This is a genomic window from Shewanella sp. SR43-8 (assembly GCF_014163775.1).
Lineage (GTDB): Bacteria > Pseudomonadota > Gammaproteobacteria > Enterobacterales > Shewanellaceae > Shewanella > Shewanella vesiculosa.
Genome location: NZ_JACJDX010000012.1, coordinates 1 through 57,671, shown reverse-complemented (window position 1 = coordinate 57,671; position 57,671 = coordinate 1). Strand labels below are relative to the sequence as shown.

Annotated in this window: 53 protein-coding genes (1 of these 53 running past the window's edge); 36 read left to right on the top strand and 17 right to left on the bottom strand. The window is 41.4% G+C overall.

The features are described 5' to 3' along the window. On the top strand, window positions 1-781 hold the 3' portion of the coding sequence (nrdD, locus tag H5114_RS16020) for an anaerobic ribonucleoside-triphosphate reductase (RefSeq protein ID WP_182723453.1). 1,337 nt of this gene lie to the left of the window's left edge; the window shows 781 of its 2,118 coding nt (coding positions 1,338-2,118); its start codon lies beyond the left edge, outside the window; the stop codon is at window positions 779-781. Next, on the top strand, window positions 781-1,248 hold the full coding sequence (nrdG, locus tag H5114_RS16015; RefSeq protein ID WP_182723452.1) for an anaerobic ribonucleoside-triphosphate reductase-activating protein: 468 nt from the start codon (window positions 781-783) through the stop codon (window positions 1,246-1,248). The genes nrdD and nrdG overlap by 1 nt, the downstream gene beginning before the upstream one ends. A gap of 79 nt (window positions 1,249-1,327) precedes the next feature. Here the strand turns inward: nrdG and H5114_RS16010 are convergent, their stop codons facing one another. Next, window positions 1,328-2,581: an NADH:flavin oxidoreductase/NADH oxidase family protein gene (locus H5114_RS16010; protein ID WP_182723451.1), complete on the bottom strand. Its 1,254-nt coding sequence runs from the start codon at window positions 2,579-2,581 to the stop codon at window positions 1,328-1,330. Between the two features lie 194 nt (window positions 2,582-2,775). Continuing rightward, on the bottom strand, window positions 2,776-5,253 hold the full coding sequence (locus H5114_RS16005) for a TonB-dependent siderophore receptor (protein WP_182723450.1): 2,478 nt from the start codon (window positions 5,251-5,253) through the stop codon (window positions 2,776-2,778). A gap of 444 nt (window positions 5,254-5,697) precedes the next feature. Between H5114_RS16005 and H5114_RS16000 the strand changes: the two genes are divergently transcribed. Genes H5114_RS16000 through H5114_RS15990 form a run of 3 tightly spaced genes read left to right on the top strand, consistent with a single transcriptional unit; the run spans window position 5,698 to window position 7,654 of the window. Further along, window positions 5,698-6,054 carry a YibL family ribosome-associated protein gene (locus H5114_RS16000; protein ID WP_124016093.1) on the top strand — a complete coding sequence of 119 codons (357 nt, stop codon included), beginning with the start codon at window positions 5,698-5,700 and terminating at the stop codon, window positions 6,052-6,054. A 37-nt stretch (window positions 6,055-6,091) separates the two neighbouring features. Continuing rightward, a complete protein-coding gene (gene ribA, locus H5114_RS15995) occupies window positions 6,092-6,700 on the top strand; it encodes a GTP cyclohydrolase II (protein ID WP_124016092.1) in 609 nt (202 codons plus the stop codon). Window positions 6,701-6,721: 21 nt separating this feature from the next. After that, window positions 6,722-7,654, top strand: coding sequence for a hypothetical protein (locus H5114_RS15990; RefSeq protein WP_182723449.1), 933 nt, complete (start codon window positions 6,722-6,724; stop codon window positions 7,652-7,654). Between the two features lie 28 nt (window positions 7,655-7,682). Here H5114_RS15990 and H5114_RS15985 read toward each other — a convergent pair whose 3' ends face one another. From H5114_RS15985 to suhB, 9 genes are all read right to left on the bottom strand, one after another. Then, window positions 7,683-8,084, bottom strand: coding sequence for a VF530 family DNA-binding protein (locus H5114_RS15985; protein ID WP_182723448.1), 402 nt, complete (start codon window positions 8,082-8,084; stop codon window positions 7,683-7,685). 109 nt (window positions 8,085-8,193) lie between these two features. Next, a complete protein-coding gene (locus tag H5114_RS15980) occupies window positions 8,194-9,654 on the bottom strand; it encodes a carbon starvation protein A (RefSeq protein WP_124016089.1) in 1,461 nt (486 codons plus the stop codon). 171 nt (window positions 9,655-9,825) lie between these two features. Continuing rightward, window positions 9,826-10,536, bottom strand: coding sequence for a two-component system response regulator BtsR (gene btsR, locus H5114_RS15975; protein ID WP_182723447.1), 711 nt, complete (start codon window positions 10,534-10,536; stop codon window positions 9,826-9,828). Beyond that, window positions 10,533-12,209 carry a sensor histidine kinase gene (locus H5114_RS15970; protein ID WP_124016087.1) on the bottom strand — a complete coding sequence of 559 codons (1,677 nt, stop codon included), beginning with the start codon at window positions 12,207-12,209 and terminating at the stop codon, window positions 10,533-10,535. Before H5114_RS15970 ends, btsR begins: the two co-directional genes overlap by 4 nt. Before the next feature lie 258 nt (window positions 12,210-12,467). Continuing rightward, window positions 12,468-12,812: a replication protein RepA gene (locus H5114_RS15965; protein WP_124016086.1), complete on the bottom strand. Its 345-nt coding sequence runs from the start codon at window positions 12,810-12,812 to the stop codon at window positions 12,468-12,470. Then, the gene (locus H5114_RS15960) at window positions 12,799-13,467 is read right to left on the bottom strand and encodes an AAA family ATPase (protein WP_124016085.1); all 669 of its coding nucleotides are present in this window, start codon (window positions 13,465-13,467) and stop codon (window positions 12,799-12,801) included. Before H5114_RS15960 ends, H5114_RS15965 begins: the two co-directional genes overlap by 14 nt. Window positions 13,468-13,568: 101 nt before the next feature. After that, complete coding sequence (locus H5114_RS15955) at window positions 13,569-13,871, bottom strand: PilZ domain-containing protein (protein ID WP_124016084.1); 303 nt, start codon at window positions 13,869-13,871, stop codon at window positions 13,569-13,571. A 258-nt stretch (window positions 13,872-14,129) separates the two neighbouring features. Continuing rightward, entirely contained in the window at window positions 14,130-14,534 is a 405-nt protein-coding gene (locus H5114_RS15950) for a phosphate-starvation-inducible protein PsiE (RefSeq protein WP_124016083.1), read from the bottom strand. A 418-nt stretch (window positions 14,535-14,952) separates the two neighbouring features. Next, a complete protein-coding gene (gene suhB / locus H5114_RS15945) occupies window positions 14,953-15,756 on the bottom strand; it encodes an inositol-1-monophosphatase (protein WP_124016082.1) in 804 nt (267 codons plus the stop codon). A gap of 150 nt (window positions 15,757-15,906) precedes the next feature. On the opposite strand from suhB, the gene trmJ reads away from it, so the two are divergent. The 12 genes from trmJ (at window position 15,907) to H5114_RS15885 (ending at window position 28,069) form a co-directional block, all read left to right on the top strand. Further along, window positions 15,907-16,629 (top strand): tRNA (cytosine(32)/uridine(32)-2'-O)-methyltransferase TrmJ, encoded by a 723-nt coding sequence (gene trmJ, locus H5114_RS15940; RefSeq protein WP_182699009.1) that lies wholly within the window; start codon window positions 15,907-15,909, stop codon window positions 16,627-16,629. A gap of 18 nt (window positions 16,630-16,647) precedes the next feature. Beyond that, window positions 16,648-17,469 (top strand): serine O-acetyltransferase, encoded by an 822-nt coding sequence (gene cysE / locus H5114_RS15935; protein ID WP_124016080.1) that lies wholly within the window; start codon window positions 16,648-16,650, stop codon window positions 17,467-17,469. A 231-nt stretch (window positions 17,470-17,700) separates the two neighbouring features. Then, the gene (iscR, locus tag H5114_RS15930; RefSeq protein WP_011637879.1) at window positions 17,701-18,162 is read left to right on the top strand and encodes a Fe-S cluster assembly transcriptional regulator IscR; all 462 of its coding nucleotides are present in this window, start codon (window positions 17,701-17,703) and stop codon (window positions 18,160-18,162) included. Window positions 18,163-18,244: 82 nt separating this feature from the next. Beyond that, window positions 18,245-19,459, top strand: coding sequence for an IscS subfamily cysteine desulfurase (locus tag H5114_RS15925; RefSeq protein WP_124016079.1), 1,215 nt, complete (start codon window positions 18,245-18,247; stop codon window positions 19,457-19,459). 70 nt (window positions 19,460-19,529) lie between these two features. Beyond that, window positions 19,530-19,913 (top strand): Fe-S cluster assembly scaffold IscU, encoded by a 384-nt coding sequence (gene iscU, locus H5114_RS15920; protein ID WP_124016078.1) that lies wholly within the window; start codon window positions 19,530-19,532, stop codon window positions 19,911-19,913. A 14-nt stretch (window positions 19,914-19,927) separates the two neighbouring features. Beyond that, entirely contained in the window at window positions 19,928-20,251 is a 324-nt protein-coding gene (gene iscA / locus H5114_RS15915; RefSeq protein ID WP_124016077.1) for an iron-sulfur cluster assembly protein IscA, read from the top strand. Between the two features lie 55 nt (window positions 20,252-20,306). Next, on the top strand, window positions 20,307-20,831 hold the full coding sequence (gene hscB, locus H5114_RS15910) for a co-chaperone HscB (RefSeq protein WP_124016076.1): 525 nt from the start codon (window positions 20,307-20,309) through the stop codon (window positions 20,829-20,831). A 69-nt stretch (window positions 20,832-20,900) separates the two neighbouring features. Further along, window positions 20,901-22,760, top strand: coding sequence for a Fe-S protein assembly chaperone HscA (gene hscA, locus H5114_RS15905; protein WP_182699010.1), 1,860 nt, complete (start codon window positions 20,901-20,903; stop codon window positions 22,758-22,760). A gap of 8 nt (window positions 22,761-22,768) precedes the next feature. Further along, the gene (gene fdx / locus H5114_RS15900; protein WP_182723446.1) at window positions 22,769-23,104 is read left to right on the top strand and encodes an ISC system 2Fe-2S type ferredoxin; all 336 of its coding nucleotides are present in this window, start codon (window positions 22,769-22,771) and stop codon (window positions 23,102-23,104) included. A gap of 171 nt (window positions 23,105-23,275) precedes the next feature. Beyond that, complete coding sequence (gene rimK / locus H5114_RS15895; protein WP_124016073.1) at window positions 23,276-24,172, top strand: 30S ribosomal protein S6--L-glutamate ligase; 897 nt, start codon at window positions 23,276-23,278, stop codon at window positions 24,170-24,172. 164 nt (window positions 24,173-24,336) lie between these two features. Next, window positions 24,337-24,768 carry a nucleoside-diphosphate kinase gene (gene ndk / locus H5114_RS15890; protein ID WP_124016072.1) on the top strand — a complete coding sequence of 144 codons (432 nt, stop codon included), beginning with the start codon at window positions 24,337-24,339 and terminating at the stop codon, window positions 24,766-24,768. A gap of 772 nt (window positions 24,769-25,540) precedes the next feature. Next, entirely contained in the window at window positions 25,541-28,069 is a 2,529-nt protein-coding gene (locus H5114_RS15885) for a TonB-dependent siderophore receptor (protein ID WP_124016071.1), read from the top strand. Window positions 28,070-28,211: 142 nt separating this feature from the next. Here the strand turns inward: H5114_RS15885 and H5114_RS15880 are convergent, their stop codons facing one another. Next, complete coding sequence (locus H5114_RS15880) at window positions 28,212-28,517, bottom strand: TraR/DksA C4-type zinc finger protein (protein ID WP_371698052.1); 306 nt, start codon at window positions 28,515-28,517, stop codon at window positions 28,212-28,214. A gap of 408 nt (window positions 28,518-28,925) precedes the next feature. Then, window positions 28,926-29,870: a tRNA dihydrouridine(16) synthase DusC gene (gene dusC, locus H5114_RS15875; protein WP_182723445.1), complete on the bottom strand. Its 945-nt coding sequence runs from the start codon at window positions 29,868-29,870 to the stop codon at window positions 28,926-28,928. Between the two features lie 325 nt (window positions 29,871-30,195). On the opposite strand from dusC, the gene H5114_RS15870 reads away from it, so the two are divergent. The 13 genes from H5114_RS15870 (at window position 30,196) to nadE (ending at window position 44,880) form a co-directional block, all read left to right on the top strand. Beyond that, window positions 30,196-30,642, top strand: coding sequence for a hypothetical protein (locus H5114_RS15870; protein WP_124016068.1), 447 nt, complete (start codon window positions 30,196-30,198; stop codon window positions 30,640-30,642). A 136-nt stretch (window positions 30,643-30,778) separates the two neighbouring features. Beyond that, complete coding sequence (locus H5114_RS15865; RefSeq protein WP_124016067.1) at window positions 30,779-31,636, top strand: DUF692 domain-containing protein; 858 nt, start codon at window positions 30,779-30,781, stop codon at window positions 31,634-31,636. Continuing rightward, window positions 31,636-32,391, top strand: coding sequence for a DUF2063 domain-containing protein (locus H5114_RS15860; protein WP_124016066.1), 756 nt, complete (start codon window positions 31,636-31,638; stop codon window positions 32,389-32,391). Before H5114_RS15865 ends, H5114_RS15860 begins: the two co-directional genes overlap by 1 nt. A gap of 381 nt (window positions 32,392-32,772) precedes the next feature. After that, the gene (locus H5114_RS15855) at window positions 32,773-33,138 is read left to right on the top strand and encodes a YbaN family protein (protein WP_182723444.1); all 366 of its coding nucleotides are present in this window, start codon (window positions 32,773-32,775) and stop codon (window positions 33,136-33,138) included. A gap of 132 nt (window positions 33,139-33,270) precedes the next feature. Then, window positions 33,271-33,822 (top strand): adenine phosphoribosyltransferase, encoded by a 552-nt coding sequence (gene apt, locus H5114_RS15850; RefSeq protein ID WP_101088153.1) that lies wholly within the window; start codon window positions 33,271-33,273, stop codon window positions 33,820-33,822. A 148-nt stretch (window positions 33,823-33,970) separates the two neighbouring features. Beyond that, a complete protein-coding gene (dnaX, locus tag H5114_RS15845) occupies window positions 33,971-36,862 on the top strand; it encodes a DNA polymerase III subunit gamma/tau (protein ID WP_182723443.1) in 2,892 nt (963 codons plus the stop codon). 145 nt (window positions 36,863-37,007) lie between these two features. Further along, window positions 37,008-37,340, top strand: a complete 333-nt coding sequence (locus H5114_RS15840) for a YbaB/EbfC family nucleoid-associated protein (protein WP_011637860.1) — start codon at window positions 37,008-37,010, stop codon at window positions 37,338-37,340. 230 nt (window positions 37,341-37,570) lie between these two features. Beyond that, on the top strand, window positions 37,571-38,173 hold the full coding sequence (gene recR, locus H5114_RS15835) for a recombination mediator RecR (protein WP_124016062.1): 603 nt from the start codon (window positions 37,571-37,573) through the stop codon (window positions 38,171-38,173). A gap of 498 nt (window positions 38,174-38,671) precedes the next feature. Next, complete coding sequence (gene htpG, locus H5114_RS15830) at window positions 38,672-40,585, top strand: molecular chaperone HtpG (RefSeq protein WP_182723442.1); 1,914 nt, start codon at window positions 38,672-38,674, stop codon at window positions 40,583-40,585. 66 nt (window positions 40,586-40,651) lie between these two features. Then, on the top strand, window positions 40,652-41,515 hold the full coding sequence (locus H5114_RS15825; RefSeq protein WP_182723441.1) for a tetratricopeptide repeat protein: 864 nt from the start codon (window positions 40,652-40,654) through the stop codon (window positions 41,513-41,515). Window positions 41,516-41,651: 136 nt separating this feature from the next. Then, the gene (gene adk, locus H5114_RS15820) at window positions 41,652-42,296 is read left to right on the top strand and encodes an adenylate kinase (RefSeq protein ID WP_182723440.1); all 645 of its coding nucleotides are present in this window, start codon (window positions 41,652-41,654) and stop codon (window positions 42,294-42,296) included. 336 nt (window positions 42,297-42,632) lie between these two features. Next, window positions 42,633-43,937, top strand: coding sequence for an inosine/guanosine kinase (locus H5114_RS15815; protein WP_124016058.1), 1,305 nt, complete (start codon window positions 42,633-42,635; stop codon window positions 43,935-43,937). Between the two features lie 112 nt (window positions 43,938-44,049). Continuing rightward, window positions 44,050-44,880, top strand: coding sequence for an ammonia-dependent NAD(+) synthetase (nadE, locus tag H5114_RS15810; protein ID WP_182723439.1), 831 nt, complete (start codon window positions 44,050-44,052; stop codon window positions 44,878-44,880). 7 nt (window positions 44,881-44,887) lie between these two features. On the opposite strand, the gene H5114_RS15805 is transcribed toward nadE, so the two are convergent. Then, on the bottom strand, window positions 44,888-45,454 hold the full coding sequence (locus tag H5114_RS15805) for a DUF6942 family protein (RefSeq protein ID WP_259395317.1): 567 nt from the start codon (window positions 45,452-45,454) through the stop codon (window positions 44,888-44,890). A 176-nt stretch (window positions 45,455-45,630) separates the two neighbouring features. Between H5114_RS15805 and H5114_RS15800 the strand changes: the two genes are divergently transcribed. After that, the gene (locus H5114_RS15800) at window positions 45,631-47,130 is read left to right on the top strand and encodes a carboxylesterase (RefSeq protein ID WP_182723438.1); all 1,500 of its coding nucleotides are present in this window, start codon (window positions 45,631-45,633) and stop codon (window positions 47,128-47,130) included. On the opposite strand, the gene H5114_RS15795 is transcribed toward H5114_RS15800, so the two are convergent. Further along, the gene (locus tag H5114_RS15795) at window positions 47,120-49,282 is read right to left on the bottom strand and encodes a diguanylate cyclase (protein WP_259395316.1); all 2,163 of its coding nucleotides are present in this window, start codon (window positions 49,280-49,282) and stop codon (window positions 47,120-47,122) included. The genes H5114_RS15800 and H5114_RS15795 overlap by 11 nt on opposite strands. A gap of 361 nt (window positions 49,283-49,643) precedes the next feature. Between H5114_RS15795 and H5114_RS15790 the strand changes: the two genes are divergently transcribed. The 4 genes from H5114_RS15790 to H5114_RS15775 all read left to right on the top strand — a co-directional run bounded on the left by H5114_RS15790 (window position 49,644) and on the right by H5114_RS15775 (window position 54,305). Continuing rightward, window positions 49,644-49,910 (top strand): DUF4212 domain-containing protein, encoded by a 267-nt coding sequence (locus H5114_RS15790; RefSeq protein WP_124016055.1) that lies wholly within the window; start codon window positions 49,644-49,646, stop codon window positions 49,908-49,910. Between the two features lie 11 nt (window positions 49,911-49,921). Beyond that, entirely contained in the window at window positions 49,922-51,640 is a 1,719-nt protein-coding gene (locus H5114_RS15785; protein WP_182723437.1) for a sodium:solute symporter family protein, read from the top strand. A 128-nt stretch (window positions 51,641-51,768) separates the two neighbouring features. Beyond that, complete coding sequence (locus H5114_RS15780) at window positions 51,769-53,616, top strand: DUF294 nucleotidyltransferase-like domain-containing protein (protein ID WP_182723436.1); 1,848 nt, start codon at window positions 51,769-51,771, stop codon at window positions 53,614-53,616. Continuing rightward, complete coding sequence (locus H5114_RS15775; RefSeq protein ID WP_182723435.1) at window positions 53,616-54,305, top strand: 3'-5' exonuclease; 690 nt, start codon at window positions 53,616-53,618, stop codon at window positions 54,303-54,305. The genes H5114_RS15780 and H5114_RS15775 overlap by 1 nt, the downstream gene beginning before the upstream one ends. 76 nt (window positions 54,306-54,381) lie before the next feature. Here the strand turns inward: H5114_RS15775 and H5114_RS15770 are convergent, their stop codons facing one another. Beyond that, entirely contained in the window at window positions 54,382-55,464 is a 1,083-nt protein-coding gene (locus H5114_RS15770) for a ketoacyl-ACP synthase III (protein ID WP_182699013.1), read from the bottom strand. Between the two features lie 132 nt (window positions 55,465-55,596). Beyond that, window positions 55,597-56,271, bottom strand: a complete 675-nt coding sequence (locus tag H5114_RS15765) for a GntR family transcriptional regulator (RefSeq protein WP_124016050.1) — start codon at window positions 56,269-56,271, stop codon at window positions 55,597-55,599. Between the two features lie 190 nt (window positions 56,272-56,461). Between H5114_RS15765 and gmhB the strand changes: the two genes are divergently transcribed. Further along, a complete protein-coding gene (gmhB, locus tag H5114_RS15760) occupies window positions 56,462-57,019 on the top strand; it encodes a D-glycero-beta-D-manno-heptose 1,7-bisphosphate 7-phosphatase (protein WP_124016049.1) in 558 nt (185 codons plus the stop codon). Window positions 57,020-57,671: the final 652 nt, after the last annotated feature.

The window sequence follows — 57,671 nt, the reverse complement described above, 5'->3', positions numbered from 1 at the left end:
CTTAACCGGGGTTAAAGCCCGTGTTGCGCCGATTTTATACATGGAAGGTGCTTGCGGTGTACGCTTAAATGCCGATGATGATGTTAGCGACATTTTTAAAAATGGCCGTGCGTCAATTTCGTTAGGCTTTATTGGCCTGCACGAAACGGTTAATGCTTTATATGGCAATGCTGAACATGTGTTTGATAACGCGCAACTACGTGACAAAGCGGTCGCCATTATTCATCATCTAAAACAAGCCACTGAATCTTGGAAGCAAGAAACCGGTTATGGTTTTAGTTTGTACAGTACCCCAAGTGAAAATTTATGTAGTCGCTTTTGCCTACTTGATACCACCCAGTTCGGTGTAGTACCTGGGGTGACTGACAAAGGCTATTACACTAATAGTTTCCATTTAGATGTTGAAAAGAAAGTGAATCCTTTTGATAAAATTGATTTTGAACAACCTTACCCAGCCATCGCTAATGGTGGGTTTATTTGCTACGGCGAATTTCCTAACATGCAAAACAACATTGAAGCACTGGAAAATGTCTGGGATTACAGCTACAGCAGGGTGCCATATTACGGCACTAACACCCCGATAGATGAGTGTTACGATTGCGGCTACATTGGTGAGTTCAATTGTACCAGCAAGGGCTTTGTCTGCCCTAAATGCGGTAACCATGAGCCTAGTAGGGTATCGGTGACTCGCCGTGTATGTGGTTATTTAGGCAGTCCTGATGCGCGGCCGTTTAACTTTGGTAAGCAAGAAGAAGTTAAACGCAGAGTGAAGCATTTATAATGCATTACAGTGCTTACCATAGTGTTGATGTGATCAACGGCGAAGGTACCCGTTGCTGCTTATTTGTTAGCGGTTGTGAACATGCCTGTAAGGGATGCTATAACCAAAGTACTTGGCGTGTAGATGCTGGCCATGTATTTAGCCAAGCGTTAGAAGATCAGATTATTGCTGATTTAACCGACAGCCGTATTTATCGGCGCGGCCTATCGTTAAGTGGTGGTGACCCACTGCATCCGGCTAACCTGGAAGCCGTATTGCAATTAGTGACTAGGGTAAATACCGAATGTCCCGATAAAGACATTTGGTTATGGACTGGTTACCAACAGGCCGATCTCACGCCACAGCAGCAAGCTGTGGTGGCATTAGTCGATGTACTTATTGACGGTAAGTTTGAACAAGATAAAGCCGATCCCGCGTTATTATGGCGCGGAAGTAGCAATCAGCAGATTTATCGTTTTAAGCGCTAGCGTTTTTTAAGACTAGTCGTTTAATGCCAGCGCTTTAATGGTTAGCTGGTTCATTATTAGCACGTTAATTTTTAAGAGGCTAATCGTTTACATGTTGATCATTAGAAAGACCTAAACCATAACGATAACGTTTAGTACGTTGTCTGGTGTTAAATTGATCGACCAATAAACTCCATATGGGGGAGTCATTAATTTGAGGGTGTTTGCCTTGGCTTATTCGGCGAAGCTGGCGTTTAATGACTGCCATAGTCGCTAGCCCGGCTAAAGGTTTGCTCTGCCAATTCACTGTGGGCATCGCAGGGGTGAACTCAGGTTTTCTGCGCCATATATTGGCTAAGTCAGGATAAAAGGCAAGGGCGCTGGCAATGCCGCATAAGGCAAAGCCGGCATCAACGACTTGTTGCGCAACAGGCAGGCGATAAATGCCTCCCGTTAACATCAACGCAATTGGACTACGCAGAACTAACTGTGCGGTTAAATGTAAAAAGTAAGCTTCTCGAGCTAAGGTGCGCTCATCGGCGCTGCGACCTTGCATTGCGGGGGCTTCATAGCTGCCGCCGGATAACTCGACCATTTCAACTTGATGCGGTGCGAGCATATTAATCACTTTTTCGGCATCGTCGACATCAAAACCACCACGTTGAAAATCGGCTGAGTTAAGCTTTACCGCAATATCAAAATCTGCACCACATTTATGCCTAATTTGCTTGACCACTTCAATTAATAACCTGGCTCGATTCTCTATGCTTGCGCCCCATTCATCATCGCGCTGATTGGTTAACGGTGATAAAAACTGCGCTAACAAATAACCATGTGCGGCATGAACTTGTACACCATCAAAACCCGCTTGTTGAGCCATGCTTGCGGTCGTGACAAAGCGTTGGATAACATCATCAATGTCAGTGGTTGTCATTGCTTTAGGCTGAGAAAACATCGATGAGTGTTTACCTAAATCGAGCGCGACAGCTGAAGGTGCAATATTTTTGCCCCCCATCGCTTTAAATACCTGACGGCCAGGATGATTAATTTGCATCCACACCCTGGCGTTATTTTGCTTGGCTATTTTGGCCCATTGGATAAACGGCTCAAGTGCGCTGCTGGATGTGAGTACCACACCACCAGGGCCTGTCATGGCTAAAGGGTCAATCATCACATTACCGGTAATCATTAATCCAACACCGCCCTTGGCCCAAGCATCGTATAAGTTGAACAATGCTTGATCTGGTTGTTGCTGAACGTTGGCAAGATTCTCTTCCATTGCCGCTTTGACTAAGCGATTGGCAATGATCGCACCATTGGTCAAGGTGTATGGACTAAAAATGGTATTAGCCATCAAATAACATCCTAAGATAAGCTATTGAATTAATGCTTCGTTTATCCTACATGTAGCCTAAATAGTCAATTATGCTCATTAGATAACGATAAAAAAAGCACTGCCACAGGCAGTGCTTTCATCATCTCGTTACTCAATTTAGCGCTAAATTGATATCTAGATTTCGAGCAAACAAAATCCAGATTGATATGTTTTTAAATACGATAAGTTAAGGTTAACTTCGCATTACGCTCTTCGCCAGGAAGACCCCCTAAGAACATGGCCTTATCGAAATACGTTTGATTAAATAGGTTATTAATGTTCAGTTGAATTTTATAACGTTCAACATCATAGCTAATAGCCGAGTCGATGACGCTATAGCTGGGGACATAACCGTCAGGTATGCCAAATGAGCTAGACTGCGTGCTGCGTTCATCGACATATTTAGCGCCTAAACTTAATGACAGTGGCGCAGGTAAGCCCAATGCTGCGGCATAAGTTACCCAAGCGCCTGCAGTAACATAAGGTATGCCTTTTTGGCGTTGTCCATAATCATTACTATTGGGGTTTTGGTTGTCTCTGGCATCTTGGTAAACTGCGTTTACGTTGACTTTCCACTGTTCGCTTAAATATGCATTAAGATCTAATTCAACCCCTTTAGTGTCTTCGCTACCATTATAAAAGTATGGGTCAATGTTAGGCGTGACTGCGCTACTGTCGTAATCTGGATTGCTGTAGGCTACATTGGTTCGTGAGGTTTTAAACAATACTAATGATGCCAGTAATTGGTCATCAAATGCTTTAATCCGAATACCCAAATCATTACTGATTGATTGTGAATCATCACGATCAGCTTCATTACCTTTTACATCACCTAATACACTATAAGTCGTGCGACCTTTAGAGTGATTAATGAATACAGATATATCATCAGTAGGCATATAGGTTAGGCCTAAATTGTAGGTTACACCGTTATCTGTGGTGTCTGCTTCTGGTTGTGGATCCGCTAGGCTACTGCTGTAACGAGCATCAACGCCTAAGTGTTGGTAAGTTTGTTTTATTTCGTTAAAAGCAAACCCAATACGGCTGGTAAATCCGCCGCCTAAATAGCCCACATGTTGTATACCTAACCCCCATGCCGTTACTGATTTATTATAATTACTGGTTAATAACGGATCGTACTCTTCAAACTCTCCCTCGCCCCAATTAGGGTTACGGATGTCATAAATGTACGGCAAGCTTCCTTGATAGGATTGATTGCCATTGGCATCTTTCAATGTGTAATCGGCATCGTAAATCGAATATTGTTTAAAGCGGATGTCGCGGTCTTCAAAGTTAGCATTGACCAGTAATTCGTTACTGATATTGCCGATATCGAAGTCATAGCGCAAATCAGCAAAATACTGCCACGACTTTTCTTCTGCCGAGACTTTGCGATATTCCTGACGACGGGCGGCAAAAGGGTATAAGGTGCCATCCTCAACTAAAGGCGCACGGGGATCTGCATTAATAACGCCATTTCGTCGCCAATAAACGTAATTATAAGCCCCAGTTTGACGTGCAAAGCTGGTTTCGTAATCACGGTGTTGCAACTGCTGATTTAAAAACAAATTATCGGTTAAGTACACATTATGGCTGAGTTTAAAGCGTAACTCTTCACCCTTGTTGTCTTTCGCCATCGGTGAAATAAGACCATTATGGCCAAATTGATAAGGTGTTAAGCCATCGTTTGCACTTAATGAATCCGCTAATTGTTGACGTTGTTGATCTGTTAGCTGTAAGCCATTATTGGTTGGATCATTGATCAAATCCTGCCAGTTCACTTCACCTGCGGTTTTGCCCTCGACAGAGGCGGCACTATAGATGCGGATAGGATGGCCTATTGAGTCGACGGGAATGGCATCATTAATATAAGCCGTTGATAGCATGATGTTTTGATTTTCATTAAGCACATATTTAAGCGAGCCATATATTTCATCGCGATCGGTACCTAGATCTCGATAACCGGTACTATGGGCGGTTTTGGCCACTAAACGGTAGGCTAGGTCGTCAGTTATACCGCCAGTAGAATCAGCCATAAGAGAGTAGGTATCCCATTGACCTACTTCGGCTTCAAACAGTTGTTTGCTGACAAACTCAGGCTTTTTCTCAATAAGGTTAATTACACCGCCCGCGCTGCCCATACCATAAAGCCCTGTTGCTGGACCTTTGAGAACTTCAACAGAACTCACATTAGTCAATGAACGAGTGGGATTAAAGGTGTTACCTAAACCTGCGCCGCCATACATACCATCGTAAGTGTAGTTTGCACCTAACCCTCGTACGACTATGTTATCGCCAATACCATAATTATTACCGGCTTGGGTTACACCACTTATGTTACGCACTAAATCCTGCATATTGGTGATGCCTTGTGAGTCGATGAGTGTCTCATCAACGATCACTACCGCTGCAGGCGTTTCCATAAGCGACATATCAGATTTAGTCGCTAATCCTGAGTTCATTACTACTTGATTTTGTCTGCCGTAAACCGTCATTCGCTCATAGTGTTCTGAGTCTGATGCACTGCTCGAATCACTTGATGCTGGTGCAATAATCTCTGGCGATGGAATAGGTGTTTGGGCATGAACATAAACGGGAAACAATACACTTTGGCAAGCTATAGCAAGTAGTGATAAACGCAGTGGCGACATAACATGGGACCTCTATTAATATTTATGCGAATGATAATGATTATCATAAGTATTGCAATAGTGGCTTAACGGAAATGCTGTAGAAAGCGGCTTTGCTAGATGTGGTTGCTGAACAATTAAACAAGATGAGTGGTAATTAGACAGCGGTGAGGAGCTTTTAAACTGTTAAATCAGCGAGGAATTAGTGAGTCGAGACCATAAAAATCATTAATTATGCTCACAAGGTCAGGACAAAGTGGAATAGTAGCGTTGGTTTTTCGCAGGGTAGTACTTGCCAAATTGTGTATCGAGGTTGAAAAACTTTACCAGTTCATGTCTATAAGAAGCGTTTCCTATTCGCATCTTAGGGGGTTTTGGGTATATAATCTGCCTCCGAAACGGTGTTGTGATAAACGTATAAACGTAAACGATTCACTAACACACCAAAGCACTTAAGGTAATCAAATGAATTTAAAGCTAGAACTGCAGACATTGAATGATAAATTAGACAAGTTTCGTCGCAAATTAGCTGCGGCTGAAGCACGTGGCGACGCCACGATTGTCCTGCAGTTTAAGAAAGAAGTGGCCACTGTTACTAAGCGAATCGCGAGTATTAAAGGCCAACAAACGCGTCAGTTTAGTCAAGAAGGTACAGCACTAAAAGCGCTCGGTTTTAAGCGCACTTTAACCAAAGCTGAACAAGCTGATATGGGTAAGTTAAATAAATCGGTTAAAGGCTTAGTGGTTGTGCATCCTTTAACGGCGTTAGGCCGTGAGATGGGCATAAAAGAAGTCACGGGTTTTGCTCCTGCTAAGTTCTAATATTTTCTTTTACAGTTAGTTGTCGTAAGGTTAATTCATGCCGATAAAATATATCGCAACATCTAAGTTACCCACACCTTGGGGTGTTTTTGCCATGCACGGTTTCGAAGAAATTGCTACTGGTAAAGAACACGTTGCGTTGACATTTGGTCAACTGGATCCCACTCAACCTATGCTAGGTCGTGTTCATTCTGAATGTTTAACCGGTGATGCATTATTTAGTTTACGTTGTGATTGTGGTTTTCAATTACAAGCCGCCATGCAAAGTATCGCTGAAAAAGGCCAAGGCTTTTTGTTGTACTTACGTCAAGAAGGGCGTGGGATTGGCTTACTCAATAAAATTCGTGCTTATGAGCTCCAAGATGCGGGTGCTAATACCGTAGAAGCCAATTTGCGTTTGGGTTTTGAAGCCGACATGCGTAAATACGACATGATTTTGCCGATGTTAACCCAAATTGGGGTGACCAAAGTGAAGTTGATGACCAATAATCCGCGTAAAGTGATGGCAATGCAAAATGTGGGCATTGAAGTAGTGGAACGTATTCCGTTGCAAGTCGGTAAAAATCGCTACAACGAATCATATTTAAAGACCAAGTCCACTGAGCTAGGTCATATGATGTCGGAATATCATTTCCACGATGAATAGTTTGGCACAGAAATAGTTTAAATGATGATGAGACAAGGGCAGAACACACAGCTTATTGGGTCATCATCATTTGCTTCTGCGCGCTTTGCAGCGCTATTTATTCGCTTAATCTTGGTAGCGCTTCTGTTTTTTTGCAGTAGGGGTAGCTATGGATCTGAATTACCTTCACCAACACCCCCTCAATTAATCACAGAACCTGATGCTTCACATTATGCGTTTGCCAATTATTTAGGCAGTGGTATTTATCGTACCTCAGGCCAAAGTGCTGCTGTGGCCAATATTCCTTTGGGGTTTGTGCTTGACTCAAACGACGATTATTTACTTAAACTTCGCTTTACCGCATCGCTGGGTTTTTTTGATTATTCATTTAACGATTTACCTCAAGGCAGCATTCCTAAAAGTGTTGGTACGATAACGTTAACCCCTGGGCTTGAATATCACTGGCGAGTGGATGATAAGTTAACCTTAGAGAGTTATGTTGATTTAGGTTATGGACATAATTTTTCAACTTCCAGCCATGTAGGCATTTTTTCAACTGGCATTTCTGCACTCTATAAGCTCGATGCGCCTTTATTTACTCCAGTATGGGTCAATCGGATTTATTATGCGGGTTATCAAAGTAATCAAAATGACAGTACAGAAGGCTATTCCGTGTTTAAAAGCGGTATTGATTTTGGGGTTAATTATGATTGGCAGTGGCGGGATACTCGGGTTGAACCGAGATTTTTTATTGCCGGACATTGGTATTTCGATAAGCTAAAATTTGTCTCGCCGGTTGGGGATAATGTATTAACCTCATATACTTATGAAATCGGTACTACGTTGGCTTTTTCTAAACCTATTACCTTGAGTGCAATAGGTTTAGACAGTGTTGAAATAGAGCATTTTGGATTAAGTTATCAAGTAGGTGGTGGGCTTAAAGTGTGGCGATTGATTTTTGAGTTTCCGTTATAAGCCCCTGCAATGGTTACCTCTTAATACATTAATTTGAGTTTGTTCCCCAAATATCCGCATTGATAGGTGTTGTCGACTTTTCTGCAGCTGTGCTTGAGCTTGGTTTTGCTGTAGCCGCTTTGTGGGTTGCAGGTTTCGTTGAGGCTACTTTTGCCTTTGATGGCCGAGGTTTAGTCGTAAATGCTCCGCGACTATCTTCTTTAGGTGGCGGCAATGGCAGCTTGTTAGCTTTAAGGTACAAGTATTCAACTTTGTCGCGGGCCCAAGGCGTTTTACGTAAAAACTTCAAGGTTGATTTTACACTCGGGTTATCTTTGAAACACTGAATGTTTATCCTCGATGCGAGCTCTTCCCAGCCGTATTTTTCAACCAGTGAAGTCACTATCGTTTCTAGTTTTATGCCGTGAAGCGGGTTGTTTGCTTGTGTCATGGACCGTGCGAGCTAATTGAGTTTGGTGATATTATACCTATATTGCAACCAAAGAGATATCTACACAAAAACGGCAGCCTAGGCTGCCGTTTTTATTTAATATGAGCGATTATTGCTCTTTGACGAATACGACTTTTTCTTCATCATCTGAATCTATATCGCCTTTACCTTTAGTATTAATAATAATCATTGCGGCAATAATTGCGGTAGTGACTAAACCTGCAATGGTTGATACTGTCATCGGTAAACCCGCACCTAATGTTGATGAGTTCAACATAAAGCTAATGACAACACAGGTCATGAACATCGCTGGTACAGTACAAATCCAATGAAACTTATTATGGCGCAGTAAGTAAGCCGCTGCAGTCCATAGCATCAATACCGCAGTGGTTTGGTTTGCAACACCAAAGTAGCGCCAGATAATGCCAAAATCGACTTGAGTGAGCATTGCACCAACAGCAAATAATGGTAATGCTAGCAGTAAGCGCTTAGGTAGCTCGACTTGTTTAATGTTAAAGAACTCAGCCAAGATTAGACGTGCTGAACGAAATGCGGTATCACCTGAGGTGATAGGTAATACAATCACACCCAAGATAGCCAAGAAACCACCAAATGTGCCTAGTAGTCCATTAGATGCTTCGTATACCACGTTAGCGGGGTTGCCACCCATGCCAGCATTTAATCCTTCCACACCACCAAAGAATGATAATGCAATAGCACACCAAATTAGCGCAATCACACCTTCACCAATCATGGCACCAAAGAACACAAAGCGACCATTTGACTCATTTTCAACACAGCGCGCCATTAATGGAGATTGTGTTGCATGGAAACCCGATACGGCTCCACAAGCAATGGTGATGAATAATGCAGGCCATAGTGGCATGTCATTAGGGTTTAGGTTGCTAAAAAAGTCGCCCATTACAAAGCCTGGCAACATGGTATGTTCACTTGACACTGCTAGGGCTATGATTAGACCCAGTGACATAAATACCAGTAATGCACCGAAGAATGGGTATAAGCGACCAATGATTTTATCGATAGGAACGATAGTGGCAACTAAGTAATAGACAAAAATAATACCAACAAAAATGGTCACATCTAAACCAGTTAGTTTACTCAACAAGCCCGCAGGAGCGGAGATAAACACCACTCCAACTAACAACAATAAGATAATGGCAAAAAAGTTCATAAAGTGTTTGGCGCTTTTGCCTAAATATTTACCCGCTAGGTTAGGAACCGATTGACCGTTATTACGTACCGATAACATCCCCGAAAAATAATCGTGAACGGCACCAGCAAAAATACAACCAAATACAATCCACAACATAGCCGCTGGACCGTATAGTGCGCCGAGAATAGGACCAAAAATTGGGCCGACTCCAGCGATGTTTAATAATTGAATTAAGTAGACTTTGCCTTTAGACATTGGCACGAAATCGACGCCGTCTGTTTGTGTAAAAGCGGGTGTTTGTCTTTGAGTGTTAATGCCGAATACTTTTTCGACAAAGGTCCCGTAAATAAAGTAACCGCCGATGAGTAAAGCAACACAGAGTAGAAACCAAGTCATTTTTATATCTCCCCATTTATATCGTGTGGCCACTTTAAAGCATCAAGGTGGTCAATTGGGGGCGAACTCTGTGACAGGTTGAATGTCTTGCGTAAGCGGTAAATATTCACTGTGAGCGGTTTGACCAGCAGAGTAAATGTGGCCTGTATCACATGTCTTTTGAACTAAATACTATTGAAATCCAAGCAACAGTTTCAACTCTTTGAGATATCTGCGTGAAACAGGAACTTTAGCGCCGCTATGGGTAGTGACTTCTGCGCCGCTGTCGGTGATTTCAATTTCAGAAATTGCACTCGGTGCCAGTAGGTATTGTTTATGACAACGAAAAAGTGCGGTTTTTTGCTCTAAGACTTTTAGGGTTAATTGGGTATGGCTTAAACCTTTATTTGAACACACATGAATACCGCCAACATCACTAACAATAAATTCAACGTCAGCGGTTGCGACAACTTTGAGCTTATTACCACTGTAGCAGGGTAAATGAGCTAATTGCGTCGGTAATATCTGAGACATCCGTTGCGGCGCGATATTGGCTCTAACTTTATCTAAGGTTTGGTTGAAGCGTTTCTCATCGATGGGTTTTAGTAAGTAATCGAAGGCATTGTTATCGAATGCTTTTATCGCATATTCATCAAATGCTGTAATAAATACTGCTCGTGGCATTTGCTCTGGATTTAGCATCGCAAGCAGCTCCATACCATTGATCCGCGGCATTTGAATATCAACAAAAATAAGATCAGGTTTTACAAGGTTAATTTGCTGTAGAGCTTCAATGGCATTACTGCATTGCCCCAACACTCTTATATCAGGATGTTTGTCGAGTAAATCGGCCACTTCTTGGCGGGCAAACAGTTCATCATCAATGATTAGACATGAGATCATTGGTCAATTTCCTTTAACGGTACACGCACACTGACACGGGTGAATTCATCTGCTTTACACTCAACTTCAATACCGTATTGGCTGCCAAATAAATTTTGAATTCGCTTATGGACTAAGTTCATTCCTAAGCCGTCGGTGTTGTTCGATGGTTGATACAAACCGGCGTTATCCGTGACATTAAGCATAAGATCATCACCATCAATTGTCGCCTGTACATTAATAACACCGGCTTCAAGCATACGTGATGTACCATGTTTCACTGCATTTTCAATTAAAGGTTGTAAGGTAAATGCAGGCATTTTTAAGTGATGATAAATACTCGGTATATCAATGCTCACTTGTAACTTATCAATAAAGCGAGCACGCTCAATCGACAAATAAGCGTCTATATGTTCAAGTTCATCAGCCATGGTGACTAGCCCTGTTGTTCGGGTTAGGTTAATGCGTAAAAATTGCGATAATTGCTGCAATAACTGTTTAGACATTTGCGGGTCACGCTTAATAATCGCACTAATAGTGTTGAGAGCATTAAATAAGAAGTGAGGATTCACTTGGGCTTGTAACAACTTTATCTCTGCTTGCATGAGTAAACTTTTTTGCTGTTCAAAGCGCCCATAAAGTATTTGGTTAGACAGTAATCTGGCAATTCCTTCGCCTAAGGTGCGATTAATGTTTAAAAACAGCTTGTTTTTCGGCTCATACAATTTAATCGTGCCAATGACTTCGTCATTACTGCGCAGCGGGATCACTAAGCTTGAGCCTAAGCTGCAGTTTGCGGACAGAGAACATGAATAAGGGGTGTCAACGCCATCGGCAAACATGACACTATTTTGTGCAATGGCCTCGAGAGTGATTTGAGATGAAATGGGTGTATTAGGAATATGGTGGTCAGCGCCAATACCAATAAAGGCGAGTAATTTATTCCTGTCTGTAATGGCTACCGCACCAACTTGGGTTTCTTCTATGACGATTTGCGCAACTTGTTTGCTCGACTCTAAATTAAAGCCCTTTGACAGCAATCCGACACTGCGCTCGGCAATTTTGAGGGCTTTGGTTGAAAAACTGGACGAGAGTTTATCGAACATCGCTTTTTGGTCGCGAACAATACTCATAAACATGGCAGTACCAAGGGAATTAATCAATAACATTGGCGGAGCGATGAGCTTAACTAACTCCCACGCTTGATCAAAGGGTTTGGCGATTAATACAATAATCGACATCTGCATAATTTCAGCCATAAATGTCACTCCAAATACCACCATTGGCTGATAAGCCATTTCAGACTTGCCGGCTTTTTTGAAGTAATAGCTGATCATTCCTGCAGATAAACCTTCTAACGTAGTGGATATTGCACAAGCAACATCGGTAAATCCACCCATAGAATAACGGTGTAACCCGCCGGTTAAGCCAACCAGAAGCCCGGTAATTGGACCACCCAATAATCCGCCTAATACCGCGCCCATTGCACGAGTATTGGCTATCGCTCCTGAGGTTTGTTCTCCAAAGTAAGTTGCCATAATACAAAAGCTTGAGAACACTAAGTAGATGAAGATTTTGTGAGGTAATCGTTTCGATGTTTCGGCAAAGAATTTAAATAATGGCGTTTTACTGACTAAGTAAACGATAACTAAGTAAACACACATTTGCTGTGTTAGTAGTACTATTAACGCCATATTATCTCTTTAGGATGTAATTAAATGCAGTTAAATTGGATTGTTAACACGTGGCTTGTTATTTTGCTTAGAAGCCATCAGTAATTAGTTATTCATGACTGACATCTTAATATTAATTTACCATTAGGGTGATGAACATAAGTGTTCAATATTATATCCTGACTTATGTCGCCAAATATCACCTGCCTAACCTGACAACAGAGCCGTGAACCTAATAATTAACCCGTTGAGGTTAAGTGAATACTCTTATGTTAATGATTACTTTCTGGCGAGTAAATTTGTTTGCTCAGTGCTGCTTTGTTGATAAAACTCATCAATGAGTATTCTGAGTATTTTTGATTTAGCCACTTTACTGACTTTCGCTATTTCGTCTAATTGCGAAATACTTTTTTCAGTTAATGTAAATGTGGCATGGCGATAAATTTTAGTGCTTTTTTTATCTAGCCCTCTTAAGAACTCTTGCGTGTTTGAGGCGATATTGCTTTGGCCATGGGACGCGTCAAGACCTAATGCATATTTATTAGCATCCTCAATAAAGTCATCTACAGATACCTTGACTCGGGTATCTTTGGGTTTCTTGCGCTTAAGATCAGTTAAACTCATAACTATTTTCTGGTGGTATGGCAAAAAGCTCATCAGCAATAGCACGAATTTCATCAGCCGCTTTACCGCTAGGTTCGATTTCCAACACTGAAGAGCCGCTTTCTTCACTATCATCATAGATATTACGGCTAAATGTGACCGAATTAAGGGCGCGTAAACCAAAAGACTCAACCACTTCTTTCGCTTCTAAAATACGCTTACCTTGAGATGGCAGAGCAGGGCACTGTGTTATCACAATGGCAGCAATCATCTTGGGATTAACCATTTTACAAGTACTGAGCATGTCTTCCATGTGAGGTAAGGTTTTAAGATCGCGACGTTTGGGACGAAGTGGGATAACAACATAGGTGGCTACCGACATCGCGGCGCGCATTGCAAGATTATCTTGGCCACCACAATCGACAATCACGTAGTCAAATCGCTCATTTAAACTCAGTAAGTCATTACGGATTTTGCCATAAAGCTGGATGCAATTAATCGCTTTTAGGCTGGGGTCATTATTACGAGCTTGGATCCAGTCTGACGTGGTACGTTGCGGATCGCAGTCAACCATGAGCACATTCGCATCGTGCTTTTGGCTAATATATACAGCAATGTTCTGTGCTAAACAGCTTTTACCACTGCCACCTTTTTCACCGCCAACGAGCAATATCATGTTGTGATCCTTGATGATAGGCGCCTTGTTGCACCGAAAGTTTCGCTAGGTATGTAACTTGATTATAGAGTAGCCATTGAGAGCTGCATAAAAATAATCAACTAAATTAGCTGTAAAGCAATATGGTAACTATTTACTGAACATTCGGAACTACGGCAAACTTGGCCTTTAATGGTATTTTGTTTATCAGTCTTTTCATTAAATGTTAAGGCGATCAAATCCCCAACTTTAAAAGCAGCCTTAAAGTCGATTAACACCCCTTTTCGGGCCAGATCAATACAAATAGCATGATCTGTGCATGATTCACCTTGTGAATTGATCCAATCTAGGCGGATCCGCTCTGCTTCCATATCTACACGTAAAGAACTGCGTTTTTCTTCGAATCCGGTTGGCTCTTGCCCCATTCTGTTTCTCCTTGAAATGATGAGTCTTTATGTATGTTTTTCTGCAATTTGATGTTGATTTTATTTACACGACTTATTTCAATTAATTGGTAAAGTTATAGCATTCTTTTCTAAGATGTTCGTTTAGGGTTTTATCTTTAGCATTAACTCAGTTAATTGTATTCATTTTTAGCATAACGACTTTGTTAAGCAAAACTAAATTTAGCAACCAATGCCGATAAAAAGACTTGGCATTGGCTACCTGAACCACCAAGTTGATTAAGTATCGTAGTCTTGGTTTTTAGGGTAAGGCATTTTTAATTGACCCCAACGGATCACAATTACTGTGCCTGCCAGTAAAATAGTCGACAGTGAAATGGCTAAAATACGCCAATCTTCCATTGCTTTCATGTCTAAAATTAAGTATCGCGCCAATGCCACAATCGCGATATAGAGCGGCATACGAATAGGTAACTTACCTGATTCAATATAATTAACGACCATAGCCAATACTTCAAGATAGATAAATAGTAAGAGTAAATCGGCTAATTCGACAGTCTGAATGACGATCATGTGAAGAATTTCTTCGCCAATAGCAAATACTGTCGCCATAGCGATAATTAATAACACTAGATGTTCGATATTTTTTAAGGTTTTTAATCCTACTTTTCGCAGTAACGGCATACTCATCTTCATCAATAAAATCAAAATACTATTATTGACGACTTCAGGGTATTTTCCCAGTGATCTCGATCGATTTTGTGAGATAAGCTGTGACTTGTTCAATCGATGTTTAATTGAATGAACAACACGGCATCGTTTGCATTGTTATTACATGGGTTAAACGCGCATTGTTAGTGATGGCGATTAGCTCACCGGCAAAGCTTCTTTACTGTATACCGGCCTATTGAGTAATCGTTTGGTTTAGTGCACTGGTTATGGGTTTGCTATTGATGGCGAGAATATCTAAGTCATCGAAAAATGAGCTTTTAATAGCGGATTATGTACCATTGTGGCTAACAGTCATGTCATTTTATAAACATAAAAAAACCGCTCAAGCGAGGCTTGAGCGGTTTTTTTATCAATAAAGGTTAGTTAGCGATTAACGCTTTAAACCTTCATTCAGTAGAGGACGCATAATTTTGACTATCTGAGTGGTTACTTTTGGGCTACCTGCCACAATGTTACCTGAAGTCATATAGTTATGTGCACCCGTAAAGTCGGTCACTGTACCGCCGGCTTCACGACAAATTAAGTCGCCTGCTGCGATATCCCATGGTTTTAAACCTATTTCGAAGAAACCATCTAAACGGCCTGCTGCAACGTAAGCTAAATCTAATGCCGCTGAACCGCCACGACGAACATCGGCACACAATGAAAATACTTCGCCTAAAATGGCCATGTAGCTTTCTGTGTGTTGACGAGCTTTAAATGGAAAACCTGTGCCAATCATAGTGTTGCTTAAATCATTGACGTTAGTTACGCGCATGCGGAAGTCGTTAACCTTAGCGCCTTTGCCGCGAACAGCTGAAAATAATTCTTCACGAACAGGATCGTAAACAACGGCAACTTCAATTTTGCCTTTGTACTGAAGAGCGATAGACACCGCAAAATGAGGAATACCACGAACGAAGTTGTTAGTGCCATCCAAAGGATCAACTATCCAAATGTAGTCTTTATCAGTACCACGGTTTTCACCGTTTTCTTCACCAATAATGGTGTGGTCTGGATAAGATTTACGAATTTGATAAGTAATAGTTGCTTCTGCTTCCTTGTCTACACTAGTCACAAAATCATTAATACCTTTACTGCTTACCTCAACACGGTCAAGTTCAGTATAGGCGCGCATAATAGTTTGGCCAGCAGCGCGTGCAGCGCGTGTGGCAATAGTCAGCATCGGATGCATTGCAATCCCCTGGATGTTAAAGAACGAGTAAAATAGCGCCCGCATTATACTTAATTTAGCCGTTATATCAAATGCAGATTTTCATATAACGTAATTTTTAACGATTGTGTTAATATACGGGCAATATTTTTTGCTAAAAGAAAGTGCTACATGCTCAGTAATATTCGTGTTGTTTTAGTTGGTACCTCACACCCTGGTAATATTGGCTCTACAGCTAGAGCGATGAAAACCATGGGCTTATCAAATTTATATCTCGCCGAGCCAAGAGCTGAGCCTGATGGGCAATCGATAGCACTTGCTGCAGGTGCATCTGATATTCTAAAAAATCTAACTCGTGTTGATTCATTAGAAGAGGCCATTGCCGATTGTAGTTTAGTGATAGCAACGAGTGCTCGCAGTCGTACCCTTGATTGGCCCATGCTTGACCCTCGAGAAGCGGGTTTAAAGTTAACTCAAGAAAGCCTAAATGGTCCGGTTGCTATTGTCTTTGGTCGTGAAAATCATGGCCTGAGTAATGAAGAATTACAGCAATGTACTTATCATGTGGCGATTCCGGCAAACCCAGAATACAGCTCGCTAAACTTGGCTCAAGCAGTACAAATTATTTGTTATGAAACTCGCGTCGCGCATTTAGCGCAAACAGCAACGCCAGTTGTCACAGAAGAATACCCATTAACATCTGAACTTGAACGCTTTTTTGTTCATTTAGAGTCGACCTTGTCTAAAACTGGTTTTGTGATTAAAAATCATCCTGGGCAAGTCATGACTAAATTGCGTCGTTTATACACTCGTGCCCGTATTGAAGCACCTGAGATGAATATTCTTCGTGGCATTTTGACTTCCATTGATAAGAAAATGGATAAACAAGATTAAGCAGTAAAGGAACACACCATGGCCATCATCGCTAGGTTAAAAGAAGACATCGAATCGATTTATCATCGTGATCCTGCTGCAAACAGTACCATAGAGATAATATTTAATTACCCGGGTATGCATGCTATTTGGATACACCGTATTAGTCATAAACTGTGGCTAGCGAACTGGCGTTTTACGGCCCGTTGTTTATCGACATTTTCTCGCTGGCTCACCGGTGTTGAAATTCATCCCGGTGCGACGATTGGCCGACGTTTCTTTATTGACCACGGTATGGGCGTTGTAATAGGTGAAACTGCCGAAATTGGTGATGATTGCACGCTGTATCATAGTGTTACTTTGGGCGGAACAACCTGGCAGCCAGGTAAACGTCATCCTACCTTAGGTAATAATGTGGTGATTGGGGCAGGGGCCAAAGTACTTGGACCTATCACAATGCACGATGGTGCACGTGTTGGCTCTAATTCTGTGGTGGTTAAGGATGTCGCCAGCGATCACACTGTGGTGGGCATTCCTGGACGAGTCGTGTCTTCGCCGACCAACCAGTCAAAAGAAAAAACTGAACGTCGCACTGAGATGGCTAAAAAGTATGGCTTTGATGCGTACGCTGTGTCACCAGATAATCCTGATCCTGTGGCTAATGCCATAGGACAAATGCTTGATCACATGCATTTAATGGACTCGAAAGTACAAGAACTGTGTAATGCCATTCAGCAAATGGGTGGTGAAGTTTGTACTAAAAAGTTACCAGAGTTAAATGTGGATGCATTTGATGAGGCATCGCGAGAAGCCGCGACCATTCGTAAACAAGACATTGATAAGTTCGACCCGAGTATTTAAAATTCAATAAGTCATTGTCGATTCAAGTCAAATAATCAGTTAATAATGCGATTAATTGCCTCGTCGGCATTGAATCTTACAAGATAAAAAGGTTAAATACCCGCGGCGAAATTGGGATCGTTTATAGTCAAACAACATCATAATACTTGAGTGATTTAGTAGGATTAATACTTGACTAAATTACTCGGGTATGTTGAAATTACTGCATACTTTTTGGGAGCAGTACAAGTTATGAAACTTACATCAAAAGGTCGCTATGCAGTGACAGCTATGCTGGATGTTGCGATTCACTCTGCTACTGGTCCTGTGCCTTTAGCTGATATTTCTGAAAGACAAGGAATTTCTTTGTCTTATCTTGAACAACTCTTCGCTAAGTTACGTAAACATGGTTTAGTGTCGAGTGTCCGCGGACCCGGTGGTGGTTACCGTTTAGGTTTAGAAGCCGTAGATATCTCAGTTGGCATGGTCGTGCATGCTGTTGACGAATCTGTAGACGCCACCCGTTGTCAAGGAAAAGGTAACTGCCAAAGTGGTACTCGTTGCCTAACCCATTCTTTATGGGGTGACTTAAGTAAACAAATTTCAGATTTTTTAGATGGTATTTCTCTTGCAGGTTTGATGCAAAAGCGAGATGTAAGATTTATTTCGTTAAAGCAAGATGAGATACAAAAGGAACATAGAGTGAGTCTATAACTCAACTATGTTGATTGATATATCATTATTATTTGTACGTTGTATGTAGCCTCATCTGAGACTGCTGAGTACGGAGTGTATTATGAAGCTTCCTATCTATTTAGATTATGCCGCAACAACGCCTGTAGACAAGCGTGTTGCTGAAAAAATGATGCAACACATGACGATGGACGGCGTATTTGGTAATCCAGCATCGCGTTCACACCGTTATGGTTGGCAAGCTGAAGAGGCGGTTGATATCGCCCGTAATCAAGTTGCTGATTTAATCAACGCTGATCACCGTGAGATTGTATTTACCTCAGGTGCGACAGAATCAAGTAACCTTGCAATTAAAGGTATTGCCCATTTTTATCACAAAAAGGGCAAGCACATCATTACCAGCAAAACTGAACATAAAGCTACGTTAGACACGTGCCGTCAGTTAGAGCGTGAAGGTTACGAAGTCACTTATATGGTTCCTGATGATAATGGCATCATCCCAATGGAACGCTTAGAAGCGGCGATGCGCGATGACACTATTTTAGTCAGCATTATGCACGTGAACAACGAAATTGGTGTGATTCACGATATCGATGCCATTGGTGAGTTATGCCGCGCAAAGGGTATTTTCTTCCATATGGATGCTGCCCAAAGTGCGGGTAAATTACCGATTGATGTGCAAACCACTAAAGTTGATTTGATTTCGATTTCTGGCCATAAAATGTATGGACCAAAAGGTATCGGCGCATTATATGTTCGCCGTAAGCCACGTATTCGTCTTGAATCGCAAATGCACGGTGGTGGACACGAGCGCGGAATGCGCAGTGGCACATTAGCAACTCATCAAATCGTTGGTTTAGGTGAAGCTGCTGTGATTGCCAAACAAGACATGGCTGCTGATAGCGAGCGTATTACTCGCCTTCGCGATAAGTTATGGAACGGTATTAAACACATAGAAGAAACCTATATCAATGGTGATATGGAACAACGCTACAGTGGTATTTTTAACGTGAGCTTCAACTTTGTTGAAGGTGAATCGTTAATGATGGCCTTAAAAGATTTAGCGGTTTCTTCTGGTTCAGCCTGTACTTCAGCAAGTTTAGAGCCAAGCTACGTATTACGTGCATTGGGTTTAAATGATGAAATGGCACACAGCTCAATTCGTTTCTCAATCGGCCGTTTTACTACCGATGAAGAAATTGACCATGCTATCAAAACGATAACTGAATCTATCGATAAGTTACGCGAAATGTCTCCATTATGGGAGATGTTCAAAGATGGTATCGATTTGGATCAAGTTCAATGGGCACATCACTAATTTAGATGGTTAAATTAGTGTAATACCATTATTCGTAAACTGATAACGACACAGATTTTGGAGCAGTATCATGGCTTATAGCGAAAAAGTAATCGATCATTATGAAAACCCACGTAACGTAGGTTCATTTGATAAGAACGACCCATCAATTGTTACCGGTATGGTTGGTGCACCAGCATGTGGTGACGTAATGAAGTTGCAACTTAAAATTAATGCTGATGGCATTATTGAAGATGCAAAATTCAAGACTTATGGTTGCGGCAGCGCAATTGCATCAAGCTCATTAGTGACTGAATGGGTTAAAGGCAAGAGTGTTGATGAAGCAGCGACCATTAAAAATGCTGACATTGCTGAAGAACTAGCACTACCGCCAGTTAAAATTCATTGCTCTATTTTGGCTGAAGACGCCATTAAAGCAGCAATTGAAGAGTATAAAAGCAGACAAGCTAAGTAATACCTGGAGTTAAGATGGCTATTTCAATGACCCCCGCTGCGGCTGATCGAGTAAGATCGTTTCTTGCTAATCGCGGGAAAGGCCTCGGCTTGCGCCTTGGGTTGAGAACATCAGGTTGTTCAGGTATGGCATACGTCATTGAGTTCGTTGATGATCTCAATGACGATGATGAGCTTTATAACATCGATGGTGTGAATATCATCATCGATGCCAAAAGCTTCATTTATTTGCAAGGTATTGAACTTGATTTTGTCAAAGAAGGCCTAAACGAAGGTTTTCAGTTCAATAATCCTAACGCAAAGGGTGAATGTGGTTGCGGTGAAAGTTTCACTGTTTAACCATTATTCACCTGTTAAGTCGTTTTATATCAAACAGTAAGCATGATATCTGCCCATGAATTATTTCGATCTGTTTAATGTTGCACCTGCCTTTGATATCGATACCGCCTTACTTGCAGAGCGCTACCGCGAACTGCAACGGGCGGTCCATCCCGATAAATTCGCGAATGATACCGAGCAAAAAAAGCTGCTATCTGTTCAGCGTACTGCACAAGTTAACGACGGCTATCAAACGTTAAAAAATCCCTTACGCCGTGCTGAACATATGTTGAGCCTGCGTGGTATTGAATTAAGCCACGAAACCACTACGCTCAAAGATGGTACATTTTTGATGCAACAAATGGAGTGGCGTGAAGCGCTTGAAGATATAACTCATAGCAGTGATCCGCAGTCTTCAATTGATGAGCTGTATGATTCATTTGCACAGTTTGAGTCGGTATTATCGGTTAAATTAGCGACGTTATTAGCCAGTGATGATAATGCAGATGCATTATTAGCGGCTGATCAAATTCGTAAGCTAAAATTTATGGCAAAATTGCAAGATGAGCTAGCTCGTATTGAAGATAGCTTGCTCGACTAAATTACCTTAAATTCTGAACCTTATTTATGATTAGCTTGGCTAATCGATAACACAACAAGTTGGAACACTATGGCACTGTTGCAAATTGCAGAACCTGGCCAAAGCGCCGCACCGCACCAGCATCGTCTTGCGGTTGGAATAGATCTTGGTACCACCAACTCACTTGTTGCTGCGGTAAGAAGTGCTCAAGCATTGACCTTGCCTGATGAGCAAGGACGTCATTCTTTGCCTTCTGTGGTGCATTATGGTGATACCAATGTACTCGTTGGCTACGAAGCTCAACAACAATCAGCATTAGATCCACAAAACACTATCGTTTCGGTTAAGCGTTTTATGGGACGAAGCCTTACTGATATTCAGTCTGGCGTTCATCGATTACCCTACGCTTTACACGCGAGTGAAAACGGCTTGCCGGTGTTTACTACGCCTATTGGGCAAGTTAATCCAATTCAAGTGTCTGCCGAAATTTTAAAACCTTTAATTGCCCGTGCGGAAACCACGTTAGGTGGCGAGTTAGAAGGCGTGGTCATTACCGTACCTGCGTATTTTGATGATGCACAACGTCAAGGTACTAAAGACGCTGCAGAATTATTAGGCGTTAAAGTATTACGCTTACTTAACGAACCTACTGCTGCAGCTATTGCCTATGGACTTGATTCGAAGCAAGAAGGCGTGATTGCCATTTACGATTTAGGTGGCGGTACTTTTGATATCTCTGTTCTGCGTTTGAATCGTGGCGTATTTGAAGTGTTAGCCACAGGCGGTGATTCTGCTTTGGGTGGTGATGACTTTGATCATTTACTTGTTAGTCATTTGCAAACAACGTGGAACATCACTGAGCCGAATAATCAGTTAGCACGTCAGTTACAGATTGAGGCTCGCCGGGTCAAAGAAGCATTAACTGAAAATGACAGCGTTGAAGCATCTGTTGTCATTGGCGACCAAACCGTCAGCTGTAGTGTCGATAAAAATCTATTTAATGAACTCATTGGCGCATTGGTGAAAAAAACCATTGGTAGCTGTCGTCGCACTTTACGTGATGCAGGTGTGAGCGTGGATGAGGTGATTGAAACTGTCATGGTCGGTGGTTCAACTCGAGTTCCTTTAGTTCGTGAACAAGTTGAAATATTCTTCAAAAAAACACCGTTGACTTCAATTGACCCTGATCGCGTTGTTGCCATTGGTGCGGCTATTCAAGCCGATATTCTCGTTGGCAATAAACCCGATTCAGACTTATTACTGTTAGATGTGATCCCATTATCGCTCGGTGTTGAAACCATGGGTGGCTTGGTTGAAAAAGTGGTTACGCGTAATACCACTATTCCAGTTGCACGGGCACAAGAGTTTACCACTTTTAAAGATGGTCAAACTGCGATGGCATTTCATGTGGTTCAGGGTGAACGAGAGCTGGTTGACGATTGTCGTTCTTTGGCGCGCTTTACACTGCACGGTATTCCGCCGCTCGCCGCTGGAGCTGCTCATATTCGAGTGACATTCCAAGTCGATGCTGATGGTCTGCTCAGTGTTACTGCGATGGAAAAGTCCACTGGAGTTAAGACATCGATTCAAGTTAAACCTTCATTTGGTTTATCCGATACTGAAATCGCCACCATGCTAAAAGATTCGATGAAGTATGCTAAAGAAGACATTACTCGTCGTATGCTAGCAGAGCAAAAAGTTGAAGCCGCGCGGGTGATAGAATCCCTTAACGCAGCCTTGGCTAAAGATGCTGCACTGCTGGATGAGCAAGAACGTCAACAGTTAGTGGTAGCGATCGCAGAACTTGATGCCGCCGCGCAACAAGACGATATTGATGCTATTGAAAAAGCAATTGCAAATCTCGACGATAAGACTCAAGATTTTGCGTCAAGACGTATGGATAATTCTATTAGAGCGGCGCTTAAAGGGCAGTCGGTCGACAACATATAGGTGAAATGATGCCAAAGTTAGTATTTTTACCCCATCAAGAACTTTGTCCAGACGGCGCAGTACTTGAAGCTGAAGTAGGCGAGACGATTTTAAACGTTGCATTGCGTAACGGTATTCATATTGAACATGCCTGTGAAAAGTCTTGTGCTTGTACTACTTGCCATGTAGTTGTACGCGAAGGATTTGATCAACTCGAAGATAGTGATGAGCTAGAGGATGACATGCTCGATAAAGCATGGGGCTTAGAACCTGAAAGCCGTCTATCTTGTCAAGCTAAAGTGGTTGATTGCGATATGATCATCGATATCCCTAAATACACAGTGAACATGGTGAGCGAAGGCTAGCCTTTACTGGTAGATTAACCCATCAAAATCGTTATTCATTGTGGGTAATTGGTCACAAAAAAAGAGTCAATCTATTAGGATTGGCTCTTTTTTTATCTATGGATATAGCAGTCATTGATTTTAAATATACTCAGCGTATGATGCCGGAAAATTTCTCTTTTGGAGCACTCTGTGCGCATTGCAATACTGTCTCAAGGCCCGCAATTATATTCTACTAAACGCTTAGTTGAAGCTGCATTAGCCCGGGGACATGAGGTCAAGGTTATCAACCCGTTAAAGTGTTATATGAATATTAATATGACCAAGCCTAGCATTCATATGGCGGGCAAAGATTTAGGCCATTTTGATGCGGTTATTCCACGGATTGGCGCTTCAGTAACCTTTTATGGTTCCGCTGTATTACGCCAATTTGAAATGATGGGTGTGTATGCGGTTAATGGCTCCATTGGGATTGCACGTTCACGGGATAAATTGCGTTCAATGCAGCTGTTGTCGCGGCAGGGGATTGGCTTACCGATCACCGGTTTTGCCAATAAACCAAGCGACATCCCTGATTTGATTGATATGGTGGGCGGAGCACCTTTGGTGGTTAAACTACTGGAAGGGACTCAGGGTATTGGCGTGGTATTAGCGGAGACTCGCAAAGCGGCTGAGAGCGTGCTAGAAGCCTTTATGGGCTTAAAGGCTAACATCATGGTACAAGAATATATTGCTGAAGCCAAAGGCGCAGATATTCGCTGTTTCGTGTTGGGTGATAAAGTGATAGCAGCGATGAAGCGCCAAGCAAAGCCGGGTGAGTTTCGATCTAACTTGCACCGTGGTGGCAGTGCAACTTTGGTTAAGTTAACCCCAGAAGAACGTTCTGTTGCACTTCGTGCCGCCAAAACAATGGGGTTGAATATTGCTGGCGTTGATTTACTGCGCTCAAATCATGGTCCTGTGGTGATGGAAGTCAATTCATCTCCTGGTTTAGAAGGCATTGAGAAAGCGACACAAAAAGACGTTGCTGACGCCATCATTAGCTTTATGGAAAAAAGTATTAACAAAACGGTTAAGGCTGCAGAGTAAGATGAATGTTTGCTCATGGAGCATAAATTGCGCCATGTTAATATAAATGACGCAATTAAGTGATGAAATATCACTGCTTAAGCGGATATGGCTAGGAATATACCCTTAAATTACGTATAATCCGCGCGAATTTTTTAAACTTGCTCACATTAAGGAAGCTCGTTATGTCGATCGAACGCACATTCTCTATCATCAAGCCAGATGCAGTTGCTAACAACCACATTGGCGCTATTTACAACCGTTTTGAATCAGCTGGTCTTAAGATCATCGCTTCTAAAATGGTTCACCTATCTAAAGAACAAGCTGAAGGTTTCTACGCTGAACATAGCGCACGTCCTTTCTTTGGCGCTTTAGTGTCTTTCATGACATCTGGTCCAGTTATGGTTCAAGTGTTAGAAGGCGAAAACGCTGTTCTAGCTAACCGTGAAATCATGGGTGCAACTAACCCAGCTGAAGCTGCTCGTGGCACGCTTCGTGGTGATTACGCTGCAAGCATCGACGAAAACGCAGTTCACGGTTCTGATGCTCTTGAATCAGCAGCTCGTGAAATTGCTTACTTCTTCAGCGCTGATGAAGTGTGCCCACGCACTCGTTAATTATTGCTGTAAGTTGATTAAAAGGAGCTTCGGCTCCTTTTTTTTGTTCGTTTCCTCAATACCTCCTCTATTCATGTCTACTCTGCGATTTATAAAGCAGCTAGTCACATCAGAAACGCTACATTTATGTAACATTCCACCTTCGGTGTGTGATGTGAATTGACAGTCTGCTATGTTCGAAACTCTCCAACTTTAATGAGTCATAATTGGGTTAAATATAATCAATCTTGATTTTTTTAGGGCTAATTAGCAGAGCATATGTCGGTTTATATTAGGTTTTTTGAATGGAATTCAGCTAATAAAATAGGAGGAGAGTTAGTTTTTGAATAAATAATCAATAATATTGAAATGTCATTCTGATGATTTTTAGGGCAATTATTAAATTTTTTTGTAAATATTAAAAATTAATTTTTGATGCATTTCATGATCAATTGTTATTTATTTGTTGTCTTTGTTTTAAGTTTGTTTTTTTATTGGCTTTTGTTTGTTCTTTTGTGGTGCCTTATATGTTTGTTTTCTTATGTTAATAAATGTTAATAGACTGAGTTAATACAGTGTAATTTGCTAAATTATTGATTTTAATGGGATTGGTTTAAGTCAAATTAATTATCAATCTTGATGTCAAGTGTGATGTTGTTCACATGTTGCCCTTATTGACTAAAGGTTTTTTATTCATTAATAATGTTTTTCAATGATTGGCACTGACCAATTATTCATAATTAAAAATATAACGACTTGTTTTATTTTATTCCAAGTTATAGGGAGTTTATTCATGAGTTCAGTCACATTAACTGCTAAGGCAATTCGCCGTAGTTTAATAGCTGTAGCAGCAACAAGTGTCGCGACAACAGGCTTATTTTCTTCAGTAGCATTTGCTGCCGACGAACAGAAAGTTGAAAGAATCGAAGTAACGGGTTCTCGTATCCAACGTCAAGACATGGAAACAGCTTCTCCAGTAACCATCATTTCTGCTGAAGCTATTCGCGCAGAAGGTTTCACTTCAGTTGACCAACTACTTCAAGCTCAAACCTCAATGGCTGGTGCCGCTCTAGGTTCTAGTTCAAATAACGGTTCAGATGGTATTGCACAAGTTGACTTACGCGGCATGGGTTCTCAACGTACGCTAGTGTTATTAAACGGCCGTCGTATGGTTAACTCTGGTTCGGGTGCAGACAGTTCTGTCGATTTGAACTCTATTCCTGTATCTATGATCGCTCGCGTTGAGATCTTAAAAGATGGCGCTTCTGCGGTATACGGTTCTGATGCTATTGCTGGTGTTGTTAACATCATCACCAAGAAAGACTTCGAAGGCTTCCAATTCGATCTTAACGGTAGCACTACTAGCGAAAGCGACGGTGAGACAGGTGAGTTAAGCGGTTTATACGGTTTCAATACTGATGGCGGTAACTATACTGTCGGTGCTGCGTATTCAAAACGTGAAAGCGTTATTCAGTCAGATCGTAGCTGGACAGAGCCAGGTGCAAGTTCATTTTTACCTACTGGTTCATTAGGCGGAAAAGTACGCAATGACGCTGGTGAATGGGTTGCTCGTTCTACAGGTTATGACTACACCACGAGCAGTTATTACCAAACACCAAACGAGCGTTACAGCTTGTTTGCTAATATGATTCAAGAGTTAGACAATAATTTAGTGCTAAGTGGAGACGTTCTTTACACTAAACGTAAGTCTGATCAGCAACTTGCTCCGCAACCTGCTGATGTAATGCTAAACGTATGTGGCGCTCCAGGTGTTGAAGCTGGCGCAGCATGTATTACTCTTGATTCTGCTATGACAGCTGGTGGTGTTGAAGCTGATGATACTGGTCGTGTAAATTACCGTCGTCGTACGACTGATGCTGGTCCGCGTATTTATTCTCAAGATACTGATACATTCCGTATCTCTGCGGCTTTGGCTGGTGAGTTTGATATCAATACCGGTATGAACTGGGATATCGCATACACTTACGGTAAAAACAAAGCTGATTCAAGCGTTGATAACTCAATCAACGCAACTAATCTTAAGCAATCTGTTTATGCTAACCAAGATGCATGGTTCACAGGTGTTCCATTAACGGGTGATATTGTTAATGACATTAGCTTTACCGATAATGCTAATGGTGGTAACGAGCAGCATGTTGTTTCTGCAGGCTTAAATGGTGAGTTGTTCGATGTAAGTGCTGGTGCAGTTGCTTTTGCTATCGGTGCTGAATATCGTTACGAAAGTGGTTTCTATAATCCAGATCCTGTAACAGTAGCTGGCGATAGTACTGCTGCTCAGCAAGATCCTACTGACGGCAACTACAATGTTTTCTCTGTATTCGAAGAAGTTAGTGTTCCTTTTACCGAAAAATTAACCGGTGATTTTGCACTTCGTTATGACGATTACTCAACATTCGGTAAAGCATCTACTTGGAAAGTGGGCCTTACTTATGAAGCATCTGATGATTTAATGCTTCGTGGTGTAGCGGCAACAGGTTTCCGTGCACCTAGTATCAGCGAGTTATTTGGCGGTGATACCGGTTCATACGACTACTTAGATGATCCTTGGGGCAACGCTCAAGATCCACAGATCTTAACGCGTTATACTTCAGACAGTAACTTAAAAGCTGAAGAATCAGATTCTTACACAGCTGGTTTAGTTTACTCACCTAGCTACGTTGAAGGTTTATCTTTAACGCTTGATTATTGGCGCTTTAAAGTCACCAATGCTATTACACGTTTAGATGTTCAAGCGGGTCTTGATGCATGTTTTGCTAATGCTTCTGCTGCTGCATGTGAAACCTTTAACATTGGTCCAAATGGTGATTTGTCTAACTTAACAAATACGTTAACTAACGTAGGTAGCCAAGACACAAGCGGATTAGACTTTAACTTAGCTTATAACTTTGAAGCGTTATCGTTAGATTGGAAAATCAGCAACGATACAACTTACTTGATCAAGTTTGAGCAAGAAGATAACAACTACACCAACAATATTGATGGTAACTTTGGCGCGTATGCTCGTATACGTAACAACTTCAATATTCAAGCTGGTCAAGACAGCTGGAGTGTTAACTACTTCAACCGTTACATTGGTGAAATGGACGACTTAAATACAGGCGATAAAGTGGATGCGATTCTGTACCACAACGTTGCCGGTACTTACTATGTTACGGACATGATTACCTTGAGCGCTGGCGTGAAAAACTTAACCAACGAAGAGCCATCACGCGTATCTAATGGTAGTGACGGCGGTACTGTACCAGAAGTGTATGACACTATCGGTCGTCAGTACTACGGTGGCGTATCTGTTAAGTTCTAAATAACAGAGACACATAAAACAGTCTGATATTGATACTGTTTATTACGAAAAGGCCTACATTTATGTAGGCCTTTTTTATGATGATTATTTTATACTGGCTAGCTAGGTTGCAGATCTAAGTGTGCTTTACAGACGTTAATGGCTAGTGATCTAAGCGTAATTCATGCCGATGTTCTCGACGAAATTTTTGTTCGCATTGAGTGCAACGTTGTTCCGTTGGATCTGTGATTAGGCGATATGCTTCTATGTCGACTTCACAATCTGAGCAAAGCCCATATAAACCCAGTTCAAGTTGACAATATGCAGCATCTAGTCGCATTAGCCGAGTAAAAATATCGGTGTCGGCGAGTTTTACTTGTGGTAGATAATCAATTAGTTGCCCAAGAGGGGTTTGCATTGTGACATGAGCAACTTCAGTCGATTTTAATGAATCCTTAATAACGAGCATTAACTCACGTCTCAAAATAAGTTCAAGTTGTTGAAGTTTTTGCTTTATATCCTGAGAATTGTGCAACTGAGATAACCTTAACTGACTATGCCAATGTAGATAATCTATTTTAAGCACAAATAGAGCCGACGTTATGACGAAGATCAATTCTCGATTAGATTTTTGAGATAAAAACATGAATAATAATTTACTTTTTATTCATGTTAGCCAAGGTTAATGGTCTGTGCTGGAGAGGCTCTAGGGGCTTTATTAACGAATAGGTGGTGAATCAATCACCCTATATAGAACACTGATAATAATAACGTTGCGCTATTAACTTTGTTTAGGATAAACACAGTTTAACGAGGTGAATGACATAACCCAATCAAACTGCGTTAGATCCTAGCCTAGAGCCGCGATATTGCTAGTCTATAACAGTGCGCGATGAGCGTTTTGTAAGGTATTAACGATTTCTTCGGTTGTTTTAAACACTCGCAATTCTCTAAATAAGGTATCCGCTTCTGGGTATTGACGATTTAAGTAACTAAACCATTGTTTAATCCGTGAGGGATAATAGTCCGACTTTCGTCCGGTGAGTTCTTTGTCACTATAAGCCATGAGTAAACTTAATGTTTGTTGCCAGCTAAACGGGATTGCACCGGTTTTAATGGTGTCACCTAAGTTCGGTAGCGATATAGCACCTCGGCCAATCATTACACTGTCACAACCCGTTATATCCATACAACGTTGCGCATCAGCAGCATTCCAAATCTCTCCATTTGCAATAACGGGAATAGGCAGGCGTTTTCTGACTTCGGTAATGTATTCCCAATAAGCAGGGGGCTTATAACCGTCGGTTTTACTGCGAGCATGAATAGCCAGCTCTGTTGCGCCGGCTTCATACACAGCTAAGGCATTTTCCATAAATAACGACTTATCTTCGTAACCTAAACGGATTTTGGCAGTAACTGGATGTTCTGACGGTACAGCATCGCGCATGGCCTTAACAATGTTATAAATATTCTCTGGGTATTGCAGTAACACTGCGCCGCCTTTACTTTTATTGACGGTTTTTGCTGGGCAACCAAAGTTTGCATCAACGCCGTTTGACCCTAGTTCTATGGCTCTAATGGCATTTTGTGCCATCCACTCTGGCTCTTGTCCTAACAACTGAACACGAACTGGTGTACCTGATGCAGTTAAACCTTGATGATGTAACTCTGGACACAGTTTGTAGAAGACTTTTTCAGGTAATAGTTGATTGACTACCCTGACAAATTCCGTCACCACCAAGTCAAATGGATTGATGGCTGACAAAATTTCACGCATATGGTCATCTACCACACCTTCCATCGGAGCTAAAATAACGCGCACAATACACCTTGCTGCAGTAAAAAGTGGGCTATTTTAACGTGTTTATTATCGGATAGCAGCACTAAATAGTGCCATGACCATCTTTGTCACGACGTTAAGTAAATTATTATTAATAATCATATTGATATGATTGTTGTTGTGTCTATGTTAAATGTATATAGCGTTATTTTTAAGCTTGCCTAGCAACAATTAATGTTAATAAAATGGATTTTTTTCACATTTCGGATATTTTTTTGTAATAAACGTTACTAACGGCAGGTCTCTTTACACAAGCCGGCAATAATGCTGGTCAGCATTATAATCACGACTTAAGGATATAATTATTATGAATTCAATCAAACAAACTACGTTAGCGGTTGCGTTAGGTTCAGTTGTAATGACGGCTGGTTTTTCGGCGCAAGTAGAAGCAAATCCATTTGGTTTTCAACAATTAACTTCTGGTTATCAACTTGATGGCGGAGAAGGTAAGTGTGGTGAAGGCAAATGTGGCGACATGAAAAAATCAGCGGAAAAAGCGGCTGAAGGTAAATGTGGCGACATGAAACAGTCAGCGGAAAAAGCGGCTGAAGGTAAATGTGGCGACATGAAGCAATCAGCGGAAAAAATGGCTGAAGGCAAGTGTGGCGACATGAAACAGTCAGCTGAAAAAGCGGCTGAAGGTAAGTGTGGTGACATGAAAAAATCAGCGGAAAAAGCAGCTGAAGGCAAGTGTGGCGACATGAAACAATCAGCTGAAAAAATGACTGAAGGTAAGTGCGGCGGTCAAAAATAACAGTTTGCTTCTGTTTGATAATGCCTAGGCTTATCTAATACAATTAAGGCCTGAGATTCAGGCCTTAAATTTATCTGTTTTTTATCGAATATTTAGTTATATCAATACTTAAAAAAAATCATCAAGGACACGCATTATGTCTACAAATCATGCTCATGGCTTAGCCAATGTCGGTTTAGGGCTTCGTCGAGAAATGTTAGACGAATTTTGTCAGCATGTGCCTGCCGCAATTGAGTTTTTTGAGGTTGCACCAGAAAATTGGATGACCCTAGGAGGTAAGTTTGGTCGTCAATTTGCTCAATTAACCGAACAACATCGTTTTTTTTGTCACGGATTATCTTTATCCATTGGTAGCCCGCAAGCTTTAGACACTCAGTTTGTACACAAGATAAAACACTTTTTAGATCGGCATAACATCGATATTTATTCCGAACATTTAAGTTATTGCTCGGGAGCCGGTCACATGTACGATCTTATGCCGATCCCTTTTACTGACGACGCAGTGATCCACACAGCTAAAAGAATAAACCAGGTTGAAGAGATACTTGAGCGGCCATTTATTTTAGAAAATGTTTCCTTCTATGCCGCTCCTGGTGCACAAATGAGTGAAGTTGAGTTTGTTAATGCCGTTTTGCAAGAAGCTGACTGTAAGCTGTTACTTGATGTGAATAACATTTATGTTAATTCAATTAATCATCAATATGATGCTAATGCTTTTTTGGCGGCTATGCCGACCGAGCGGATTGAATATTTACACATTGCTGGGCATTATCAAGAAGACATTGATTTGGTTGTTGATACCCATGGTGCCGATATTATCGATCCTGTTTGGGGATTATTACAGCAATGCTATCAATTACACGGTGTACATCCCACACTGCTTGAGCGCGACTTTAACATCCCTAAAACCGACATTCTGCTCAATGAAATTAATCAAATCCATCAATACCAACAACAAGCTTTACGTCAGCAGTCATTACTGAGGAAGGCATAATGGGTTTTATGCAAGTACAGCAACAATTTATGGATTACATTCGTGATCCTAGCTTGCCATTACCAGAGGGTATTGAGCCTAGGCGGATGAATATCTATCGAGAGTTATTTTTTAATAATATCAGTGGTTTTGTCTCCAGTGCTTTTCCGGTACTTAACAGTCTATATCAGGATGAACAATGGCAAGCATTAGTGCAGAAGTTTTTTCGGTCTCATGATTGTCAAACACCAATATTTGTCGAAATTGCCAGTGAGTTTTTAGCGTTTTTGCAGCATCAATATCAAATCACACAAGATGACCCGATTTTCATGTTGCAGCTAGCGCATTATGAATGGTTAGAGTTATGTGTGGCAGTCGCGCCAGACACACCATCATCTCAGTTGCTCGTTTCTGGCGATCTCGCCCAGCGGCGATTATGTTTGGCCACTTGTGCCAAGGTCGCGCAATACGCTTTTGATGTTCAACATATTAGTGTTGACTACCAACCCATTGAACCTACACCGCAAGCGAACTTTTTTTGTGTGTTTCGAGATTTAACTGAGCAAGTTGCTTTTTTGCAACTGACGCCTCTAAGCGCACAAGTATTGGCTTACATTGAGCAAATGAGCCTTTCTCAACAAGGTGTCACCGTAGAGGCGATTATTGTGTGGTTAAGTGAACACTACCCACAAATGTCCAACGACACCTTATTATCAGGCTGTTTACCTTTACTCCAACAATTGGCGCAAAAGGGGATTATTATTTCATCAACTTAGTCATAATAGGCTTAAAAAATTTATGGTTTTTATTTTATAAAGATAGGTCTAAAATGAGCCACTTTTTGTGACTGGCCTCACACTTGCTGTTCGCTAAGTTAACCTATTGTTAACCTATCATAGCGAATGAAAGTGTTAAGCTATTGCAGTAACAACATCACCTGAATGTAGGAATAATCATGAGTCAGCCTTTTAAAGACCCGTTTAACATATTTTATTTCGTTGGTTTTATTTTGGTTTTATTAATTCCAACATTACCCGCGAGTCTTTCATGGTTGAAAGCAACAGGATTAATTTAACGCTAACTTCAGGTTAACCTGTCATGATGTGTCTACTAAACCACTCTGCTAGAGTGGTTTTTTGTTTCTGATGAGGGTGCTTATGGCGGTAAAACGTGGTTTTTTTCTAATAATAGGCCTGTGCAGCCTTGTTTTAGGCTTAATAGGTATTGTGTTGCCTTTATTGCCAACAGTCCCGTTTATTCTGCTGGCTGCTTTTTGTTTTTCCCGTTCAAATGATCGCTTGCACCATTGGTTAGTCAATCATCCATGGTTTGCCGAAGGTATTCGTCAATGGCAATCGAACAGGGCATTGAGTCGTCCTCTTAAGAAAAAAGCAATGTTGATGACCGTGCTAAGCTTTGGGGTTAGCATTGCCATTGTGCCGATTGTTTGGGTGAAAATGATGTTATTGTGCATGATGCTTTTTTTAGTATTTTTTTTGTGGCGGATCCCAGAGTTAGAATAATAAATCGTCAGTTAAGGTAAGCTAGTTGCAACTGAGATTAAACGGGCATAAGATCAGCTAAGTATTTTTACCAGAGTCCACACGCAACGTGGACTTTTTTATTGCGTAATCACTTTTATAGAGTTAACTAAAATTATGATGAACCAAGACAGTTTAGCGCTTATTAAGCAAAGCATTAAAACCATTCCTGATTATCCAATACCAGGCATCATGTTCCGTGACGTCACGAGTTTGCTTGAAAATGCAGAAGCTTATAAAGCCACTATTGCGATTTTAGTGGCTCATTATCAATCAAAAGGTTTCACTAAAGTGGTTGGTACGGAAGCGCGTGGTTTTTTATTTGGTGCGCCACTAGCTTTAGAGCTAGGTGTTGGTTTTGTACCTGTTCGTAAACCAGGTAAATTACCCCGAAAAACCATTAGCCAAACCTATGATTTAGAATACGGTAAAGATACCTTAGAAATTCATGTCGATGCCATTAATGCCAATGATAAAGTGTTAGTGATTGATGACTTGCTCGCCACGGGTGGCACGATCGAAGCAACAGTAAAGCTTATCCGCCAACTTGGTGGTGAAGTGTCTCACGCTGCATTTGTAATTTCATTACCAGAAATTGGTGGTGAGAAGCGTTTGCAAGGTATGGGAATTGAAGTATTAAGCTTATGTGAGTTTGATGGTGAGTAAATAGTAAAATAAACTGCTATTTTATTAAGCAGTTAACTGTATTCTGCACTATCAAATACATGCTCAACAATAGCATGCCAGCCCTTGGCATGTTATTGTTAACCCCTTTATAGGGATTGACTCCCGATAGCTCTCTGTGGGGAATTTCATGTCTTACCAAGTACTCGCCCGCAAATGGCGTCCAGCTAAATTTGACCAAATGGTTGGCCAATCTCATGTATTAATGGCACTAACCAATGCATTAAGTCAGCAAAGGTTACATCATGCTTACCTGTTTACCGGTACGCGCGGTGTAGGTAAAACCAGTTTGGCGCGTTTATTTGCTAAAGGTCTCAATTGCGAAACTGGTGTAACGGCTACACCCTGTGGCGAATGTTCTAGTTGTATTGAAATTGCTCAAGGTCGATTTGTTGATTTAATTGAAGTCGATGCCGCTTCTCGTACTAAAGTTGATGATACTCGTGAGCTCCTCGACAATGTTCAATATCGTCCTTCACGTGGCCGTTTTAAAGTGTATTTAATTGACGAAGTACACATGTTATCGCGTAGCAGTTTTAATGCATTATTAAAGACGTTAGAAGAACCGCCCGAACACGTTAAGTTTTTACTGGCGACTACTGACCCGCATAAATTACCTGTTACCGTATTATCTCGCTGCTTACAGTTTAATTTGAAAAGTTTGTCGCAAGATGAAATTACTAAGCAGTTAGCGTATATCATCAGCCAAGAAAACCTACCTTTTGAGCCACAAGCATTGAGTTTATTAGCTAAAGCCGCTAATGGTAGTATGCGTGATGCGCTTAGTTTAACGGATCAAGCTATCGCTTTTGGTAGTGGTCAAGTCATGTTGACACAAGTACAAACCATGCTCGGCAGCATTGATGAAAAACATGTGCTGGCTTTATTAAAAGCCTTATGTGACGCTGATGTGGGTCCATTAATGCAAACCGTGTCAAAAGTATTAGCATTTGGTGCTGACGCAGAAGAAGTACTGCGCAGTTTATTAGAGCTACTGCACCAAATTACCTTGACTCAGTTTGCCCCAGCGGCTGCGCAGCAATCACTGTTTAGTGAACAAATTTTAGCGTTTGCACAGCAATTAGCGCCTGAGCAAGTTCAGCTTTATTATCAAATGTTACTTAACGGTCGTAAAGATTTGGCTTTTGCACCTGATCCTAAATCAGGCTTGGAAATGGCATTATTGCGCGCCGTTGCATTTACCCCTGAAAAACAAGTAAAACGTTGGGTGACAACTACACCTGCAGATATTAATTTAAGCGTGATTGATCATGCCTTATCTCCCACACAAGAGGTCATTGAAACAGGCCCAAAGCTTGATAATCAGTCTCAAGCGAATAGCGCGTTAGCAGCAACGATATTACCAGTTCAAGCAGAAGCTGCGACGATGAATGTTGAGACTGACACTGACGAGGTTGTTGATGATGAGCCAGCCGCTGCCTCACTAATAGCAGAACAAGCTTTATTGCTCAGCCAAGCACAAAGCCAAGGTTTTGATGAACAATCGCCCCAAAGCCGCGTTGATACCCAAAGCCACGTTGATATAAGTGCACAGGCGTTTGCTCATTCAACGGCTGATAATATTGCCGTGAGCACTGAAATCGGCGAATCAACTGCTTCAGACAGCAAGATTGATGCGCCCAAACATGACACCACTGAAGCGCAAGAGTTTTGTGAGCAACAGGCATTAGCTGTTAATCCCACAGATACAAGCAGTAAGAGCGATGTCGACGCCAATACCGCACAAGATAGTCAAGAAAATCAGCATGCTCAGGACGTAGATAATGGATCATTTGATGGTTATTCTTTTACGGATTATGATGCTTCTGATGAAGCATCAATGGAATACCAGCCGTCTGATCATGATGAATATATAGCTTTTTCGGCGTTAAATCAGACTCCAGAGACGAACAGTGTTGATACTGCAAAGGGCTCTCTGTCTGCGCCGAAAACGGCGGATCATACTGATGCCTCGGCTAGCAATAGTGTAGACAATAGTGTCGATGACAGCACTGACATTAGCAGCAAAAATGTCAGCCATAGCATTGAACAAGATTTGCTTCGCGCTGATGATTTAGACGACTTTCTTGACGAAGTACTCGCTAGTCGTGATTCTCTCATCGCTGATGTTGGGGCTTTACAGCAAAAAGATGAACTCGCCAAAAAAGAAGCCACTAAATCAGTTTCTTCAAGAGTGATCAAACCATCCAATTCGCCGGCAGTAAACTCAGAACACTTAGCCGCTGAGCCTAAAACACCTGAATCTACTGCGCCCAATACCAGTGCAGTGTTATCTGCTGTGACTACTAAAAGCGACATTTCTCCGGCTGTCAGTGATTATGATAGACCTCCTTGGGTCGCGCCCAAAGAGGGCGAACAAGTTAATGCATTTGCAGATGTTCAATCACATGATAAATCTGCCGTTGAAGCCACAATTAACCAGCCGAGCAATGTTTATCAGCAGGTTAATCAACAAGATCTGAAGCCTGCTAGCGCTGTCGTCGCCACTAACCCACAGAGCATGACAGAGCCTAAAATGACTCAATCGCATGCATTGGCCCAGTTTGAGCCACACAGTATCCAAGGTGATGAGGTTGATTTGCACTGGTATAAAGTGATGACCCATGTCTCTGTTGGTGGTAGGGTGCGACAATTAGGTGTTAATTCAGTGTGCTCTGGTTTGTCCAATCCAATAGTGTTGGTGTTAAAACCGGATCAAAAACATTTGTCAGCGCAAACGGCTATCGATCAATTGCAAGTGGCGTTAACTGAATACCTCGAGCAACCGACTGAAGTACAGATCCAGATTGGCGTTGTACCAAAACGAGAAACACCGCTTGAGTTACGTAAGCGTTTTCACCGTGAACTTATCGCACAGGCGCAACAGTCTATTTTGCTTGATGATAAAGTCCAGTGGATGGTCCAGCGTTTATCAGCGCAATTAGACAGTGACAGTATTGAATATCCATCGGAGCAATTGGGGCAAATTGCCCAAGAGATTGCGCTTATTAGTGCCTCATAAATGAACAAATACGCTAATCTTGCTTGAGATGAAGTTATCTTCATCTCAAAAGTATCTCAGTAAGATTGCCAATCGAATTTATTTCAGTAAGATTAGCGTCATTATGGCGACTTGCTAACAACCTTAATTAGAGAGAGAAACGACTATGTTTGGTGGAAAAGGCGGTATGGGCAATTTAATGAAACAAGCCCAGATGATGCAAGACAAGATGGCTAAAGTGCAGGAAGAAATTGCGCGCACCGAAATGACGGGTGAAGCGGGTGCTGGCTTGGTTAAAGTAACCATGACAGGTAACCACAATGTGCGTAAAGTTGAAATTGATCCGAGTTTAATGGAAGACGATAAAGAGATGTTAGAAGATCTTATCGCTGCCGCCTGTAATGATGCTGCTCGTCGCATTGAAGAAAATCAAAAGACTAAAATGGCCGAAGTCACTGGGGGTATGCAACTACCACCTGGCATGAAAATGCCGTTTTAATCGCATTTATTTGCTAAAAAAGCTCAAGCATTAATGCTTGAGCTTTTTTATTTTCAGTCCAAAATATCTAAAGCTCGTTTAGCGCCCAAAAGGATTAACCTTTGCATTCGAGCGCCGCACAGACAATAATCGCACTGCGTTGGTGTGACCGCAGATTGGCACAGCCTTTCATCTCGACAGTTTCACCCATGACATCAAAATAAGTTTAGTTATTAAGGTATTGGCAATTTATGAAATTTAGTCCTTTGGTTGATGAATTAATCCAATCTTTACGTGCACTGCCTGGCGTTGGGCCAAAGTCTGCGCAGCGAATGGCATTTCAATTACTTGAGCGTGAACGTAAAGTGGGTCTCAAGCTTGCCGATTCGCTACAAAAAGCCATGTCAGAAGTTGGACATTGCCAAAGTTGCCGTACATTCACCGAACAGGATTTATGCCCTATCTGCAGTAGCCATCGCCGGGTTAATTCGGGGATCATTTGTGTGGTTGAAACGCCTGCTGATGTGCTAGCGATTGAAGCAGGTGGACATTTTAATGGTCGATATTTTGTGCTGTTAGGACATCTGTCACCCTTAGATGGTGTTGGCCCTGAAGAGCTTGGTTTGGCTTTACTGGAACGTCATTTAACCTCTGATGATGTCAGTGAGTTAATCCTTGCCACCAACCCGACCGTTGAGGGGGATGCTACAGCACACTTTATTGCCGATATGGCCAGAAGACATAATGTCGTCATCAGTCGTATTGCACATGGTGTGCCTGTCGGTGGTGAGCTTGAATATGTCGATAGCACTACCTTAGCGCTATCATTTAATGGTCGTATTCCACTGCTGTAAATCGATACGGTATTAAAACGATCTTGTGCCAGCGGCTCCTTAATCGGGTTTTTTGGCATTTTTATCTGATGCAGGCTAAGTCAATGGTCGTGTTTCACGGCGATAAATCGATACGGTATTGAAATGAGCTTGTGCCAGCGTCACCTTAATCGGGATTTTGGCATTTTTATCTGATGCAGGCTAAGTCAGTGGTCGTGTTTCAAGGCGATAAATCGATACCGTATTAAAACGATCTTGTGCCAGCGGCTCCTTAATCGGGGTTGCTGGCATTTTTATTTGATCAAAGCTGAATAAATGGCTCAGTTAATGGCCATATCGAGGTGAATCAGTAACGATATTTGCCTGATTTGAGCATAACTGGCGATTTATTATTCAACAAGATGAGGTTGCCCCTTGAAAATAGTGTAACGTCCCCCATCTCTTGGTTAACGAAGATTTTTAAGGCGAGTTGATGTTTCGACTCGTGATTGATTTAACGTAACACCAAGGAAATTATTCATGTCACAACAAGAAACTCATGGCTTTCAAACCGAAGTAAAGCAACTTCTGCAATTGATGATCCACTCTCTGTATTCAAATAAAGAGATTTTCTTACGTGAGCTTGTCTCAAATGCGGCCGATGCAGCAGATAAACTTCGCTATTTAGCCTTAACAGATGATGCTTTATATGAAGGTAACGGCGATTTACGCGTGCGTGTTAGCGCCGATAAAGAAAAGGGCACAGTTACCATTTCTGATAATGGTATTGGTATGACCCGCGATAGCGTGATTGAACATTTAGGCACTATTGCAAAATCAGGTACCAAAGAGTTTTTCGGTAATCTTTCTGGTGAAGCGTCAAAAGATTCACAATTAATTGGTCAGTTTGGTGTGGGCTTTTACTCGGCTTTCATCGTGGCGAAAAAAGTTACCGTACGCACTCGTGCAGCCGGTCATGCTGCTAACGAAGGCGTATTGTGGGAATCTGAAGGCGAAGGTTCGTTTAATGTAGAAAGTATCACTAAAAATGAACGTGGTACTGAAATCGTGCTGCATTTACGTGATGAAGAAACTGAGTTTGCTGACGATTATCGTTTACGTTCTATTATCACTAAGTATTCTGATCATATCTCGGTTCCGGTGCAAATGTGGAATGAAGGCACACCTGAGTCAGATGGACCAGATGGCGAGAAGGTCGCGGCCACTGAAGGTGAATGGAAAGTGATGAACAAGGCCACCGCGCTTTGGACTCGTAACAAGTCAGACATTACTGATGAAGAATACCAAGAATTTTATAAGCATATTTCTCACGACTATAGCGACGCATTAAAATGGTCTCATAATCGGGTTGAAGGTAAACAAGAATACACCAGTTTATTGTACATCCCAGCCAAAGCGCCTTGGGATATGTGGAATCGCGATCATAAGCATGGCTTAAAACTGTTTGTTCAACGTGTGTTTATTATGGATGAAGCAGAACAGTTTTTACCGACTTACTTGCGCTTCGTTCGCGGCTTAATTGATTCAAATGATTTACCATTAAACGTTTCTCGCGAAATTTTACAAGACAATCAAGTCACCACTGCAATGCGTGTAGGCATCACCAAACGTGTGCTTGGAATGCTTGAAAAGCTGGCGAAAGACGAGCCTGAACAATATCAGTCATTCTGGGCTGAGTTTGGCCAAGTGTTGAAAGAAGGCCCAGCAGAAGACTTTGCTAACAAAGAGCGCATTGCCGGTTTATTGCGTTTTGCTTCAACTGATAACAACTCAGCTGCGACAACTGTGTCATTAGAAGCGTATGTTGAGCGCATGAAAGAAGGTCAAGACAAGATTTACTATATTGTTGCTGACAGTCATGATGCTGCTGCTAACAGTCCTCACCTTGAATTGCTGCGTAAAAAAGGCATTGAGGTATTATTACTGTCTGAGCGTATCGATGAATGGTTAGTGAGTCACTTAACCGAATTCAATGGTAAGAAATTACATTCAGTTACGCGTGGTGATTTAGAATTAGGTGAACTTGAAGATGCTGCTGATAAACAAGCGCATGATAAAGTTGCCGAAGAGTCGAAAGATTTAGTTGAACGTGTAAAAGCGGCATTAGCAGACAGTGTATCGGACGTGCGCGTGACGTCTCGTTTAACTGACACTCCAGCTTGCGTTGTAGCCGGCGAAGGTGAAATGTCGACGCAGATGATTAAACTGATGCAAGCTGCAGGTCAGCCAGTACCAGAATCGAAACCAACGTTTGAGATTAACCCAACTCATCCTTTGGTTGAGCATTTGAATAACGAAACTGACGAAAAGTTGTTTACTGATTGGGCTAACTTATTGTTACAGCAAGCCTTGTTGTCGGAAAAAGGCAGTTTGGCCGATCCATCAGCGTTTATTAAACTCACCAATCAAATGTTATTGGCGAGTGTAAAATAATCTTGATTTAAGTACCAAAAGCGGACAATAAGTCCGCTTTTGTTTTTGTCATCCCGCGGAGGCAATATGGACTACCTCATTAATCTTACTAAAGATAATATTCAACACGTTGTTGATACCTCGATGCAAAAAATGGTGGTATTGGCATTTTGGACGCAACAACAGCCCGAAAGTGTGCAGATGTTGCAGACGCTGGAACTGTTGGCTAACGCCCAATCTGGGCGATTTATTCTTGCCAAAGTGGACTGTGAAACAGAGCTAGAAATCGCGAATTACTTCCAGATTCAAAATTTACCGACCACATTGATTTTAGATAAAGGCAGACCGATTGATGGTTTTGCTGGCGTACAAAGCCAAGAGCAAATTAGTGACTTACTCGACAAACACTTACCGCCTATGTGGATACAAGCATTTGAAGACATTAAGCAACAATTAGCCCAAGGCGAGTTATCGTCTGAAGCCTTAACTAACATTGCTGAACAGTTAAAAACGATTTATGCCGATGCACAGCAAGCGGCTGAAGTGGCATTGGTTATGACAGATGTAGCCTTACAGCTAGGTTTACTTGCTGAAGCAAAAGTATTACTTGCTCGTATTGGTTTGGCTGATCAAGACAGTTACTATCATAATTTAGTCGCCAAATTAGCCTTAGCGGAAGATGCAGCTGACACACCTGAAATTCGCCAATTACAGCAGAATGTTGCTGAGCATCCAGATGATCTTGATGCGGTAATCATTTTGGCCAAAGCATTAAATGCAGCTCATCGTAATGAAGAAGCTCTGGAGTTATTATTTACCATTTTACAAAAAGATCTTAATGCTGCAGAGGGTAAAGTCAAACAAGTCTTCATGGAAATCTTAACTGCGATAGGACAGGGCAACATGATAGCCAATCAATATCGCCGTAAATTATATACCTTGTTGTATTAAACAAATTGATGCCTTTTTGTTACAAGCCTTATTAGATTTAGGTCTAATGTCATAACAAAAGCGCTATTAAAACTGTGGCAGATGTGCGAAAATCGCCGCCCTAAAAAGAACATAAACTTAAAAGAGGACTTTTGAGATGCGCATTATTTTATTGGGTGCACCAGGTGCCGGTAAAGGTACCCAAGCACAGTTCATTATGGAACAGTATGGTATCCCACAAATCTCAACCGGTGATATGTTGCGTGCAGCTGTTAAAGCGGGCACTCCATTAGGTTTAGAAGCTAAGAAAGTAATGGATGCAGGTCAATTAGTGTCTGACGATCTTATTATTGGTTTAGTGAAAGAGCGTATTGCACAAGCCGACTGTGAAAAAGGTTTTCTATTAGACGGTTTCCCTCGTACCATCCCACAAGCAGATGCAATGGCTGAAAATGGTATTGAAATCGATCATGTTATCGAGATTGATGTGCCAGACGAAGAAATCGTTAAGCGCATGAGCGGACGTCGTGTCCATTCAGGTTCTGGCCGTGTGTACCATATCGTGTTCAATCCGCCTAAAGTGGAAGGTAAAGACGACGTCACTGGTGATGATTTAGCGATTCGTCCTGATGATGAAGAAAGTACAGTTCGTAAGCGCTTGGGTATTTATCATGAGCAAACTAAGCCGTTAGTTGCTTACTATGGCAAAGTTGCAGAAGCTGGTAACACTCAGTACAACAAGTTTGACGGTACTCAATCTGTCAGTAAAGTGAGCGAGCAACTGGCTAGTATATTAAAATAACCGCTGCTCAGCGTCTGAATAAAAAGCCTGCTTTGCAGGTTTTTTTTATGGCGAATAAAAGGTAACGGTGTAACTGCTCGTCTCCCTTATGACGTTTTTCAGGTAGTCCTTATCGTGGTCTGCCCGGCGTTATGGGGCTAAACTCTCGTAAACTGCACAGATAATCTCATCGAAGCGTATTTAAACCACGAATATGATAAAAGTGATGTAAAATTGGCGCTTACCTATGATAAAATTTGCCGCCATTTTCGCGGACGATATCTTATTCAACATTGAATGAGTGTCAGTGGTCAATCATTTCACACTTGCATGGACGCAACGCTACGAGAGCCCCATATGAAGTTTCCTGGTCAACGTAAGTCTAAGCATTATTTCCCTGTAAACAGCCGTGATCCATTGTTGGCTCAACTTACGCAGCAGCCACAGCCTTTTTCTACCTATATTTGCGGTATTGATCAAACCTTGGTTGATATAGAGGCAAAAGTAGAAGACGAATTACTTGAACGCTATGGCTTGCCTAAAGGCAATTCAACTCTCATTAATGATGAACAAGCCCATAATTTGTATCATGAACTAAAATCCAATGAGATGATCAGCGATGAATTTGCCGGTGGTACTATTGGTAATACAGTACACAATTATTCAATCTTAGCGGATGATCGTTCAGTGCTTTTTGGCGTGATGAGCCAACATATTATGGTCGGCAGTTACGCTTATCGCTATTTATGTAATACTTCATCAAAGGTTGACCTTAATTTTTTACAACCAGTTGATGGTCCAATTGGCCGTTGTTTTACATTGGTTTCCGACTGTGGTGAACGCACTTTTGCGATTAGCAAAGGCTGTATGGATAAGCTTACCCCTGAATACATTGATAAAGAAGTTGTGCAGGGCAGTTCAGCATTAGTGTTAACGGCTTACTTAATGCGTGCAAGCGATGGCGATGGCATTACCGATGCCGCAATGACGGCAATCAATTACGCTAAAGAAGCCGACGTGCCAGTAGTGTTAACCTTAGGTACGCGCTTTTTAATTCAAGAAGATCCTCAATGGTGGCAAAACTTTATTCGAGAGCACGTCACTATCTTAGCCATGAATGAAGATGAAGGAGAAGCGTTAACGGGCTTTAAAGACCCACTGCTTGCCAGTGAAGTTGCGCTTGAATGGTGTGACATGGTGTTAACCACTGCTGGTGCAATAGGGCTTTATACCGCAGGTTACACTGACGATAATGAAAAGCGCGAAACCAGCCATACTTTACTACCAGGCGCCATTCCTGAATTTAATCGTTACGAATTCTCTCGACCTAAATTGCAAGCCGATTGTGACACCCCAATAAAAGTCTACGCTCATATTGCGCCTTATATGGGCGGCCCAGAATTAATACGTAATACCAATGGTGCTGGCGATGGCGCATTGTCAGCGCTTTTACATGACCTATCAGCCAATACGTTCCATAAAACCAATATACCTGGTTCAAGCAAACATAAACGAGACGGTTTATGTTATTCATCATTTTCTCAATTATGTAAGTACGCTAATCGGGTTGCATATGAGGTGTTAGCACAACATAGTCCTCGTTTGTCTCGTGGTTTACCTGAGCGAGAAGACAGTCTCGAAGAGTCTTATTGGGAACGTTAATAAATTGTCGATAAAAAAAACGATAATGCAGCATCATTATCGTTTTTTTTTGTGTAGATTTTTATAGAATAGATATCGAGTCAGAATCTTAACCAGCAATCAGGAGCGTCACGTGAAAGGACAAATCTTAAGAGAGATGCAAGTACTTAAGGCTATTGAGCCTGAGTTTGAAGTTCAGCGTCGTGTTGCTTTTATCAAATCTAAGTTAAAACAAGCCCAGACTCATTATTTAGTGCTGGGGATCAGTGGTGGTGTAGATTCATCTTTAGCCGGTCGACTCTGCCAATTAGCGGTAGATTCTCTTAATCAAGAGCTTGGTGAAGCATCTTATCAATTTATTGCAGTTCGTTTGCCTTATCAAATTCAAAAAGATGAAGATGAAGCACAAATGGCATGTCGATTTATTCAACCATCAAAACAAGTCACGGTGAATATTGCCCAAGGTGTTATTGGTGTACATCAAGCGACCTTAGTTGGCTTAGCTGAAGCCAATATCGCTTTAGCCGACGAAAACAAGATTGATTTCGTCAAAGGTAATGTTAAAGCCAGAATGCGGATGATAGCCCAATATCATATTGCAGGGTTAGTCGGTGGCTTGGTCGTTGGCACTGACCATAGCGCAGAGAATATTACCGGCTTTTATACCAAGTGGGGCGATGGTGCATGCGATTTAGCCCCATTATTTGGCTTAAATAAGCGCCAAGTACGTCAGTTAGCCGCTTATTTGGGCGCACCCGATTTACTAGTGAAAAAAGCACCTACCGCCGATTTAGAAGACAATAAACCTCAACTTGAAGATGAAGTCGCTTTAGGGCTAACCTATGATCAAATCGATGACTTTTTAGAAGGCAAAGATGTTATCCAATCTGTGGAAGACAAACTTGTAGGTATCTATCAACGGACTCAACATAAGCGCGAACCGATCCCGACTATTTATGATTAACGCCTTGTTACTGATGCGATGGTATCTGCTGTCGCGTCAGTTCAATGAGAGCATTAGAATATTGTCGATAATCTAAATATGGCGTCAGCAATACGGTTTGCTGATGCAGTATTTTTTGCTGTTGATCTAGAGCGATATACTGACTAGCATCCAGTATTCCCATTCGATGTTGTACTTCTTTACCACACAATATATGCCAACATTGACTAGAGAACGCCTGGTTTTTATTCTCATCAATGTTGGGGTTAACAATGCGTAATTGGCAGTATAAACGCCGAGCAGGATCCCTGTGTTTATCCTTTGTCTGAGTGTCATTAGGTTGGCTAAACAGCTGATCACGGATCAACTTCCAATGAATCCCTTTTTCAATATTGATATCGGGCTGTAAACAGCAAATTTTGGCCATAATAGTAACAATTTTACGCCAGTGATTACCATTGAGATCCACCAGTTGTGTTATTGCATTAGCATCATAAGCACACCAATGTGCCGGTAAAGCTGGCGGGGTTGGTAGATAAAAAATAATATCGGGATTCATCGGTCCCCAGACATGGCTAAAGCAATCAGATGACATGTTATTTCCACAATCGTTAACGGCTAATATGGCGAAGTAGTGACTCATTACCTAAGCTGAGTGGTAATTTTTATTATGTTAAATTTATGGTGTCTTATACTACTTAGTTGTTCTCAGTAAGTGTACTCACTACTTATACAAGATGTTTATCGGTAGTCTTTATTTATAAGGTTGTTATGCGTGCAATTGTGATTGGGTCGACGAAACATTTTTTATTTGCCGCATTTTATGGTGCATTAGGTATTGCTTTAGCATTAATTATTACAGGCGTTTGGCTACTTAATGCGCGGCCTAATTTGTCATTATGGCACACAACACATCTTACTTCGGAATATCATCAACAATCAGGTTTAACCGATTTTAGTCAATATTTACAATTAGAAGATAAACTATTTGCTGAAGTCGATCAGCAAGTATACCGCCAATATCAACCTGAAATAGCGTCGCCTATTAATCGTTATGAGCGTCATAGTTTGTCTGACCCTGGATTATGGCAGCAAAATTGGAACCGTTCATTTGAATGGAAAAGTCCTCAAGCTGAGTTTGGTCTATTACTGCTTCACGGTATGTCTGACTCACCCTATGTGCTATCGCATCTTGCACAACACTACCAACATCAGGCACATGTTCTAGGCCTGCGTTTGCCAGGACACGGAACCATTCCTTCCGGATTAACCGATATTACTTGGCCTGATCTTGCTGGGGCTGTGTCACTGGCTGTCGCGCATCTATCTGAACAATTGCCGGGAAAACCCATTTATGTGGTGGGGTTTTCAACCGGGGCAGCGCTGGCATTAAACCATGAGCTTGAGAATATAAGCTTACAAAAGCCGCCAAGCTTTGATGGCATTATAATGTTATCACCCGCTATCGGTCTGGCGCCTATTGCTGCTGGTGCTTATTGGCAAGCACAGCTGGGTAAGTTGCTTGGGCAAGATAAACTGTACTGGAACAGTATTCAAACCGAATACGACCCCTTTAAATATCAATCCTTCGCAGTTAATGCCGGTGATGTTGTATATCAGTTAACTCAACGTAATCAGACCTTATTAGCGGCATTATCAGCGCAACAGTTTACGGCTATCCCACCCATATTAACCTTCCAATCCGTTGTCGATGATACGGTATCTTCACTCGCTGTGGTTGATTTGTTATACCAAAGATTACCCGCAAACAAAGACCATCAATTAGTGTTATTTGACGTCAACCGAACTCGAAGTAACAACCAATTACTCTTTCAAGACCCATTGGCATCTTTTACGCCATTCTGGCTCGCTGCAACATTGCCTTATCGGTTAAGTTTGCTTGAAAATGATCCCCAAAGTGATCGTTACGTTCAAGTCAGAGAGTTAGCCGATAAATCAATAACGGATAATGTACTAACATTGAGCTTAGAATGGCCTAAAGATGTGTATTCGTTATCTCATGTCGCGTTAAGTTTTCCAATTGAAGATACCCTTTATGGGCCACTCGCGGAAGATAAGCCACAAAAAATTCAGATAGGAAGAGCCATTTATCAAGGCGAGCGAGGTATTTTTAGTGTACCGGCAGATGATATGTTACGGCAGAAATGGAATCCATTTTATCCGTATATGATGAGTCGCATTGATGAGTTCACCCAAGCCCATCAATCCGAGTCAGTTTTAGATAACCAGTCACTAAAGATCAGTCAGTAATGATATCAATGATGGTTCTGTTACGTCCCTGTTGCTTTGCTTGGTAGAGGTTCTCATCGGCAATTTTAATCCATTTATCCAGGTCGGCCTCATAATCGGCATTCGCTGTGATAGCACCAATACTGACCATTACTTTGAACGCCTGATTATCTTCTGGCGAGGTGATTTCTAATTGTGACAGTGCTTCTCTAAACCCATTGAGGTGATGTTCTATGTGTAAGGTATTGGATAAGGGTAAAATCAGTAAAAACTCTTCTCCGCCGTAGCGGGCAACAATATCAATGTCGCGTTTAAAGTACTTCTGCAATAATTGCGATACTTTACGTAAACACTCGTCACCAGCCAAATGGCCATAGTTATCGTTAATGGTTTTAAATAAATCTAAATCTAATATGGCCACCGTAATGGTTTGTTCGCTTCGTAAACAAAACTCCAATAGCTCACTGAACTTACGTTCGGCATAACGGCGGTTGTATAACCCAGTTAACGGGTCTCGGTCTACTAACTCGGTGAGTTTTTTATTGGCTTTTTCTAATTCTGCAGTGCGATTGGCAACGGTTTGTTCTAATTCCATTTGATGGGCAACCAGTTGTTCTTTACTGGCCACTAATCGTTGATAAAGGCTGAAGACTTCTCTAGGTGAATTGTCGTCAATGGTCGATACTTTTCCGCTATCAGGTAGGCTAAATTGATTGGCTACTGCTTCTAATGGCACGGTCAATAGTGCACTGAGCTTTGTTGATATATAAAAAGTACATACCAATGACACTAATAACATTATAAAACTAGCAAACATTTGTTCTTCGGCCAGTTTTAATAACGGTGAGAACTCTTTTAAAATATACACAGTCCAACCATTATTTAATTCACGGTGAGTATAAATATACTCAGGTACAATTGAGGTCATTTTGTGAATATTGATAAGCTCTAAGTTGGCATGATAGCCCCCTTTATTGATGACAAAATTAAATTGAGATAGCGGTTTAAGGCTGAGCTTTTTTGAGGCAAAAATAATTTGATTTTTCTCATCGACCATCACCACCGATTCATCATTACTGTATTCACTAACTTGATCAATATGTGAAAAGTAGCTCAAATCAAGCGAGCCTTCTATGATGCCGGCGACTTGCGTATGTTGTTCATCGAAATAAAACGGGGTACTCATAGCGACAATAGCATCATTGCCGAAACCTCGGCCTAAAAAGGCAGATGATACAAATAAGCGACGATTATAAAATGATTCAATAAAATAATCGCGGTCATTAATATTGATATCCTGTGCTTTTTTGTCGATTGCGATCAGCCTTGAAACCGGGCTGGCATTAACAATTTTAGCGTCAGGATCAGCAATAAGCATGCTGATAAAGCTGGGGTAGCTTTCATGAAAGCTCGATAAAATAGCCTGCCATTTTTCCGGCTTATCAGCGATTAGCGTTAATTGATTGGCCGTATTTTGAATAACTGTTTTATGGTTTTCAATATAACTTTGTGTCGACGCTGAAATGTGGGCAACGGCTTCAGTCATGTTTTGTTTTAACATGACTTGTTGACGTTCTAGAGAATAATAATTAAAAATTAACGCTGAAAACAGTAATGTTAACGTCACGAGTAAGGTGAAAAAATAGGTCAATTGCGCGCTTAATTGTCTGCGATGACGATCTTTCACTTTGTCTTTTAAAAACCATAATTTTGGAATAGCTAAAATAAGCAGTGATGCAATACTGGTATAAATAAGACCGTTAATTCCTTGCTTTGAAATGATAAAACCTAAGTGAGAAGGGGGAATATCCATTAAAAAGACGACATATAGATACACTAGTGGTGCACCCAGTAATAACCAATAAGCGGCATCGGCATACAGCGCATAGATATCACGGCGTCGGGCATATCCTAAAAACAACGCTTCTAGCCCAAAGATTAAATACACATGAGGGCTATCCCATATCAACATTAACCCAGTAGATGCCATCATTGCTGTTAAAAATGCATACCAAGGCCCTAACAAAACAGCCGCAATAACGGTCATCGTATTCCCCAACACAAATTGCACATTGGCAAAAAACTGTATTGGGTAGAAATTGAGTAGCAGTCCGATTACCCCCAATATAATCGAGTACAAAAGGTGTTGTTGATTAATGCGTGGCAAGCTCAAAAAATATCCTTATTATCTGTATTTTAGATAGACTTATTCCTTTAAGAACACTTATCTCAGGAAATAGAACTATTTTCAACGCAAACAAAAATTTTTTTGCTATCAAATATTTATTTTTGCCTTTCGTGATGCAGCGCACAGACTCCACAAAGATGTCTTTTTGTTCGACCTTGGTCTAACTTCATGGCGTGGGCAACATGTTTTTCTGGTTTTTATTTTCTCTATTACATTGATATATAAGTGTTTTGTAATATTGGTCAGAGTTTTTATTGATCAAGTACGACTAAGGTCTTGATTGTGGTGCCCCCCTGAGTTGCTAAATTAACAATGACTTTACAAAAAATAACATAGGGGAGTCGCAATGAGTTTTGAAAATAACGATAAGGCAGCGGGTTACTGGCGTGAGAATTTACGTTTAGTACTTAGTTTGCTTGCAATTTGGGCTGCAGTGTCATTTGGCTGCGGCGTTATATTAGTAGATGTGTTAAACGAATTTACCTTTATGGGATTCAAATTGGGTTTCTGGTTTGCGCAGCAGGGTGCAATGTATGTATTCGTGGCGCTGATTTTTGTTTATGTGGCGAAAGCTAATGCATTAGACAAAAAATACAATGTTCAGGAAGACTAAGGGGCACTAAGATGGATGTTCAAACACTTACGTATTTAATTGTTGGCGCAACTTTCGCGCTTTACATCGGGATCGCCATTTGGTCTCGAGCAGGTTCAACCAAAGAGTTTTATGTTGCAGGCGGTGGCGTTCACCCTGTGTTGAATGGTATGGCAACAGCAGCAGATTGGATGTCAGCTGCATCATTTATTTCATTAGCCGGTATTGTGTCTTTTACTGGTTATGATGGTTCAGTGTATCTTATGGGCTGGACTGGTGGTTATGTGCTATTAGCCTTGTGCATGGCACCTTACTTACGTAAATTTGGTAAATTTACTGTTCCTGATTTTATTGGTGATCGTTATTACTCTCAAACAGCACGTACGGTAGCAGTGATTTGTGCCATCTTTATTTGCTTTACTTATATTGCAGGGCAAATGCGTGGTGTTGGCGTGGTGTTCTCTCGCTTCCTAGAGGTTGACGTAGAAACTGGCGTATATATTGGTATGGCGGTGGTGTTCTTTTATGCAGTATTGGGTGGCATGAAGGGGATTACTTACACACAGGTTGCACAGTACTGCGTACTTATCTTTGCCTTTATGGTTCCAGCTATCTTTATTTCGGTAATGATGACAGGTCATATTTTCCCACAAATTGGTTTCGGTGCTGAGATGATCGACGCCGCGGGTAATGGTACGGGGGTATATTTACTCGATAAACTCGATGGATTATCGGCAGAGCTTGGGTTCTCCCAATATACCGAAGGTTCTAAAGGCATGATCGATGTGTTCTTTATCACTGGCGCGTTAATGTTTGGTACAGCAGGATTACCGCATGTTATTGTGCGTTTCTTTACTGTCCCTAAAGTGAAAGATGCACGTATATCAGCTGGTTGGGCATTAGTGTTTATCGCTATTATGTACACTACAATTCCTGCATTATCTGCTTTCTCACGCGTAAACATGATTGAAACCATTAATGGACCAGATTCTACCGGTGTTCCTTATGAAACTGCACCTGAGTGGATTAAAAACTGGGAAAAAACTGGTTTAATCAAGTGGGAAGACAAGAACAATGATGGCAAGATTTTTTACACCAATGGTGAAAAAAATGAAATGAACATTGACCGAGATATCATTGTGTTGGCCACGCCTGAAATTGCTAACCTTCCAGCATGGGTGATTGCTTTAGTTGCTGCGGGTGGTTTAGCTGCAGCATTGTCGACATCTGCGGGTTTATTACTGGTTATTTCAACGTCTGTTTCACATGATTTACTCAAGAAAAATCTGATGCCAGACATTTCGGACAAGAAAGAGTTAATGTATGCACGAATAGCCGCAGGTTTTGGGGTTGTTATGGCTGGTTACTTTGGTATTAATCCACCAGGCTTTGTTGCCGCGGTTGTCGCCATTGCATTTGGTCTAGCTGCTGCATCGTTATTCCCAGCTATTATCATGGGTATTTTCTCTAAAACCATGAATAAAGAAGGGGCTATTTCGGGTATGGTTATCGGCTTATTATCTACTGCGGCTTATATCGCTTACTTTAAGTTTGTTAATCCAGCAGCTAATACATCTGAAAACTGGTTATTTGGTATTTCACCAGAAGGTATTGGAATGATGGGAATGATAGTCAACTTTGTCGTGGCTTTTGCTGTGAGTAAAGTTACCACTAAAATTCCTGATGAAATAGTGGCGATGGTAGAGTCGATTCGTTTCCCTAAAGGATCGGGTGAAGCTCACGATCACTAAGTTATAATCAATACAGCTTAGAAAGGGCGCTTCGGCGCTCTTTTTGTTGGGCTTTAGTCCTATAGGCGTTAAGTGAAATGCTTTGCTATAGTGAAAGTGTTAACCCATGTACCATAGGGAATTAATTAATGGATGCCAGCGAGTTACAACCTGTAGAGCAGTTTTTAGCGCTCCATTCTCCTTTTGATACGCTTCCTCGAGATCTCATTCAATATTGTGCCAAAAAAATTACTGTGGGTTATTACAGTAAAGCGTCTGCATTTGTCGAGTTTGACAAAGATAACCCCAAATTATATCTGGTGCGCAGCGGCGCATTTGAAGTTCGCGATCCTGAAGGTGTGTTGGTCGACCGTGTCGGCGAAGGTGAGTGCTTTGGTTTTTCTACTTTGCTATCGGGTGAAAAAGTGGTTAATAAAGTGGCCATTCTTGAAGACAGTTTAGTTTATCATTTACCACAATCTGTATTTGCCAAGTTGAGATCTGAGCATCGCAGTTTTGATCAGTTTTTTGCCCGCGCTTTTGCTAATCGTTTACGTAATGAAGCTAAATTTACCGCCAAAGACCTGACCACTACGAGCCGCATCACTTCTATTATGTCATCTAGGCCGATTATTATTGACGCCAACGCCAGCGTGATGGATGCAGCCAAACTGATGCGAGAACATCGGGTATCATCGGTATTAGTGATCGATAATCAAAAGTTAACCGGGATTTTAACCGACAGAGACCTGCGTAATCGGATCATTGCCGAAGGGTTAGATTTTAATGCTCTGGTGAGTCAAGCCATGACAATTAATCCAGTCACAACCCATGCCAATGCATTAGTTTTTGAAGCCATGTTGGCGATGAGTGAACATAATATTCATCATTTGCCTGTGGTAGAAGGCAGCCAAGCACTCGGGATGATCACCAGTACTGATATTTTGCGTTCACAAAGCTCACAGCCTTTGCTGTTAATTGGCGAAATTGGCCGCCAAGGCACCATAGAAAAGCTTATTCACGTGAGTAAACAAATCCCCCTGTTGTTGCAAAACCTCATCAGTGCCGATGCTAGAGCTGAAGAGATTGGCCGTGTGCTAACCTCAGTAACCGATGCATTAACCCGCAGACTGATTGAGCTTAATCAACAAATTTTAGGCCAAGCGCCAATGGCATTTTGTTGGTTAGCGTTTGGTTCACAAGGTCGCCAAGATCAAGTCGCTTGTTCAGATCAAGATAATGGTTTATTACTGGCCCATGAACCTGATGAGTTTGCCGCAGCTTATTTTGACACGTTAACCAAAGCTGTGTGTAAGGGCTTAGATGAATGTGGTTATATTTATTGTCCAGGCGATATTATGGCGCAAAACCCCAAGTGGCGAATATCCCTTGTTAAATGGAAAGGGCTTTTTTCGCAATGGGTTAATACGCCAGAACCAAAAGCATTAATGCATGCAAGCATCTTTTTCGATATGCGACCTGTATTCGGTCCGTTAAACCTATTCAATGAATTACAAGATTCGGTGTTAGCATCAACACAAGACAACGATATTTTCCTTGCCGGTATGGCGGGGAATTCCTTAACGGAATCACCTCCACTGGGTTTTTTTAGAAAGTTTGTTCTTGAGCGTGATGGCAGTGAAGTCAAAGGCATGGATTTAAAGCACAAGGGCAGTGCGCTTATTAATGATATTGCCAGAGTATATGCATTGAGTGCGGGTATTAAAGAGGTGAATACCGCCAAGCGGATTAGGGCGTTAATGGATGCGAATATTATTAATCGCAAAGATGCACTTAATTTGGCTGATGCACATGAGTTTATTGCGCATATTCGTTTATCGAATCAAGGTTACCAAGCAACCCATAATCTGCCGGTGAATAACTTTCTAAAACCACAACATCTCTCTTCGTTAATGCGCCACCAATTACGGGATGCTTTTAAGGTGGTTCATGATGCTCAAGCGGGCATAAAGCTTAAGTTTCTAAGGAGTTTTTAGTGGTTAATCTGTGGTGGATAAAAGCCATATTGTGGCGAAAAAAAATGGCCATACTGCCTTCGCCACTCGATACTTACTTAGACGCAATTATCCCAGCATTAACACAACCATTTCTCGACGCCCCCTTAATGGCGATTGATCTTGAAATGACCGGCTTAAATCCTATTGGCGATCAAGTCATCAGTATTGGTATGGTACCTATTATCAACGGGGGGATCCCGCTTGAAAAGGCACAGCATATGATGATTGCCATCAGTGGTAGTGTCGGTCACAGCGCAACGGTTCATGGTATTGTCGATAATCAATTGCATATGGCGTTATCTATTCAAGACGCGATGGAATGGTTTCTCACACAAACGAAAGGTCATATTTTGGTGGCGCATCATGCACCACTGGACATCGAGTTCATTCAACAGCAATTAATCCGTTGTTTTGGTCAATCTATTCCTATGGTGTTTATCGACACCCTCGCCATAGAAAAAAAACGCTGTTTAATGCAACATTCGGTATTAAAAGAAGGATCGTTACGTTTAGGTGCCAGTCGCGAACGTTACCGTTTACCTGTTTATTCGGCGCATAATGCGCTTATAGATGCATTATCCTGTGCTGAATTACTCTTGGCTCAGGTCGCTGCAATAGGCGATGTAAAAAAACTATCGGTAAAAGACTTAATTAATGTGTTGCGCTAATACACTAAAAAGCCAGTCATCTAGACTGGCTTTTTTAACGCTTAGCTTAAGTTAATTTAAGTTAACTCAATAAGGCTTATTCAGCATCTTTCGCTTTATTGAAAAAGTAATCAACCGCAGGCTTAATTAATTCAAGTGCCGTTTTATCGCAAGGGGGTAATTTAGCATCACTAGTATTAATTGGTGTGGTTCGTTCACCCCACTTTAATAGTAATGCGGCAGAAGTTAATCCTGCGCCAAATGCACATGATAAAATCGTTTGTCCTGGGACAATTTTGCCCTGAGATAATGCATCACAAATAGCGATAGGGATGGTGGCTGCAGAAGTATTGCCATAATCAGCGATATTAACGAACGCTTTTTCTTTAGGGATTTTCATCCGGCTCACTAACGTATCGATAATTCGCTCGTTAGCTTGATGCGGGATAACAAAATCGACATCATCTATATTGGTGTTACATTTTTCGAGTACTTTAGCACTTAAGCTTCCCATGCCATGAATCGCACGCTTAAACACATCTTGACCATTAATGTGGATATAAAAATCTAACGAATCGTTATCAAATCTATCCATTTGGGTGCCAAAGTTAGACTTTAAAATATCTCGCCCTTCAGGGTCATTATTTAACTCATAACCTAATACGCCGCCCGGCTGATCGCTTGCTTCAAGAACAACTGCGCCAGCACCGTCACCAAATAATACTGCAGTTTCACGGCGAGACCAATCAAGGTAAAAAGACAGACGTTCAGCACCGATGATCAGAATTTTCTTACTTTGGCCGCTTTTGATCATTGAGCTGGCTAAACCCACACCATACAAAAAGCCACTGCATGCGGCATTGATATCAAATGCACCACATGTAGCGCCAATATTGGCTTGTACCGTTGAAGCAATATTAGGGATCAAGGTATCAGGGCTTGCAGTCGCTAAAATAATTAAATCTAACTCACTACCGTCGATTCCTGCAGCCGCAAGTGCATGCTTAGCTGCAACCGATGCCATTTCAGAAGTGTTAACGTGACTAATGTTACGCTGACTGATCCCTGTGCGAGTTTTAATCCATTCATCCGTTGTTTCCATGAATGTCGCTAAATCAGCATTGGTTAATGTTGCTGGCGGAACGGACTTACCCCAACCGGTAATATGTGCATACTGCATAAAATTCTCTCAATACGTTCAATCGTTAATTAAATTTATTCACAATATCAAGTGCTAAGTATTAAGCGAGCTTAAGCTAAACTCTTGGTATTCATTATTTTTAATAGCCATAACTAAGATTTATTATTGTTTTTATGACTTAATTTTTTGTTCTACTAATTTCTTTATTGAATCAGAGGCATGCAGAATATGCTCTCGCAATAAAGTTGTCGCCTTTTCTATATCTCGATTCTTGCATAACTCAAGTAACACTCTATGCTCTCTTTCAGCGATAGGGATCCCACCAGTAAACAGCAACTGTAGACGAATATAGCGATCACAATTTGTGTTTAGACCGTTTACCACATCCATTGTATGAGGGCGATTAGCCGCTTGGTATAAACGAGTATGAAATCTTGTATTCAGTTCACTCCAACTGGCCACAGACTCTTTCAGTGTAAATGCTAACTCAAGTTGAACGAGCACCATTTCAGCTTCAGCAAGATCATTATCAGACAATTTAGGAATTGCCTTAGCTAATAAATCTGATTCTATCATTGCACGTAATTCAAATAACTCAGTGACTTGCTCAACTGATAACAGAGTTGCGGTTGCACCTTTATGTGGTTCGAAATTGATTAAACCTTCTGCTTCTAATTGTACTAGAGCTTCACGCACAGGAATGCGACTCACGTTCAATTGCTCTGCGATAGCAGATTGTCTAAGCGGTTCACCTCCCTGAATATCACCAGAAAGGATCTGTTCACGAAGCGCCTCAACAACAAGTTGCGTTCGAGTTTTATGAATAATAGGAGGTATATTGCTCATGTATTCTATAATAATCACTAATATCTTCGAGCAAGGGTACCGCTTAGAGGCCGCTTTATAAAGTGAAACCTATACAATTATGCATATAAAGGTGGTAATTAAACAAATTAATAAAAATATCCAGATTGTCTGGCCCCAAATTCATCTCAATGGGATAATCACCCCAGTATAGCGTTTAAGGAGTGTTAGATTGAATAAAGCAGTATTTCTCGATCGTGATGGCGTGATCAATAAAGATAATGGTTATGTCCATACTGTGGACGAGTTTGAATATATAGAGGGTGTATTTGAAGCGTGTTTAGCGTTAAAGCAAAAGGGTTACCTATTAGTTGTTGTCACCAACCAATCTGGTATTGCTCGTGGCATGTACAGTGAAGATGATTTTCATCATTTAACAGAATGGATGGATTGGAACTTTGCCGATAAAGGTGTCGATCTTGATGGTATTTATTATTGCCCACATCATCCAGAAAAAGGCCTAGGCGAATACAAGCAAGATTGTGAGTGTCGTAAACCGAAACCAGGTATGTTGACCACTGCCGCTGAATTCTTGAAAATAGACATGAGCCAATCTGTGATGGTTGGGGATAAGGCTGATGATATGCGCGCAGCAAAAGCCGCTGGAATCAATACCACTATTTTGGTTCGCTCAGGTAAAGTAGTCGATGAAGCGGGTATCAATCTTGCTAGTGCCGTGGTTGATAGCATTGCTGATGTACCGAGTTTATTAAATCAATTACTGTCATAGTCTACAAATCTCTCATCAAACCGATAAGCGAAAGTGTCTGTTTATTGCCGATAAGCAAAAAATATCTCCTACCTGTTCATATATAAGCATTAACCTACTTATATATGAACATCGGTTGACTGTTATTCATCTATAAACCGCTTTCTTCGTTTTGCTTTTGCTGCCAGTAAAATTAAAAATACCTATATCTTGTGTGTTGAGACGAATATACAGTTGAGTTAACACTGTATTAACCTTGCTTGAGTAAATATTTAGCCTCAACAAGCCAAATTAGCTACTTAAATCTCAATGAAGCACATCTTAAGCCTTCTATAGGCAGGGGAAATATATTCAAGGTCTGCTGTAGTTGGCCGTTTTTGTTCGTAAATACAGCAAAAACATCCTTAAATGTGGCTTTGAGTTTAAATAGTACGCAGTTGAGTCTTAATCGTCATAAAAACTTTAAAAAGCGCTTGCGCTATAAAATGTTTTCCCTATAATACACCCCACTGACACGGAACACGGCGTCTAACGCAAGTTACTAGGTCCGCTCTTTAACAATTTATCAAGTAATCTGTGTGGACATTCACAGGTATTGAGTTATTCGAAATTGTCTTCTGTTCTTCGGAATGTTGGCAATCAAAAAATTTAAACTCAATGCAACGATGAATGT

Bases quoted from the DNA above. Each gene is read 5' to 3' on its own strand.
- iscA (WP_124016077.1), top strand. From the start codon at position 19,928: ATGGCTATTTCAATGACCCCCGCTGCGGCTGATCGAGTAAGATCGTTT.
- H5114_RS15815 (WP_124016058.1), top strand. From the start codon at position 42,633: ATGAAGTTTCCTGGTCAACGTAAGTCTAAGCATTATTTCCCTGTAAAC.
- H5114_RS15885 (WP_124016071.1), top strand. From the start codon at position 25,541: ATGAGTTCAGTCACATTAACTGCTAAGGCAATTCGCCGTAGTTTAATA.
- H5114_RS16010 (WP_182723451.1), bottom strand. From the start codon at position 2,581: ATGGCTAATACCATTTTTAGTCCATACACCTTGACCAATGGTGCGATC.
- H5114_RS15825 (WP_182723441.1), top strand. From the start codon at position 40,652: ATGGACTACCTCATTAATCTTACTAAAGATAATATTCAACACGTTGTT.
- iscR (WP_011637879.1), top strand. From the start codon at position 17,701: ATGAAACTTACATCAAAAGGTCGCTATGCAGTGACAGCTATGCTGGAT.
- H5114_RS15985 (WP_182723448.1), bottom strand. From the start codon at position 8,084: ATGACACAAGCAAACAACCCGCTTCACGGCATAAAACTAGAAACGATA.
- H5114_RS15965 (WP_124016086.1), bottom strand. From the start codon at position 12,812: ATGAGTTTAACTGATCTTAAGCGCAAGAAACCCAAAGATACCCGAGTC.
- H5114_RS15925 (WP_124016079.1), top strand. From the start codon at position 18,245: ATGAAGCTTCCTATCTATTTAGATTATGCCGCAACAACGCCTGTAGAC.
- iscU (WP_124016078.1), top strand. From the start codon at position 19,530: ATGGCTTATAGCGAAAAAGTAATCGATCATTATGAAAACCCACGTAAC.
- H5114_RS15970 (WP_124016087.1), bottom strand. From the start codon at position 12,209: ATGGCGTTAATAGTACTACTAACACAGCAAATGTGTGTTTACTTAGTT.
- adk (WP_182723440.1), top strand. From the start codon at position 41,652: ATGCGCATTATTTTATTGGGTGCACCAGGTGCCGGTAAAGGTACCCAA.
- H5114_RS16000 (WP_124016093.1), top strand. From the start codon at position 5,698: ATGAATTTAAAGCTAGAACTGCAGACATTGAATGATAAATTAGACAAG.
- H5114_RS15860 (WP_124016066.1), top strand. From the start codon at position 31,636: ATGGGTTTTATGCAAGTACAGCAACAATTTATGGATTACATTCGTGAT.
- H5114_RS15870 (WP_124016068.1), top strand. From the start codon at position 30,196: ATGAATTCAATCAAACAAACTACGTTAGCGGTTGCGTTAGGTTCAGTT.
- H5114_RS16005 (WP_182723450.1), bottom strand. From the start codon at position 5,253: ATGTCGCCACTGCGTTTATCACTACTTGCTATAGCTTGCCAAAGTGTA.
- H5114_RS15865 (WP_124016067.1), top strand. From the start codon at position 30,779: ATGTCTACAAATCATGCTCATGGCTTAGCCAATGTCGGTTTAGGGCTT.
- nrdG (WP_182723452.1), top strand. From the start codon at position 781: ATGCATTACAGTGCTTACCATAGTGTTGATGTGATCAACGGCGAAGGT.
- H5114_RS15880 (WP_371698052.1), bottom strand. From the start codon at position 28,517: ATGCTCGTTATTAAGGATTCATTAAAATCGACTGAAGTTGCTCATGTC.
- suhB (WP_124016082.1), bottom strand. From the start codon at position 15,756: ATGCATCCGATGCTGACTATTGCCACACGCGCTGCACGCGCTGCTGGC.
- H5114_RS15765 (WP_124016050.1), bottom strand. From the start codon at position 56,271: ATGAGCAATATACCTCCTATTATTCATAAAACTCGAACGCAACTTGTT.
- dnaX (WP_182723443.1), top strand. From the start codon at position 33,971: ATGTCTTACCAAGTACTCGCCCGCAAATGGCGTCCAGCTAAATTTGAC.
- H5114_RS15855 (WP_182723444.1), top strand. From the start codon at position 32,773: ATGGCGGTAAAACGTGGTTTTTTTCTAATAATAGGCCTGTGCAGCCTT.
- H5114_RS15980 (WP_124016089.1), bottom strand. From the start codon at position 9,654: ATGACTTGGTTTCTACTCTGTGTTGCTTTACTCATCGGCGGTTACTTT.
- H5114_RS15805 (WP_259395317.1), bottom strand. From the start codon at position 45,454: ATGTCATCTGATTGCTTTAGCCATGTCTGGGGACCGATGAATCCCGAT.
- H5114_RS15790 (WP_124016055.1), top strand. From the start codon at position 49,644: ATGAGTTTTGAAAATAACGATAAGGCAGCGGGTTACTGGCGTGAGAAT.
- H5114_RS15785 (WP_182723437.1), top strand. From the start codon at position 49,922: ATGGATGTTCAAACACTTACGTATTTAATTGTTGGCGCAACTTTCGCG.
- fdx (WP_182723446.1), top strand. From the start codon at position 22,769: ATGCCAAAGTTAGTATTTTTACCCCATCAAGAACTTTGTCCAGACGGC.
- hscB (WP_124016076.1), top strand. From the start codon at position 20,307: ATGAATTATTTCGATCTGTTTAATGTTGCACCTGCCTTTGATATCGAT.
- btsR (WP_182723447.1), bottom strand. From the start codon at position 10,536: ATGATCTCATGTCTAATCATTGATGATGAACTGTTTGCCCGCCAAGAA.
- H5114_RS15800 (WP_182723438.1), top strand. From the start codon at position 45,631: ATGCGTGCAATTGTGATTGGGTCGACGAAACATTTTTTATTTGCCGCA.
- H5114_RS15990 (WP_182723449.1), top strand. From the start codon at position 6,722: ATGATGATGAGACAAGGGCAGAACACACAGCTTATTGGGTCATCATCA.
- trmJ (WP_182699009.1), top strand. From the start codon at position 15,907: ATGCTCAGTAATATTCGTGTTGTTTTAGTTGGTACCTCACACCCTGGT.
- cysE (WP_124016080.1), top strand. From the start codon at position 16,648: ATGGCCATCATCGCTAGGTTAAAAGAAGACATCGAATCGATTTATCAT.
- H5114_RS15780 (WP_182723436.1), top strand. From the start codon at position 51,769: ATGGATGCCAGCGAGTTACAACCTGTAGAGCAGTTTTTAGCGCTCCAT.
- hscA (WP_182699010.1), top strand. From the start codon at position 20,901: ATGGCACTGTTGCAAATTGCAGAACCTGGCCAAAGCGCCGCACCGCAC.
- recR (WP_124016062.1), top strand. From the start codon at position 37,571: ATGAAATTTAGTCCTTTGGTTGATGAATTAATCCAATCTTTACGTGCA.
- H5114_RS15955 (WP_124016084.1), bottom strand. From the start codon at position 13,871: ATGGGGCAAGAGCCAACCGGATTCGAAGAAAAACGCAGTTCTTTACGT.
- H5114_RS15950 (WP_124016083.1), bottom strand. From the start codon at position 14,534: ATGCCGTTACTGCGAAAAGTAGGATTAAAAACCTTAAAAAATATCGAA.
- H5114_RS15770 (WP_182699013.1), bottom strand. From the start codon at position 55,464: ATGCAGTATGCACATATTACCGGTTGGGGTAAGTCCGTTCCGCCAGCA.
- htpG (WP_182723442.1), top strand. From the start codon at position 38,672: ATGTCACAACAAGAAACTCATGGCTTTCAAACCGAAGTAAAGCAACTT.
- ndk (WP_124016072.1), top strand. From the start codon at position 24,337: ATGTCGATCGAACGCACATTCTCTATCATCAAGCCAGATGCAGTTGCT.
- ribA (WP_124016092.1), top strand. From the start codon at position 6,092: ATGCCGATAAAATATATCGCAACATCTAAGTTACCCACACCTTGGGGT.
- H5114_RS15840 (WP_011637860.1), top strand. From the start codon at position 37,008: ATGTTTGGTGGAAAAGGCGGTATGGGCAATTTAATGAAACAAGCCCAG.
- H5114_RS15960 (WP_124016085.1), bottom strand. From the start codon at position 13,467: ATGATATTGCTCGTTGGCGGTGAAAAAGGTGGCAGTGGTAAAAGCTGT.